The sequence below is a fragment of the Mesorhizobium sp. Root102 genome (assembly GCF_001425625.1).
Taxonomy (GTDB): Bacteria; Pseudomonadota; Alphaproteobacteria; order Rhizobiales; family Rhizobiaceae; genus Mesorhizobium.
This window is the reverse complement of sequence record NZ_LMCP01000001.1, coordinates 1-55648: the sequence shown is the minus strand read 5'-3', so window position 1 is coordinate 55648 and position 55648 is coordinate 1. Positions and strand designations below refer to the sequence as shown.

55 protein-coding genes and 2 pseudogenes (1 of these 57 cut by a window edge) are annotated in these 55648 nt (G+C 63.2%); 39 read left to right on the top strand and 18 right to left on the bottom strand.

All coding sequences use genetic code 11. The annotated features are described in order from the left end of the window. The 19 genes and pseudogenes from ASD12_RS00275 to ASD12_RS00185 all read left to right on the top strand — a co-directional run. A protein-coding gene (locus tag ASD12_RS00275; RefSeq protein ID WP_056580484.1) for a bifunctional (p)ppGpp synthetase/guanosine-3',5'-bis(diphosphate) 3'-pyrophosphohydrolase crosses the window boundary here: on the top strand, positions 1-1028 show its final stretch. 1201 nt of this gene lie to the left of the window's left edge; 1028 of the gene's 2229 nt are visible here — the last part of the coding sequence; its start codon lies off the left edge, out of view; the stop codon is at positions 1026-1028. A 65-nt stretch (positions 1029-1093) separates the two neighbouring features. After that, complete coding sequence (pyrE, locus tag ASD12_RS00270; RefSeq protein WP_056580481.1) at positions 1094-1672, top strand: orotate phosphoribosyltransferase; 579 nt, start codon at positions 1094-1096, stop codon at positions 1670-1672. A gap of 13 nt (positions 1673-1685) precedes the next feature. After that, positions 1686-2066, top strand: a complete 381-nt coding sequence (locus tag ASD12_RS00265; protein ID WP_200950981.1) for a VOC family protein — start codon at positions 1686-1688, stop codon at positions 2064-2066. Between the two features lie 256 nt (positions 2067-2322). Continuing rightward, a complete protein-coding gene (locus ASD12_RS00260; RefSeq protein WP_056580475.1) occupies positions 2323-2922 on the top strand; it encodes a DUF2062 domain-containing protein in 600 nt (199 codons plus the stop codon). Further along, entirely contained in the window at positions 2919-3332 is a 414-nt protein-coding gene (acpS, locus tag ASD12_RS00255) for a holo-ACP synthase (RefSeq protein ID WP_056580473.1), read from the top strand. The genes ASD12_RS00260 and acpS overlap by 4 nt, the downstream gene beginning before the upstream one ends. Positions 3333-3409: 77 nt before the next feature. Continuing rightward, positions 3410-4159 carry a signal peptidase I gene (gene lepB / locus ASD12_RS00250; RefSeq protein ID WP_056581888.1) on the top strand — a complete coding sequence of 250 codons (750 nt, stop codon included), beginning with the start codon at positions 3410-3412 and terminating at the stop codon, positions 4157-4159. Then, a complete protein-coding gene (gene rnc, locus ASD12_RS00245) occupies positions 4159-4914 on the top strand; it encodes a ribonuclease III (RefSeq protein WP_056580471.1) in 756 nt (251 codons plus the stop codon). The genes lepB and rnc overlap by 1 nt, the downstream gene beginning before the upstream one ends. Next, positions 4911-5837, top strand: coding sequence for a GTPase Era (gene era, locus ASD12_RS00240; protein WP_056580467.1), 927 nt, complete (start codon positions 4911-4913; stop codon positions 5835-5837). Before rnc ends, era begins: the two co-directional genes overlap by 4 nt. 88 nt (positions 5838-5925) lie before the next feature. Then, positions 5926-6574: pseudogene (locus ASD12_RS00235) on the top strand (phosphotransferase). A gap of 624 nt (positions 6575-7198) precedes the next feature. Continuing rightward, a complete protein-coding gene (locus tag ASD12_RS00230; RefSeq protein WP_056580463.1) occupies positions 7199-8344 on the top strand; it encodes a porin in 1146 nt (381 codons plus the stop codon). 136 nt (positions 8345-8480) lie between these two features. Continuing rightward, on the top strand, positions 8481-9257 hold the full coding sequence (recO, locus tag ASD12_RS00225; protein ID WP_056580460.1) for a DNA repair protein RecO: 777 nt from the start codon (positions 8481-8483) through the stop codon (positions 9255-9257). Beyond that, positions 9254-9544 carry a hypothetical protein gene (locus ASD12_RS35100; RefSeq protein WP_244482698.1) on the top strand — a complete coding sequence of 97 codons (291 nt, stop codon included), beginning with the start codon at positions 9254-9256 and terminating at the stop codon, positions 9542-9544. The genes recO and ASD12_RS35100 overlap by 4 nt, the downstream gene beginning before the upstream one ends. A gap of 291 nt (positions 9545-9835) precedes the next feature. Further along, on the top strand, positions 9836-12592 hold the full coding sequence (locus ASD12_RS00215; protein ID WP_056580456.1) for a DUF2339 domain-containing protein: 2757 nt from the start codon (positions 9836-9838) through the stop codon (positions 12590-12592). 62 nt (positions 12593-12654) lie between these two features. Then, complete coding sequence (locus ASD12_RS00210) at positions 12655-12897, top strand: type II toxin-antitoxin system VapB family antitoxin (RefSeq protein WP_056581887.1); 243 nt, start codon at positions 12655-12657, stop codon at positions 12895-12897. Between the two features lie 223 nt (positions 12898-13120). After that, a complete protein-coding gene (locus tag ASD12_RS00205; RefSeq protein WP_056580454.1) occupies positions 13121-13639 on the top strand; it encodes an RNA polymerase sigma factor in 519 nt (172 codons plus the stop codon). After that, positions 13636-14427: an anti-sigma factor gene (locus ASD12_RS00200; RefSeq protein WP_056580450.1), complete on the top strand. Its 792-nt coding sequence runs from the start codon at positions 13636-13638 to the stop codon at positions 14425-14427. Before ASD12_RS00205 ends, ASD12_RS00200 begins: the two co-directional genes overlap by 4 nt. A gap of 205 nt (positions 14428-14632) precedes the next feature. Beyond that, positions 14633-15730, top strand: coding sequence for a peptidase C39 family protein (locus tag ASD12_RS00195; protein ID WP_056580442.1), 1098 nt, complete (start codon positions 14633-14635; stop codon positions 15728-15730). Positions 15731-15735: 5 nt separating this feature from the next. Continuing rightward, a complete protein-coding gene (locus tag ASD12_RS00190; RefSeq protein ID WP_056580439.1) occupies positions 15736-17199 on the top strand; it encodes a RimK family protein in 1464 nt (487 codons plus the stop codon). 16 nt (positions 17200-17215) lie between these two features. Further along, entirely contained in the window at positions 17216-17488 is a 273-nt protein-coding gene (locus ASD12_RS00185; RefSeq protein WP_056580438.1) for a DUF3303 family protein, read from the top strand. Positions 17489-17506: 18 nt separating this feature from the next. Here the strand turns inward: ASD12_RS00185 and ASD12_RS00180 are convergent, their stop codons facing one another. After that, positions 17507-18418: a LysR substrate-binding domain-containing protein gene (locus ASD12_RS00180; RefSeq protein WP_056581886.1), complete on the bottom strand. Its 912-nt coding sequence runs from the start codon at positions 18416-18418 to the stop codon at positions 17507-17509. Between the two features lie 112 nt (positions 18419-18530). On the opposite strand from ASD12_RS00180, the gene ASD12_RS00175 reads away from it, so the two are divergent. Further along, positions 18531-19421: a fatty acid desaturase family protein gene (locus ASD12_RS00175; RefSeq protein ID WP_056581885.1), complete on the top strand. Its 891-nt coding sequence runs from the start codon at positions 18531-18533 to the stop codon at positions 19419-19421. An 11-nt stretch (positions 19422-19432) separates the two neighbouring features. Here the strand turns inward: ASD12_RS00175 and ASD12_RS00170 are convergent, their stop codons facing one another. The 3 genes from ASD12_RS00170 to ASD12_RS00160 all read right to left on the bottom strand — a co-directional run bounded on the left by ASD12_RS00170 (position 19433) and on the right by ASD12_RS00160 (position 23133). Then, entirely contained in the window at positions 19433-21574 is a 2142-nt protein-coding gene (locus ASD12_RS00170) for an EAL domain-containing protein (protein WP_056581884.1), read from the bottom strand. 63 nt (positions 21575-21637) lie between these two features. Beyond that, on the bottom strand, positions 21638-22273 hold the full coding sequence (locus ASD12_RS00165) for an HD family hydrolase (RefSeq protein WP_056580435.1): 636 nt from the start codon (positions 22271-22273) through the stop codon (positions 21638-21640). Beyond that, the gene (locus ASD12_RS00160; RefSeq protein WP_056580432.1) at positions 22273-23133 is read right to left on the bottom strand and encodes a folate-binding protein YgfZ; all 861 of its coding nucleotides are present in this window, start codon (positions 23131-23133) and stop codon (positions 22273-22275) included. Before ASD12_RS00160 ends, ASD12_RS00165 begins: the two co-directional genes overlap by 1 nt. Before the next feature lie 75 nt (positions 23134-23208). On the opposite strand from ASD12_RS00160, the gene ASD12_RS00155 reads away from it, so the two are divergent. Then, a complete protein-coding gene (locus tag ASD12_RS00155) occupies positions 23209-24540 on the top strand; it encodes a dihydroorotase (protein WP_056580429.1) in 1332 nt (443 codons plus the stop codon). Positions 24541-24554: 14 nt separating this feature from the next. On the opposite strand, the gene ASD12_RS00150 is transcribed toward ASD12_RS00155, so the two are convergent. The 4 genes from ASD12_RS00150 to ASD12_RS00135 all read right to left on the bottom strand — a co-directional run bounded on the left by ASD12_RS00150 (position 24555) and on the right by ASD12_RS00135 (position 27089). After that, entirely contained in the window at positions 24555-25340 is a 786-nt protein-coding gene (locus tag ASD12_RS00150) for a hypothetical protein (protein WP_056580426.1), read from the bottom strand. Between the two features lie 71 nt (positions 25341-25411). Next, on the bottom strand, positions 25412-25669 hold the full coding sequence (locus ASD12_RS00145; RefSeq protein ID WP_008874920.1) for a hypothetical protein: 258 nt from the start codon (positions 25667-25669) through the stop codon (positions 25412-25414). Positions 25670-26133: 464 nt separating this feature from the next. After that, entirely contained in the window at positions 26134-26511 is a 378-nt protein-coding gene (locus ASD12_RS00140) for a TIGR02301 family protein (RefSeq protein ID WP_056580423.1), read from the bottom strand. Between the two features lie 95 nt (positions 26512-26606). Continuing rightward, positions 26607-27089: an NUDIX hydrolase gene (locus ASD12_RS00135; protein WP_056580420.1), complete on the bottom strand. Its 483-nt coding sequence runs from the start codon at positions 27087-27089 to the stop codon at positions 26607-26609. A gap of 128 nt (positions 27090-27217) precedes the next feature. On the opposite strand from ASD12_RS00135, the gene ASD12_RS00130 reads away from it, so the two are divergent. Continuing rightward, positions 27218-27979: an SOS response-associated peptidase gene (locus ASD12_RS00130; protein WP_056581883.1), complete on the top strand. Its 762-nt coding sequence runs from the start codon at positions 27218-27220 to the stop codon at positions 27977-27979. Positions 27980-28050: 71 nt separating this feature from the next. On the opposite strand, the gene ASD12_RS34725 is transcribed toward ASD12_RS00130, so the two are convergent. Further along, positions 28051-28206 (bottom strand): hypothetical protein, encoded by a 156-nt coding sequence (locus tag ASD12_RS34725; protein ID WP_015318552.1) that lies wholly within the window; start codon positions 28204-28206, stop codon positions 28051-28053. A 391-nt stretch (positions 28207-28597) separates the two neighbouring features. Between ASD12_RS34725 and cysS the strand changes: the two genes are divergently transcribed. From cysS to ASD12_RS00090, 8 genes are all read left to right on the top strand, one after another. Beyond that, entirely contained in the window at positions 28598-30034 is a 1437-nt protein-coding gene (cysS, locus tag ASD12_RS00125; RefSeq protein ID WP_056580417.1) for a cysteine--tRNA ligase, read from the top strand. Continuing rightward, complete coding sequence (locus ASD12_RS00120; RefSeq protein WP_056580415.1) at positions 30031-30417, top strand: VOC family protein; 387 nt, start codon at positions 30031-30033, stop codon at positions 30415-30417. Before cysS ends, ASD12_RS00120 begins: the two co-directional genes overlap by 4 nt. Before the next feature lie 6 nt (positions 30418-30423). Then, a complete protein-coding gene (locus ASD12_RS00115) occupies positions 30424-30915 on the top strand; it encodes a GFA family protein (RefSeq protein ID WP_056580412.1) in 492 nt (163 codons plus the stop codon). Further along, positions 30912-31388: a GFA family protein gene (locus tag ASD12_RS00110; protein ID WP_082525169.1), complete on the top strand. Its 477-nt coding sequence runs from the start codon at positions 30912-30914 to the stop codon at positions 31386-31388. The genes ASD12_RS00115 and ASD12_RS00110 overlap by 4 nt, the downstream gene beginning before the upstream one ends. Continuing rightward, positions 31385-32341, top strand: coding sequence for a prolyl aminopeptidase (gene pip / locus ASD12_RS00105; RefSeq protein ID WP_056580407.1), 957 nt, complete (start codon positions 31385-31387; stop codon positions 32339-32341). The genes ASD12_RS00110 and pip overlap by 4 nt, the downstream gene beginning before the upstream one ends. Further along, entirely contained in the window at positions 32338-33960 is a 1623-nt protein-coding gene (cimA, locus tag ASD12_RS00100) for a citramalate synthase (RefSeq protein WP_200950979.1), read from the top strand. Before pip ends, cimA begins: the two co-directional genes overlap by 4 nt. A gap of 83 nt (positions 33961-34043) precedes the next feature. Beyond that, positions 34044-34961: an EamA family transporter RarD gene (gene rarD, locus ASD12_RS00095; protein WP_056580399.1), complete on the top strand. Its 918-nt coding sequence runs from the start codon at positions 34044-34046 to the stop codon at positions 34959-34961. An 8-nt stretch (positions 34962-34969) separates the two neighbouring features. Beyond that, positions 34970-35653, top strand: a complete 684-nt coding sequence (locus tag ASD12_RS00090; RefSeq protein WP_056580396.1) for a glutathione S-transferase family protein — start codon at positions 34970-34972, stop codon at positions 35651-35653. 4 nt (positions 35654-35657) lie between these two features. Here the strand turns inward: ASD12_RS00090 and ASD12_RS00085 are convergent, their stop codons facing one another. Continuing rightward, on the bottom strand, positions 35658-36656 hold the full coding sequence (locus ASD12_RS00085; protein ID WP_056581882.1) for a transporter: 999 nt from the start codon (positions 36654-36656) through the stop codon (positions 35658-35660). 268 nt (positions 36657-36924) lie between these two features. Here ASD12_RS00085 and ASD12_RS32600 point away from each other — a divergent pair. Continuing rightward, positions 36925-37398 (top strand): annotated as a pseudogene (locus tag ASD12_RS32600) (LysR family substrate-binding domain-containing protein); the annotation flags it as partial. A 188-nt stretch (positions 37399-37586) separates the two neighbouring features. Here ASD12_RS32600 and ASD12_RS00080 read toward each other — a convergent pair. After that, entirely contained in the window at positions 37587-38198 is a 612-nt protein-coding gene (locus ASD12_RS00080) for a TIGR00730 family Rossman fold protein (RefSeq protein WP_056580393.1), read from the bottom strand. 126 nt (positions 38199-38324) lie between these two features. Between ASD12_RS00080 and ASD12_RS00075 the strand changes: the two genes are divergently transcribed. The 4 genes from ASD12_RS00075 to ASD12_RS00060 all read left to right on the top strand — a co-directional run bounded on the left by ASD12_RS00075 (position 38325) and on the right by ASD12_RS00060 (position 42839). After that, positions 38325-39905, top strand: coding sequence for a LysM peptidoglycan-binding domain-containing protein (locus ASD12_RS00075; RefSeq protein WP_056580390.1), 1581 nt, complete (start codon positions 38325-38327; stop codon positions 39903-39905). A 134-nt stretch (positions 39906-40039) separates the two neighbouring features. Continuing rightward, entirely contained in the window at positions 40040-40372 is a 333-nt protein-coding gene (locus ASD12_RS00070; protein ID WP_056580387.1) for a metalloregulator ArsR/SmtB family transcription factor, read from the top strand. 76 nt (positions 40373-40448) lie between these two features. After that, on the top strand, positions 40449-42329 hold the full coding sequence (locus tag ASD12_RS00065; RefSeq protein WP_056580384.1) for an ABC transporter ATP-binding protein/permease: 1881 nt from the start codon (positions 40449-40451) through the stop codon (positions 42327-42329). A 162-nt stretch (positions 42330-42491) separates the two neighbouring features. Beyond that, positions 42492-42839, top strand: coding sequence for a hypothetical protein (locus ASD12_RS00060; protein WP_056580381.1), 348 nt, complete (start codon positions 42492-42494; stop codon positions 42837-42839). Between the two features lie 9 nt (positions 42840-42848). Here the strand turns inward: ASD12_RS00060 and ASD12_RS00055 are convergent, their stop codons facing one another. Further along, positions 42849-43712: an SMP-30/gluconolactonase/LRE family protein gene (locus ASD12_RS00055; protein ID WP_056581881.1), complete on the bottom strand. Its 864-nt coding sequence runs from the start codon at positions 43710-43712 to the stop codon at positions 42849-42851. A gap of 518 nt (positions 43713-44230) precedes the next feature. Between ASD12_RS00055 and ASD12_RS00050 the strand changes: the two genes are divergently transcribed. Together ASD12_RS00050 and ASD12_RS00045 are read left to right on the top strand one after the other, a co-directional pair. Next, a complete protein-coding gene (locus tag ASD12_RS00050) occupies positions 44231-44929 on the top strand; it encodes a phosphatidylserine decarboxylase (protein ID WP_056580378.1) in 699 nt (232 codons plus the stop codon). A 74-nt stretch (positions 44930-45003) separates the two neighbouring features. Continuing rightward, positions 45004-45750, top strand: a complete 747-nt coding sequence (locus ASD12_RS00045) for a phosphatidylcholine/phosphatidylserine synthase (protein ID WP_244482723.1) — start codon at positions 45004-45006, stop codon at positions 45748-45750. Positions 45751-45777: 27 nt separating this feature from the next. On the opposite strand, the gene ASD12_RS00040 is transcribed toward ASD12_RS00045, so the two are convergent. Further along, positions 45778-48000 carry an AMP-binding protein gene (locus ASD12_RS00040; protein ID WP_056580370.1) on the bottom strand — a complete coding sequence of 741 codons (2223 nt, stop codon included), beginning with the start codon at positions 47998-48000 and terminating at the stop codon, positions 45778-45780. Positions 48001-48146: 146 nt separating this feature from the next. Continuing rightward, positions 48147-48554: a 4-oxalocrotonate tautomerase family protein gene (locus ASD12_RS00035; protein ID WP_056580367.1), complete on the bottom strand. Its 408-nt coding sequence runs from the start codon at positions 48552-48554 to the stop codon at positions 48147-48149. Between the two features lie 113 nt (positions 48555-48667). Between ASD12_RS00035 and ASD12_RS00030 the strand changes: the two genes are divergently transcribed. Then, complete coding sequence (locus ASD12_RS00030; protein ID WP_056580363.1) at positions 48668-49525, top strand: LysR substrate-binding domain-containing protein; 858 nt, start codon at positions 48668-48670, stop codon at positions 49523-49525. A gap of 134 nt (positions 49526-49659) precedes the next feature. On the opposite strand, the gene ASD12_RS00025 is transcribed toward ASD12_RS00030, so the two are convergent. The 3 genes from ASD12_RS00025 to ASD12_RS00015 form a co-directional block, all read right to left on the bottom strand. After that, on the bottom strand, positions 49660-50568 hold the full coding sequence (locus ASD12_RS00025) for a DMT family transporter (protein WP_056580360.1): 909 nt from the start codon (positions 50566-50568) through the stop codon (positions 49660-49662). Positions 50569-50627: 59 nt separating this feature from the next. Continuing rightward, entirely contained in the window at positions 50628-51515 is an 888-nt protein-coding gene (locus tag ASD12_RS00020; protein WP_056580357.1) for a DMT family transporter, read from the bottom strand. Positions 51516-51694: 179 nt separating this feature from the next. Further along, entirely contained in the window at positions 51695-53212 is a 1518-nt protein-coding gene (locus tag ASD12_RS00015) for an alpha/beta hydrolase (protein WP_056580354.1), read from the bottom strand. Positions 53213-53573: 361 nt separating this feature from the next. Between ASD12_RS00015 and ASD12_RS00010 the strand changes: the two genes are divergently transcribed. Continuing rightward, on the top strand, positions 53574-54080 hold the full coding sequence (locus ASD12_RS00010; RefSeq protein ID WP_056580352.1) for an OsmC family protein: 507 nt from the start codon (positions 53574-53576) through the stop codon (positions 54078-54080). A gap of 430 nt (positions 54081-54510) precedes the next feature. Here ASD12_RS00010 and ASD12_RS00005 read toward each other — a convergent pair whose 3' ends face one another. Next, a complete protein-coding gene (locus tag ASD12_RS00005; protein WP_056580349.1) occupies positions 54511-55593 on the bottom strand; it encodes a transposase in 1083 nt (360 codons plus the stop codon). Between the last annotated feature and the right edge of the window lie 55 nt (positions 55594-55648).

Sequence of the window (55648 nt, the reverse complement as noted above, 5' to 3'; positions counted from 1 at the left end):
GCATGCTGATTGCGTTGCCGCGCGGCGCGACACCGATCGACTTTGCCTATGCGGTGCACACCGATGTCGGCGACACCTGCGTCGGTGCCAAGGTCAACGGCCGCATCATGCCGCTGATGACGGAACTGAAGAACGGCGATGAGGTCGAGATCATCCGCTCTAAGGCGCAGGTGCCGCCGGCGGCGTGGGAATCGGTCGTCGTCACCGGAAAGGCACGCTCGGCGATCCGTCGAGCCACAAAAAACGCCATCCGCAAGCAGTATTCGGGTCTTGGTGTCCGCATCCTGGAACGCGCCTTCGAGCGCGCCGGAAAGACCTTCACCAAGGAGAGCCTGAAGCAGGTGCTGCACCGTTTGGCGCGCAAGGACATCGAGGATGTGTTGGCCTCGGTCGGGCGTGGCGAGCTCGCTTCCGCCGACGTCATGAAGGCGGTGTTCCCCGACTACAAGGACGAGCGCGTCACGACGGCCGCACCCAAGCCGCGCGAGGAGGGCTGGTCGAAGATCCGCAACGCCGCCGGCATGCTATTCCAAATTCCGGGCCGTGCCGCGCGCAAGGACAAGGACCAGCCGCGCGATGGCGCCGTGCCGATCCGCGGCGTGCGCGGCGACCTACCGGTGCGCTTCGCGCCGGAAGGAGCAGTGCCTGGCGACCGCATCGTCGGCATCGTCCAGCCGGGCACCGGCATCACCATCTATCCGATCCAGTCGCCGGCGCTGCAGGCGTTCGACGACCAGCCCGAGCGCTGGATCGACGTGCGCTGGGATATTGACGAGCGCACCAAGGAGCGCTTTCCGGCGCGCGTCTCCGTCACCGCCATCAACGCGCCGGGTTCACTCGCCGATATTGCCCAGGTGGTTGCCTCGAACGACGCCAACATCCATACGTTGTCGATGGTGCGCACCGCGCCCGACTTCACCGAGATGCTGATCGATCTCGAAGTCTGGGATCTGAAGCACCTCAACCGGCTGCTGTCGCAGCTCAAGGACAATTCGAGCGTCAGCGATGCAAGGCGTGTCAATGGCTAGACCATGATCCCGAAAAGTGGGAACCGGTTTTCGGACAAGATCATGGTTAATCAACAGAGGCAGACATGAACACCGATGAAGTGCTGGGCATTTTCCGCGAGGCGGGTGCTGTTCTCGAAGGGCATTTCATTTTGACCTCCGGCCTGCGCAGTCCGGTCTTTCTGCAGAAGGCACGCGTGTTCATGCATGCCGACAAAACCGAGCGGCTGTGCAAGGCGCTGGCCGAGAAGATCCGCGCGGCGGTGCCTGGCAAGATCGACTATGTCGTCGGTCCGGCGATCGGCGGGCTGATCCCGGCCTACGAGACATCGCGCCATCTCGGCGTGCCGGCGATCTGGGTCGAGCGGGAAGGGGGCGAGTTCCGCTTGCGTCGCTTCGAGATCGCCAGGGGCGCGCGTGTCGTCATCGTCGAGGACATCGTCACCACCGGCCTCTCGATCCGCGAGACCATCGAGTGCCTGCGCGAACTTGGCGCCGAAGTGGTTGCCGCGGCCTGCATCATCGACCGTTCCGCCGGCAAGACCGACGTCGGCGTGCCGCTGATCGCGCTCGCCGAATATGAGGTTCCTGCCTATCCGGCCGACCGGCTGCCACCGGAGTTGGCCGCCATCCCGGCGGTCAAGCCCGGCAGCCGCAATATCTGACGATGAGGCGATGATGGTCGTCGGCATCGATCATTTTGTGCTGACGGTCGCTTCGCTGGAAGTAACCTGCGCCTTTTATCAGCGTGTGCTTGGCTTTGAGCGCATCGATACGCCAGGCCGGCCGACGGCGCTGGCTTTTGGCAATCAGAAGATCAACGTACATGAGATCGGTCGCACCTTCGAACCGAAGGCGAAGGCGCCAACGCCTGGCTCGGGTGATTTCTGCCTCATCACGGCCCGGCCGCTCGCCGAGATATGCGCCAGCCTGGCAGCCAATGGCGTTGTTGTGGAACTCGGTCCGGTCGAACGTATCGGAGCCCGAGGTCCGATGATGTCGGTCTATTTCCGCGACCCGGACGGCAATCTGGTCGAGGTCAGCGAATACCTGCCGTAGCCGCCGGCGACGCCGCGCTTTTCGGCGATGCGACTGCCGGTTCCTTAAATTCGCCGCGATTGTCCAATGTTCGAAGCAAGACCTGCCACCCCGAAGGGCGGCAACAGCGCGCGCCGCACATTCGGTGTTTGGTTGTTCTTGCGCCAGCGCGTCGTTATATAAGGTTGCGATTGCCATGGGGTGATCGTCAAGCGCAAGATGTGGCTGTCACGCCCGGCCGAAGTTGCCGGCGCGGAAGCTGTGGAACGGGAACAGAGTGCTTTTTCGACGCCGCAAGCCTGATGGCCTTTTCGAGCGGGTGCGCACCTACCTTTGGCCGCGCCGCTCGTTTTCGCGCTCTCTTCAGTATTTTTCCAAGCGCATCCTGCGGCTGAAGGCCACACCGCATGCGGTAGCCGCCGGCGTTGCGGCCGGCGTCTTCGCCTCCTTTTTTCCCGTCGGTTTCCATTTCATCATTGCCGCCATTCTGTGCTGGATGATTGCCGGCAATCTGGTGGCGGCGGCCTTGGGCGCGGTTTTTTTCGGCAACCCGCTGACCTTCCCGTTGCTGTGGGGCGCATCCTGGGAAACAGGCAAGCTCATCTTGCATGATCGGCTACCGGCGCACGGCGCGCCGGCGCATCTGGGCGAGATGCTACATAACCTCTCCTTTGCGCAATTGTGGAAACCTATTCTTGAGCCGATGCTGATCGGCGCGGTACCGCTCGGGCTGGTGTTCGGCCTCTTGTTCTATGGCGTCACGCGCTGGGGCATGAACGCTTTCCGCGAGCAGCGGCGCAAACGCCTAGCCGAGCGTGCGGTCCGTCATGCGCAGTCGACCCATCCCAGCGCAAGCATCGGTTCCACTGCGCGATGATCATCGGCATCGGTAGCGACCTGATCGATATCAGACGCATCGAAAAGTCGCTGGAGCGGCACGGCCAGCGTTTCATCCAGAGAATCTACACTGACCTCGAGCAGGCCCGCTCCGAAGGGCGCCGGGCGCGTGCGGCCTCTTATGCCAAGCGTTTCGCCGCCAAGGAGGCCTGCGCCAAGGCGCTGGGCACCGGTCTGGCGCAGGGCGTGTTCTGGCGCGACATGGGTGTCGTCAATCTGCCGAGTGGCGCGCCGACCATGGCGCTGACTGGAGGGGCGCAGGCCAGGCTGGACAAAATCCTGCCAAAGGGCCATCGGGCGGCAATCCACCTCACCATCACGGATGATTTCCCACTCGCTCAAGCCTTTGTGATCATCGAGGCGTTGCCCGTCGAAGAAGCGCCACATTGATTGCATCTGACGACCGGCATGACGTTGCCCAGCGCGCGCCGAGACTCTATACCATCCAACGCACAATCGAGGACGACATGAGCGTGGCTGAAAAATCCGAGAAGAAATCCGGCGGGCTTGGCGAGACCGTCAGCGTCATCGTCCAGGCGCTTTTGCTCGCCCTGGTCATCCGTACGCTGCTGTTCCAGCCCTTTTCGATCCCATCGGGATCAATGCGGCCGACGCTTCTGGAAGGCGACTATCTGTTCGTCACCAAATGGTCTTACGGCTATTCGCGCTATTCGCTGCCTTTCGGCCCCGACATTTTTTCGGGCCGCATCTGGGGCTCCGAGCCCAAGCGCGGCGACGTGGTGGTGTTCAAGTTCCCGCCTGATCCGTCTATCGACTATATCAAGCGCGTGGTCGGCCTGCCGGGCGACAAGATCCAGGTCAAGGACGGCCAGCTGTTCATCAATGGCGTCGGCGTGCCGCGCGTGAAAACCGGCCAGATCGACAATCCCGACATCACCGAGGAATCGCGCCCTATCGATGTCTATCGCGAAACCTTGCCCAACGGCGTCAGCTACGACACGCTCGACTTGAATCCGAACTCGATCGGCGACAACACGCGCGAATTCGACGTGCCGCCTGGCCACTATTTCATGATGGGCGACAACAGGGACAATTCCGCCGACAGCCGTTTCACCGTGGGCTACGTTCCCGCGGAAAATCTGGTTGGCCGCGCCAATCTTGTTTTCTTCTCGATCGCCGGCAAGGCGAGCCCGCTCGAAATCTGGAAATGGCCGTCGCTGATGCGCGCTTCGCGCCTGTTCCACTTCGTCAATTGATGGCCCTGAAGCGCCCGACAGGCGAAACACTGGCCGGTGTGGTGAAGGCCAAGACCGGTCATGTCTTCCAGGACATCCGCTTGCTTGAGACCGCCTTGACGCATTCCAGTGCGGTCAAGGCGGCCAGCAACAATCAGCGTCTCGAATTCCTTGGCGACCGCGTGCTTGGGCTTGTCGTCGCCGACATGCTTTTCGAGAAGTTTCCCGACGCGCCGGAAGGCGAAATCGCGCCACGCTTCAATGCGCTGGTCGATGCGCGGACATGCTCCGAGATCGGCATCGAAATGCAGCTCGAGGATCTGGTCCGGGCCGACGCTGCCTTGAAAATGCGGTCGCGTGGCTCGGGTGGAAACTATCTGGCGGATGCGGTCGAAGCTCTGATCGCGGCGGTTTACGTTGATGGTGGCATCGACGCCGCGCGGCGATTTGTCCTGCGTTACTGGGAACCGCGCGCGCGGACGGTCGTGGCAAAGCCGCTCAATCCGAAATCCGATTTGCAGGAATGGATTGCCAAGACCAGCGATGCGCGCCCCGAATATGTGATCGAGAAGCGCGAAGGGCCCGACCACCAGCCTGTCTTCACGGTGTCCTTGCAGGTCCGCGGCTTTGCGCCGATAAACGGCACTGGCGGTTCCCGCAGGGCTGCCGAAGAAGCGGCGGCTTCGGCATTTCTTTTGCGCGAAGGCGTCTGGGCCACCGCATCGGCCCAGAAATCGGAGGGCGCGCGGCGCCCTAATGAAGGGAGTGCGGCATGACCGCCACCGAAGAGCCGGCAACGGAAGCTGCCCTCACGCATTCCGGTTTTGTTGCCCTGATCGGCGCGCCCAATGCGGGCAAGTCGACGCTGGTCAACCAACTGGTCGGCGCCAAGGTGTCGATCGTCACCCACAAGGTGCAAACGACCCGCGCCATCGTGCGCGGCATCGCCACGCATGACAATGCGCAGATCGTTTTCGTCGACACCCCCGGCATCTTCAAGCCGAAGCGGCGGCTCGACACGGCGATGGTGACCACCGCCTGGGGCGGGGCCAAGGATGCCGATATCGTGCTGCTTTTGATCGACGCCGAGCGTGGCATCAGGGGCGACGCCGACGCCATCCTCGAACGGCTGAAGGATGTGCGCCAGCCGATGGTGCTGATCCTCAACAAGGTCGACCGGGTCAAGCACGAAGCGCTGCTGGCTTTGTCGGCGGCAGCAAACGAAAGGGTGCCGTTCAAGCGCACCTTCATGGTTTCGGCGCTGACCGGCTCCGGCTGCAAGGACGTTCTCGATTATCTGGCCGAGGCTCTGCCGGCCGGCCCCTGGTACTATCCGGAAGACCAGATCTCGGACCTGCCGATGCGCCAGCTCGCCGCCGAGATCACCCGCGAGAAGCTTTATCTCAGGCTGCATCAGGAGCTGCCTTATTCCTCGCATATCGAGACCGAGAAATGGGAAGAGAAGCCGGATGGCTCTGTGCGCATCGACCAGACCATCTATGTCGAGCGCGACAGCCAGAAGAAGATCGTTCTTGGCCACAAGGGCGAGACCATCCGCGCCATCGGCCAGGCGTCGCGCATGGAGATCGCAGGCATCCTCGAACAGAAGGTGCACCTGTTCCTGTTCGTCAAGGTGCGCGAGAACTGGGGCGACGACCCCGAGCGCTACCGCGAGATGGGGCTCGAGTTTCCGCGCTAGAGCAATTCCGGGAAAAGTGTGAAACGGTTTTCCCGGGAAAAGCGCACAGCGCTTTCCCCTGGGGATTGCGTCGAAACACCAGGGTTCCATGGTCAGCAAGCCAAACATCGACATAGCGCTTGTCAGCCGATTGGTCGCCACGCAGTTTCCCCGCTGGAAGGACCTTGCGATCAGGCCGGTTGCATCGGGCGGCTGGGACAACCGGACCTTCCATGTTCCTGGTCGCCTTGCAGCGTATCGATACTACCGGCGGACCGGCGCCGGGACAGCACAACTTCTTTCGCGGCGGACCACTCGGCGTCTACGACGGCGAAGCCTGGCAAGCGATTGCAGCCCTCGACGGCAAGATCGATACGGACGCGGCCGGTGCGGTGTGGAAGGCGGCACTTGCCGCGCCATGGCACGGTGCGCCGGTCTGGTTCCACGGTGACGTCAGTTGGGGAAATTTGTTGGTCAGGCAAGGTCGGTTGAGCGCGGTGATCGACTTCGGAGCCTCCGGCGTCGGCGATCCCTCCTGCGATCTGGCGATCGCGTGGACATTGTTTGAAGGCAAAAGCCGGGAGGCGTTTCGTGCCGGCCTTCCGGCCGATGAAGCGATGTGGGCGCGCGGTCGTGGCTGGACGCTGTGGAAGGCGCTGATCACGGTCGCCGGACAGATCGGCGACAACCCGGGTGAGGTTGAAAACTCCCGTCATGTGATCGATGAAGTGCTTGCCGATCACGCACAGCGGGCGTGAGCGCCGGGGTTGTCGCCGCTGTCCAAGCGCTAGCAACATAGGCTGGACGATCCGCCGCAACTTGCGCGCGGCCACCTCACATCGAATCGTCTTTGACGGCTGGCTGCTGTCACAATCAGCAACGCGATAGCGCTTTGGGGAGTTTCGATGGTCTCGGCAGCGTGCCGGCCGGCCTAGCCGGTGCCGTCAATGCTTCTTCGCGGCGACAGAGTGCGATTGGCGAATGGACATCATCTGGCGATGGAGGGCGGAGGCAGAAATCAGGGCATTTTTTTTCGAAAACAGGTAGATTCTCCGCATCTTTGGTTGCTTTGATAGAAAGATATTGCCGCTAAAATATTATTAGCCGCGAAAGTATTGGAATATATATTTACAATATGACGTTGTACCGATTGTACCATTCCGCATATATATAAGTGTTATTTGTGCAACACAGCATTAATCTGTTCAAAGCGTCGGACTAATTTCGGAAATAGTCATTGAAGGTGGAGGATCGATGGGTATGTTCGCCCTCGAAAAGGGGGAGCAGTGCTAGCCTTTTTCGTTGTGGGGGTGAGGCGGGAAAACATTGCCGCCAGCCACAAATCCGAAGCCATTTAAAACTATGACTGGAGAGGTCAGAAAATGAACATCAAGAGCCTGCTTCTCGGCTCCGCTGCGGCACTGATCGCAGTTTCCGGTGCGCGCGCCGCCGACGCCGTCGTCGTCGCCGAGCCGGAACCCGCTGAATACGTCAAGATCTGCGACGTCTACGGCGCTGGCTACTTCTACATCCCGGGCACCGAGACCTGCCTGCGCATCGGCGGCTATGTCCGTTATGACATCGGCGTCGGCGACGCCGGCTCGTTGGATGGTGTCAACCATGTCCCGGACCACATGGACGATGGTACACATTCGACTTACTACAAGAACACCCGCTTCACGCTGAAGACCTGGACCGGTCAGGAGACCGAGCTCGGCACCCTGAAGACCTACACCGAGACCCGCTTCAACTTTGGCAACAGCTCCGGCGACTATGAAGACCAGACTCCGGCCAATAGCGATTGGCAGGGCCGCAACAAGTGTCTCTCGCTGCGTTATGCCTGGATTCAGCTCGGCGGCTTGCGCGTCGGCAAAGACGATACGGCTTTCGATACGTTCATCGGCTATGCCGGTAACGTCATCCAGGATACGCTGGTTCCGTATGGCGGGCAGGAGAGCAACGTCGTTCAGTACTACTTCGACGCAGGCAATGGATTCTCGGGGCTGGTCTCGCTCGAAGAAGGCACGGGCGCCAACACGATCGACAGCTATGTCCCGCATGTCGTCGGCGGCTTGAAGTACAAGGGCGACTGGGGTTCGATCACTGGCGTCGTCGCCTATGACAGCAATTACGAAGAAGTCGCCGGCAAGGTTCGCCTTGACGTGAAGGCAACCAACGAATTGTCGCTGTTCTTGATGGCCGGCTACGGCACGGATGACAACCTCACCGACTTCGGCACCGGTCGCGGCTTCTACAAGCAGTGGGGCGGCAACTGGGCAGTCTGGGGCGGCGGCACCTACAAGTTCAACGACAAGACTTCGTTTAACGCCCAGGTTTCTTATGACGACTGGAAGAACCTCGGTATCGCCGCTAACGTTGCCTATACCGTTGTGCCCGGCTTTACGGTCACGGCTGAAGTCGATTACCTCAATGCTGGAAAGTTCGGCGACGCCGATTTCAGCAACTGGACCAAGGCCAACAAGAAGAGCAGCGTCGGCGGCATTCTCCGCTTCCAGCGCTCGTTCTAACGGATCGACCGACCATACCAGCCGCCCGCAGCACATCGCTGCGGGCGGCTTTTTGTATACTGATGTGAGGTGTCGGCTTGCCGGGCACCAAACCCATACCTTGATTTCGCCACCCAACCGGTGAAAAGCTCTGGAAATGGAATGGCGCGACGAGGGAATCATTCTCGGCACCCGCAAGCATGGCGAAACCAGCGCCATTCTCGAGGTGATGACCCGTGCGCATGGCCGTCATCTCGGCCTTGTTCGTGGCGGCCGCTCGCGCAAGCAGCAGCCTGTCCTCCAGCCGGGCAATCGTGTCGACTTGTTGTGGCGGGCGCGCCTTGACGAACATCTAGGCACGTTCCAGGCCGAGGCGATCGAGATGAATGCGGCCCGGCTGATGGACAGCGCGGTGGCCGTCTACGGGCTGCAGACCATGGCCGCGCATCTACGCCTGTTGCCCGAGCGCGACGCCCATGAAGGTCTTTACGAAACTCTTGCCGTGATGATCGTCCACCTCGACGATGCCGATGCTGCCGGCGAACTGGTGGCGCGCTTCGAACTGCTGGTGCTGGACGAACTCGGCTTTGGCCTCGATCTCAGTCAATGCGCCGCCACCGGCACGCGGCAGGACCTGGCCTATGTTTCGCCGAAGTCGGGGCGGGCGGTGTCGCGCGAAGCAGGTTTGCCATGGCGCCACAAGATGCTGGCTCTGCCGGCCTTTCTGCTGCGCGGCTCGGGCCTGCGCGCGGATGCGGCGGCGGTCGACGACGCCTTCCGGCTGACCGGCTTCTTCTTCACCCGCCACGTCTATGAGCCGCGCGGCGTCGAGCCGCCCGACGCCCGTGCCGGCTTCCTCGCCGCATTGCGCAAGCACCACGCGCGCGGCAAGGCCATCGCAGGCGAGGACGCAGCCAGAGAAATCATCACGTGAGCGAAGTCGAGCTCTATCCGGGCCGGGTCTCGCCGCTCGGCCTCGGCACAATTCCGCACGCCGACATCCTGAAATACACCGGCCTGGAGCTGCTGCAGCGCATCGTCGACGGCAAGTATCCGGCGCCGCCGATCTCCTTCCAGCTCAACTTCGCGGTGACCGGAGTGTCTGAAGGCCGCGCCGTGTTCCGTGGCGTGCCCAACGAGCGCCACCCCAACCCGCTGGGCGGCGACGCTGCTCGATTCAGCCTTGGCCTGCGCCGCGCAGGCTCTGCTCGAAAAGGGTGAGGGCGTATACGACGGCGGAGTTCAAGGTAAATTTGACGCGGCCGATCACGCCGAGGACCGGCGAGGTGGTCTGCGAGGGCAAGGTTGTTCACAAAGGCTGCACGCTGGCCGTCTCGGCACCGGCGGCAAGCTGCTGGCTTTCGGCTCCGAAACATGCTCGATCTTTCCGGCCGCCAATCTGGCGGCGCGTCGAGTTTTCTGACCGTAAGTTTTCTGGTTGTTTGGCCGCCGCATTTGAGTGTCAGTGAGACTGAACGTCAGTGAAAACCGGCCTGGTTTGGGGGAACCGCCATGTTTGAGAGCCTGATCGGCCTTGTCGCCATCATCGCCTTGTTCGTCATCATTTCGCGCCAGCAGAGCCGCATCGGCCTTGTCGAACGCGAGCTTGGCGCGCTGCGCAGCCTGGTCCTTTCCGGCGCCGTGCCACCCATGGCCAAGCCGTCCGAACAGATCGCCCCCGCCGATGTGATTCCGGCCGTTGCAGCAGCGGCCGACATTCCCTCGCCAGCGACAAGCGAGCCGGTCGCCGCACCGGAGCCAGCTATGGAAGCGGAAGCCCCAATCGGCGAGGTCGTATCCGGGCCATGGGCGCAAAGCGAGGCGGCACCGAAGGCAGCGGAACCTGCAGAGCCGGCTGCCGCGGCGAGAGCCGCCCGCCAATCCGACGTCGAAACGGCACTCGGCACCCGCTGGGCGGTCTGGGTGGGCGGCATCGCGCTGGCGCTGGGCGGCCTGTTCCTGATCCGCTACACCATCGAGGCCGGCATTTTCGGTCCCGGCGTGCGGCTGACCATGGCCGGCGTGCTTGGCCTGGCGCTGGTCGCCGGCGGCGAGCTCATCCGCCGCACCGGCTTCAAAGTGCCCGTGCAAGGCATTGCCGGCGCCTATATTCCAGCGATCCTGACTGCGGCCGGTGCCTTCATCCTGTTCGGCACCGTCTATGCCGCGCATGGCATTTACGACTTCATCGGCCCGGCACTCGCCTTTACGCTACTCGGCGCCATCGGCGTGGCGACGATCGCAGCCGCCCTAGTCCATGGTCAGGCGCTGGCCGGCATCGGCCTCATCGGCGCCATGGTGACGCCGGTGCTGGTCGCCTCGCGGGCGCCCAATCCCTGGGCGCTGTTCGGCTACCTCGCGATCGTGCTCGCCGCCACCGGCGTCATCGCCCGCATGCGCGATTGGAAGTCGCTGATGGCGGCGGCCTTTTTCGGCACCGGTGTCTGGACGATCCTTTACATGACCGATGCGCCGGGAGCGAACCTCTCAGCCATCCTGTTCATCGACGCCGTCACGCTGGCCGTGCTCGCCCTTGTCTGGCTCGCTCGCCGTGGCGACGAGACCGGGCCAGCCAGGGCTTTCGACTGGCCGTCCATCGTGCCTGGCCTGTTCGTCGCATTTTCGGCGCTGGGCCTGTCGGTCGACCCGACCTTTGCCGCCGCCGGCGATGCCTTGCCGGGCGCCGTGGTGATCGCCGCAATGGTGGCCGTCGCGTTCTATCGACCGCTGGCGCTGCCGCTCCTCTATGCGGCCGGACTGGTCACGGTGCTGATCCATCTCGGCATCATCCCGCCGACCTCGATCGCTTCCGATTTTTCGGGCGGTGCCCTGGGTGTCGATGGCCTGCCCGTGGCCACGTCCAATGTGTTGACATTGCGCATCGGCATCGCACTTGGCCTGGTCTTCATCTGCGCCGGCTTCTGGGCCGCCCGCAGGTTCGCTGCCGGGACGCAGATCCGCGCGGCCTCGTGGGCAGCGTGGGGCGTCATCGTCCCGCTGGTCATCCTGCTGGCACTCTGGTTCACCTTTGGCAATCTCGACCGCGATTTCGTCTACGCCGCCGTTGCGGCACTGCTGGTCGTGGTCTTTGCCTCCGGCGGCGAGTGGATCGCACGCGGAGAAGAGCCGCCGCTCGCGGGCGGTATCGCGGTGTCGTTTGCCCTGGGCGGCGCGGCCATCGCCGGCCTGCTGCTGATGCATATGGCCTTCGATTCCGGCTGGACCACCATCCTGCTCGGTGCGGCGGCCATCGTGCCGGCGCTGGCCACGCGCTGGCGCTCCTATCCGGTGCTCGGCTGGATTTCGGTCGGCGCGGTGATGGCGGTGCTTGGCCGCGTCGCCTTCGACCCGACCATCGTCGGCGCCGAGTTCCTCTCCACGACACCGGTCTTCAACTGGCTGCTGCCGGGCTACGGCGTGCCGGCGCTTGCCTTCGGCTTTGCCGCCTGGCAGTTCGCCCGCACCACCCCCGCACTACCAATAGCTGGCAATGGCCGGCCGCGCCTCGTCATGGAAGCGGCTGCGGCGCTGTTTGTGCTGCTCACGCTCGCCATGCTGGTGCGCCACGCCATGCATGGCGGCGTCATCGACACGGGTGCCATGACGCTCGCTGAACAGGCGATCTACACGCTGATCGCCATCGGCGCCGGCGCCATCCTGGTCGCTATCGACATGCGCTCGCCAAGCTCGGTGCTGCGCTATGGTTCGATGGTCGCCGGTGTGGCCTCGGTCGCCTTCATCGTTGTCAGGCACTTCGTGGTACTGAACCCGCTTTTGTCAGACGAATCGACCGGCCAGGTCCCGGTTTTCAACCTGTTGTTCCTCGCCTATCTCCTGCCGGCGGTCGCCGTCGGCGGGCTAGCGCTCTATACGAGGGACAAGCGGCCGAAATGGTATGCGCAGATGCTGGCCGTGGTGGCTGCCGTGCTCGCCTTCGCCTATGCCACGCTGTCGGTGAGGCGCCTGTTCAAGGGCGAGTTCATTGGCCTGTGGAGCGGTCTTGGCCAGTTGGAAACCTACACCTACTCGGCGCTCTGGTTGGTCATCGGGGTGGCGCTGCTCACAGCCGGCGTTTGGCTGAAATCGCAGGTGCTGCGCATTGCCTCGGCCGCGCTGATCTCGATCGCCGTGCTGAAGGTCTTCATCTTCGACATGTCGGAGCTGGAAGGCGTGCTGCGGGCGTTGTCGTTCATCGGTCTCGGCGCCGTGCTGATCGGCATCGGCCTGTTCTACCAGCGGCTTTTGACGCGGGCGGCGAAAGAGACTTGAGGGTTTGGAGTGTCAGAATACTCAAAATGGAATATTTGAATATTCCACAGGAGATATTCGAAATGCCGCTTTGTATCCGTGATGACAAGGTGGACGCGCGCGCGACGCGACTGCAGCGCGAGACCAATGCCTCGAGCAAAACGGAAGCGGTGCGGATCGCGCTTCTGCACGAGCTTGAGCGCAACCGCGCCCGCAAACCACTGCGCGAGAGGATTGCCGGTTTCCAGGCCCAGGCAGCTGCGCTGGGGCCGTCCGATGCCAACTTCAACATGAAGGCGTTCATGGACGAGGCGTGGGAAGACTGATGTTCGTTGATGCACCGGTGATCGTTGCGGTTTTAGGCAAAGAGCCGGTATGACGCAAACCGGAGTCTCGACGATCGATAGCCGGGAATAAATCGGCACCCGCCATCGTTATCTCATTGCTTGGGTGACCGGAGCGGCAGACCGCTTCGCGCTGGCCGCTTGCGCCGCGCCCGGAAGGCGCGTTCAATCGGGATCAACAAAGGCGACCTCGAAACCAGCGGTCATGGACGAAAAGAAGGCAGCAATCCTTGGCGAAATACCGCGCCTGCGCCGCTACGCACGCTCGCTTTTGCGCGACCGCGACGCTGCCGACGATCTCGTCCAGGATTGCCTCGAGCGGGCGCTTGTGCGGCTCGACAATTGGCAGACAGGAGAAAGCCCCAGGAGGTGGCTGTTTACGATCATGCATCATTTGTTCATCGACCAGATGCGCAAGGTGAACCGTCGTGGCGAGGCGGCGATGTTGCCGCTGGAAGCCGGCGAGGCCGTCGCCCAGCCGGCCGAGCAGATGGAGAGCATCGCCTCGCGCGAGATCATCGATGCGTTGCAGGCGATCAGCCCCGACCGTCGCGCGGCCCTTGTCATGGTTGCCATCGAAGGCTTTTCATATTCCGAAGCGGCCAACATTCTGGGCGTGCCTGCCGGCACGCTGATGTCGCGCATTGCGCGCGGGCGCGAGGAATTGCGCGGACTGCTGGACGACACGGCACGTCGCCGCGCGATAAGGATCGTCGAGAAATGATCCGCCGCGACTTTTCCGAACGTGACATCCACATGGCGCTCGATGACGAGTTGCCCAGCGACGAGCGTGCCGCTTACGACGCCTGGCTCGACGCAAATCCCGAGATGAAAGCCAAGAGCGCCCGCTTCACCGCCGACCGGACGGCCTTGCGGGCGGCCTTCGCCGGCGTGCTGGATGAAGCCGTCCCGGCGCGACTGCGCAAGGTCGTGCTCGGCGAGGCGCCGGCCAAGGCAGCTGTGCCACGCTCACGCTGGTGGTTTGCCGCTGCCGCTGCGGTGCTTCTGGTCGCCGGCGGGCTTGGTGGCTACCTTGCCGGCATCGACGGCATCGGGCAGGAGGACCCTGCGGAAGATCGGCTGGCCGAGCAGGCAATCGCGGCCCATGTCATCTATGCCGCCGAAAAGCGGCATGCGGTCGAAGTGCCGGCCAGCGACAAGGATCATCTGCAGACCTGGCTGTCCAACCGGGTAGGGCTGAAGCTGGTGGCACCCGACCTGACCGCGAACGGTTTCCAACTGGTCGGCGGCCGGTTGCTTCCGGCCGGCGAGAGTAAGGCCGCGATGCTGCTGTACGAAGACGACAAGGGCGAGCGCATATCCCTCTTCGTCACGGCGGAATCGGCGGAGAATGCCAAGGGCACCTATGCATTGGCGCAGGACGGTCCCCGGGCCGTGTACTGGCTGGACAAAGGCTATGGCTGCGCCGTCGTCGGCTCGCTGCCGCGCGAGCAATTGGCCGTCGTGGCAAAGAGCGCCTATGGCCAGCTTCTGGCCGGTCTGGCCAGTTGAAAGATGCCGCTTTTGGTGGTGACCTCAGTCTGTAAATAGCGATCCTGTTCAAAGCGTTTTGCATCGCCGGACTGCGGCCGAATCTGTCACAATTCGGCCCTATTCAAGGTGCGATAGCGCTTTGTGGCCATCAGTATTTCGGCTGATGTCTTGAACGTTTTCGAGTAAGGTATTCCCACCACCAATCGAGGTTGTCGCAACCCGCATGCCTGCCGAGATCCGCACGGCCCGCGCGTCTGACGTCGATGATCTCGCCGCCATCGAGAAAGCTGTTTTCTCGAGCGACCGTATCTCCCGCCGCTCCTTTCGTCTGTTCATCGAGCGTGAAACCGCCGAGACGCTGGTCGCCGAAGTCGATGGCCGCTTGGCCGGCTATGCGATCGTGCTGTTTCGCAAGGGCAGCGGCGTGGCGCGCCTCTACTCGATTGCCACCGGTCCGTTTTTCGGTGGGCTGGGTGTTGGCCGCATGCTGCTCGGATCCGCCGAGGACGCCGCCTTCGAGCACGACCGCATGATGCTGCGTCTCGAGGTGCGCGAGGACAACAGCCGCGCGATCCGCATCTACGAACAGGCCGGCTATCGCAAGATCGGCCGTGAGCCCGGCTACTATGAGGATGGCGAGGCAGCGCTTCGCTACGAAAAGACCTTGCGCGGCGACATTCCGATCGCCACCAAGGTGCCATTCTACCAGCAGACCTGCGAATTCACCTGCGGCCCGTGTTGCCTGATGATGGCCATGGCCAATTTCGACCGCGGCTTCGTGCCGGATCCGGTCATGGAAATCCGCCTGTGGCGCGAAGCGACGACCGTCTTCATGATGTCGGGTCCCGGTGGTTGCGAACCGTTCGGCCTCGCTGTCTCGGGGTACGAGAGCGGGCTTGCGGCGGAGATCTACGTCTCGTTCTACGGCGCGCTCTTCCTGCAATCGGTGCGCAGCGAGGACAAGCGCCGGGTGATGGAACTCGCCCAGGTCGACTTTCGCCGGCGCGCGGAACTTTACGGCATCCCGGTGAATTACCGTCCGTTCACCATCGATGATATCAGGGCTGCGATCGCGGAGGGAAAACTGGTGCTGGTGTTGATCAGCGGCTTCCTGATGTTCGGCAAGAAGGTGCCGCACTGGGTGCTGGCGATCGGCGATGACGGCGACCATATCCTGATCCATGACCCCTGGGTCGAGGACGAAAGGCAGGAGACCATCCTTGATGCCGCCAACATTCCCGTGCCTTACGGCATCTTCATGAACATGGCGCAGTTCGGCCGCGACGGACTGCGTGCCGCCATCACTCTGGGAAAGCGCTGATAACAATGACCTGGGTTATTCTTACAGGCAGACAGAGCGATCTCGACCAGGTGGCGACACCACACAAGATCATCACCAACCGCGATTATCTCGCGCATCCGTCGCTGTTTCGCGGCCAGCGGCCGAAGGTCATCAACCTGTCGAACAATTACGGCTACCAGAGCCGCGGTTACTATGCCTCGCTGCTGGCAAGCTCGCGCGGCCACAAGGTGATCCCGACCGTCGAGACGATAATCGACCTGTCGGAGCGCAAGCTCTATGAGCACGCGCTGCCGGAACTGGAACTGGCGCTCAATAAATGCCGCAAGGATCTTGGCGGGGTCTTTCCGCAAAAGGTCTGCATCTTCTTCGGCATCGGCCCGTCGAAAATCTGGGACCGTTTCGCCAAGCTGTTGTTCGACTGGTTCCGCGCACCGGCGCTCGAAGTCCACATCAACGACAGCGCCGAATGGGCCTCGATCCGCAAGATCGGCTTCCATCCGCTGGCGCGGATGACCGAGGACGAAGAAAAAAGCTTCATCCAGTGCTTGGAAACCTACACCAACCGCGAGTGGCGCGACACCAAGGGCCGCACGCCGGCGCGCTACACCTTCGCCACGCTGGTCGACCCGCATGAGGAATTGCCGCCGTCCGAAATCTCGTCGCTGCGTTACTGGGCCAAGATCGCCGAGAAGATGGGCGTCGAAATCGAGCCGATCACCAAGCGGGACCTTGCCAAGCTCGCCAATTACGACGCGCTGTTCATCCGCGAGACCACCTCGATCTCCAACCACACCTATCGTTTCGCCCGCCGCGCCCAGCAGGAAGGCATGCCGGTCATCGACGATCCGCTGTCGATGATCCGCTGCACCAACAAGGTCTATCTCAACGAACTGATGGCCTACAACAAGGTCCCCGTGCCGCCGACGGTGATGATCGCCGGCACCTCGGACCTCGAACTGGCGGCGCAGACACTGGGCTTTCCGCTGGTGCTGAAGATCCCGGATTCGTCATTCTCGCGCGGCGTCAAGAAATGCGCCAACTTCGAGGAACTGAAGACGCTCGCCACCGAATGGCTGGAGGATTCGGACCTTCTGATCGCGCAGAAATTCATTCCGACCGAATATGACTGGCGCGTCGGCGTGCTCGGCGGCCAGCCGCTGTTTGCCGTGCACTATCTGATGGCCAAGAAGCACTGGCAGATCGTCAACCACAAGGCCAACGGCAAGCCCGACCAGGGCGGCATCAAGACCTTCACGCTGAAGGAAACGCCCGCGCATGTCGTCGAGACGGCGGTGAAGGCGGCGCGCTGCATCGGTGACGGGCTCTATGGCGTCGACCTCAAGGAGACCAAGGACGGTGTCTTCGTCATCGAGGTCAACGACAATCCCAACCTCGACCATGGCTGGGAGGATTCCGGCGAGAAGGACGAGGTCTGGGTGCGGCTGACGCAGTGGTTCCTGGAGCGGCTGGACCGGCCGGGGCGGTAATTTGATCGGGGAAAAGATGCTGTTCATCGTGATCGAGGATTTTACCGGCTGCGATTGTAAGGAGATCTACCGCCGCTTTCGCGACCGGGGTCGCCTGAAGCCGGACGAGCTTCTCGTACATCACAGCTGGATCGCGGCGGACATGAGCCGCTGTTTCCTGCTGGTGGAGGCCGATGACGTCACGCTGCTGCAGCGCTGGGTCATCGAATGGGCGGATCTGGTGGAATTCGAGATCGTTCCCGTGGCAACAAACAAGGAAATGGCAGAGGCATTGAGCGGGCACCTCTGACCATCGCCGCCTGTCAGGTCAACGGAGTACCGGCGAGCTCACTGCGCGCCGGCATTCGTCGATCAGCCACTCGCGGAACGCCGCCACGACATTGCGCCTCGCGCCTCGCTCCGGGATCGTCAGGCAATAGGGCTGGCGCAGCGCCAGCGCCCGGGTGACGGGCCGGACAAGCCGGCCGTCTTCCAGCGCCGCGGCACAGTAGATCCCTTGCGCCAGCGCCACGCCCAATCCCGAAATTGCAAGGTCGAGTGCTGCGCGCGATGAGTTGGCCGAGAGGCCGCGTTGCGCTGCCCGGCCGGGCTCGATGCCGGCCGCCTCGAACCAGTTGTGCCAGGACGGAAAGGACGCACCAGTCGGTCCCCAGCCGGTGTGGATGAGCGGCAGGCTGGCGAGGCCCTCGGGTTTGATCGTGTCGGCCAGCCCGGGCGCACTCACGGGATAGACTGCATCCCGGACGATATCCTCGGTCGGGTGCTCGCGATAATGCGGGCCATAAGTGAGCCTGATGTCGATCAGCTCACGGTCGAACGGCACCGGGTCGTCGTCGCCTCTGAGCGATATGTCGACGGCGCCATGGCTTGCGACAAAACCGGCGAGACGCTGCGAAAGCCAACCCATGGCCATGGATGGCGGTACCGATACCACCAGGCGCGGGCGAAATGCATCGCCGCCAAGTTCGCGCGAGACGCTGCCGATCTCCTGGAAGGCCATGGTCAACCTCGGCAGCATCTCGACGCCGGCCTCGGTGAGGACGACGCGCCGGTTGACGCGGTGGAACAGCTTGCGGCCCATCTGCTCCTCGACGGTGCGGATGAGCTGGCTGATGGCAGCGGCCGATACCGAAAGCTCTTCCGCCGCCGCGGCAAAGCTGCCTGCACGCGCCGCGGCCTCGAAGGCCTGAAGTCCTTTGAGAGATGGAAGTGTGGCCACGATCATTGGATAGATAAGCTCAGCTTATCAAAATTGCAGAAATCGTCGTTTTTGGAAAGTTTTTTCATGGGCTACGGTGGATTTCATCAAATCCAAGCCTGGATCGAAGCCCGTGGATCATCGCGACGTAATTTCATCGTTGACGCAGGAAGAGCGCAACCGCCTGACCGCCAAATCGGACGTCGCGGGCCTCGTTCAGCTTGCCGCTCATTGGGGGGCGATCGTGATCATCGGATCGCTGATCGCCGCCAAGGTGCCGTTCTGGCCGCTGCTGATGCTGCCGCAAGGCATCCTCATCGTGTTCCTGTTCACGCTGCTGCACGAGACGGTTCATCGTACGGCTTTCGAAACGCAACGGCTGAACGATGCCGTGGCACAGGTGTGCAGCCTGGCGATCGCGCTGCCGGCGGACTGGTTTCGCTACTTCCACTTCGTCCATCATCGATACACGCAAGACCCGCAGAACGACCCGGAGCTGGCATTCGCCAAACCGGAGACATGGGGGCAATATCTCGTCCATGTCTCTGGTATCCCGTTGTGGTGGGGGCACCTCAAAACGCTTTATGGCAATGCTATGGACCGCGGCCGGGAAAGCTACGTTCCGCCAAAAGGCCACGACAAGGTGCGCATCGAGGCGCGCGCCATGATTGCCTTTTATGCCGTGCTCATTCTGCTGGCCGTTTATTTCCGGCTCTCCGTGCTACTCTACATCTGGATCCTGCCCGCGCTGTTGGGACAGCCGTTTCTGCGGCTCTATCTCTTGGCCGAGCACGGCCGTTGTCCGTTCGTCGCCAATATGCTGGAGAACACCAGGACCACGCTGACCAACTGGCTGGTCCGCAAGCTGGCATGGAACATGCCATTCCATGCCGAGCATCATGCCTATCCCGGTGTGCCGTTTCATCAACTGCCGCGGTTTCATGCGCTGATCGAGCGGCATTTGAAGGTGGTCGAGCCGGGCTATGTCAGCTTCCACGGCAAATATATCGACACCCTGCGTTGACGATGGCGACCTCAGCCGGTCTGGCTGTGCAACGCACGAGATTTCAACAGACGCTGAATATCGGCCGCATTCGACGGCACGCCGATCAGGTAGCCCTGCGCCTCGGTACAGCCATTGCCGCGCAGGATGTCGAGCTGCGCCTCGGTCTCGACACCCTCGGCGGTGACAGTGATGCCAAGCTCGGCGCCCAGCCCGATGACGGTGCGAACGATCGCCGCTGTGTCGCGATTGCCCAGGTCGTGGATGAACGAACGGTCGATCTTGATCTTGTCGACGGGAAAACGCCTGAGATAACCGAGCGAGGAATAGCCGGTGCCGAAATCATCCAGCGCAATGCGGATGCCGAGTTCGCGCAACTGACGCAGCGTCTTCAGCACAGTCTCACTCTCGTCCATCAGCACGGTTTCGGTGATTTCCAGCTCCAGCCGGCCGGCTGGCACACCGGAGAAGGCTAGCGCCGAGATGACGCTGCGGGCGAAACTGCCACTTTTGAGCTGCACGGCCGAGACATTGACCGCAATGCGCAGGCAGGCAGGCCAGCTTGCCGCCGCCGTGCAGGCTTTCCTCAGCGCCCACTCGCCAAGCGGCACGATCAGCCCGGTTTCCTCGGCGACCGCAATGAAGTCGTCCGGCGCCACCGTGCCGCGCTCTGGCGAATGCCAGCGCATCAAGGCTTCCGCGCCGACGATCTCGCCGGAGGCGATGTTCATGATGGGCTGGAAATCCAGATCGAATTCCTGGCGCGGCAGCGCTGCCTCGAGATCGATCTCGAGCGCGCGCCGTTCCCGCACCATGGCGTCCATTCCAGGCTCGAAGAAGCGGTACAGGTTGCGCCCTTCGCTCTTCGCCCGATAGAGCGCCGTATCGGCGTTTTTCAGCAGCGTATCGGCGTCGCCGCCATCGTCGGGGAAAACGGCGATGCCCAGGCTGATGCCGACATGCATGTCGCGGCTCTTGTCGCGAAACGGTCTTGCGATCGCCTCGATGATACGCTTCGCCAGTTTTTCGGCATCGGCAATGCCCTTGAAATTGAACTGTATGATGACGAATTCGTCGCCGCCGAAGCGAGCGACGACGTCCGTTTCACCGCGCAGGCAACGCTGCAGCCGCTCGGCCACGCCCTTCAACAGCCAGTCGCCGGCCGGATGTCCCCAGGTGTCGTTGACCACCTTGAAGCGATCGAGATCGAGCGAGAAAATTGCCAATGGCGTGGCCGCCGTGTCCTCCAGCGCAAGGTCGAGCCGTTCGCGAAACATCGAGCGGTTGGGCAGTCCGGTCAGCATATCGTGATGCGCAAGATGGGTCATGCGCTCTTCGGTACGGCGGCGCTCGGTAACATCGTCAAAGGTCGCCACCCAACCGCCGCCGCTCATCGGCTGGCGTGTGACCAGAACCGTCCTGCCGTCGGTAAGATGCCGATACGCCGAATGCATTTTTGCCGCCACCAGGCAGGCTTCGGTTTTGGCGACTTCACTGTCGACATCAATCCTCGAATAGATGCCGAGTTCCAGCAATCGTTCGAGCGCGTCGCGGTGCGTCGTTCCAAGCGGGAGGTCCTCCGCGGTGACGTTGTAGAGTTCCAGAAAACGCCCGTTGCGCACGATCATCTTGCCGTCAGCATCGTACATCAGCAAGCCTTGCGACATGTTGGCGAGTGCTGCGTCGAAGCGTCGGTGCTGTTCCTTGAGATCCTGTTGGGCGCGTCTCTGTTCGGTAATGTCCTCGTAGATCGAAACCCAGCCGCCCAGAGCAAGCGGGCGATGCGAGATGTTGATGATGCGGCCGTCCGACAGCGTCTCCTCGTAGGTCGAGGGTTTCGCCTGGTCGATATAGGGCTTGCGAATGGCGTAGAGTTCGTCGGCGGTTTGTGAGGCGATGCCGATGTCGACGCTGTGCCGCAGAATGTCGAGGAACCGGATCCCGGGCCGTATCATCTCGGCGTCGAGACAGAAGATGTTGATGTAGTTGCCGTTGCAGATGATCATCCGCTCGTCGGCGTCGAACATGCACAGGCCATGCGACATGTTCTCGACAGCGGCCGAAAAGCGTTCATTCTGTTCGCGCAGTTCGTCTTCCATATGGCGCGAGCGCCCCATGCCTTCGGCCTCCCGTTCCGGGATGACCGAACCATCCTTGGCATCAGCGACGGGCATGAGGCGCCTGCGGATCGTGATCGAACACCGCACTGTTGCCCGTTCCGGTTAATTTAGCGTTTTTCAGCCGATTGCGGGTGCCGAAATCTGATGCCGCGACGTCTCGATCGCGGAAAACCGCTTCAGGAACGCATTCTGCGCCCAGGTCACCGAGCGTGGCGTGAAATCGAAGCGGTCGGCATTGAAGCCGCGCGGACGGCCGAAGAACTCGGTCGCCTCGGCGGTCGAAAAGCCGGCGAGCAGCGTTGCCTCGAAGTAAGCGGCGATCTGGTCGGCGCGCTTGATCTCCTTGCGCAGCGCAGCGGATGGTTCCGGCGGCAACGAGAAGCGCGAATGGATGGCGCGCTGCAGTCGCAATTCACAGTCCTTGTAGCTGCCTCCCATCACCGATTTGAACGGCGAGATCATGTCGCCGATGACATATTCGGGAGCGTCGTGCAGCAGCGCCGCCAGCCTGGCGTCGGCCGAAGCCTCGGGCACCAGGTCGCAGAACAGCCCCTCGACCAGCAGCGAGTGCTGGGCGACCGAAAAGGCATGTTCGCCGCTGGTCTGGCCGTTCCAGCGGGCAACGCGGGCGAGCCCATGCGCAATGTCTGAAATCTCGATATCGAGCGGCGAGGGGTCGAGCAGGTCGAGCCGACGGCCCGACAGCATGCGCTGCCAGGCGCGTGCCGGCGCGCCGACGCGGTCGGCGGCCATCAGGTCTCCTCCGCGCTGACGGCTTCCTGCGGGAAGCCGAATTTCGCCCAGACCGGGATGGCGAGTGAAACAGCGGCGTGCCCGGCCATGATCGGCTGGCCGGCGTCGAGCGCCGCTTTGACCCGGTCGATGCGAGCAATGGCCAGACCGGTCGTGCCGACGGTCGACCCGAGCGTGCCCACCGCCCGTCCTGCAACGGTCAGCTCGGTGCCCGGTGCGGGCAGGGGCCTGTCGGCCGATGCAATCAGCACGCGCCGCCTGGCCGTGCCGCGATGCTGCATGCGCGAGACGACTTCCTGGCCGACATAGCAGCCCTTCTTGAAGCCGACGCCGCCGGTTTCGTCCAGCAGCACATCATGGGGGAAGGCGTCTCCGAGTTGATAGTCGCTGCCGCTTTCGGCAATGCCGCAGGCAATGCGGAAGGCTTGCCATGCGGCAAGATCGCTGCGCTCATCCGTTTCGCAATAGGAACGCGTGACGGCACCCTTCGGAAAGCGCGTGTCGGCGGCCGTCGTTGAATCGGATTGTGAGGGTGTTGATTCATGTCCCCACGCGACGATGACAAACGCCTGATCTGCCTTGGTAATCTCGACCTTGGCACGCAGTTTGTAGAGCGTCAGCCGGCGTACGAAATCGTCCGATATGGCGGCCCGGCATTCCAGCCGGAATGCATTCTCACCGTCGCGCGAGATCAGGAAATCGAACAGGATCTTGCCTTGCGGCGTCAGCAGTGCACCGGGCTTGGCTTCGCCCGGAGCCAGGATGTCGAGATCGGTGGTCAGGATGTTCTGCAGAAAATGCTCGGCATCCGGGCCTGACACGGAGATGAGGGCGCGGTCTTTGAGCTGGGCAAAGGGCATGGGCGGAAAAGCAACCTGATCTTGCAAAACGGTCGGCCTTTACGTAAGCCGCTGGCACTCCCCCCGCAAGAGAGCATGGCCATGATCTACGACCTCATCCTGACAGGCGGCACAGTGGTCAACCATGACGGTGAAGGGGCTCGCGACATCGGCGTGAAGGACGGGCGCATCGCTGCCATCGGCGATCTCCGCCAGGCCTCGGCCGGTGAGACGGTCGACTGCCGCGGCCTGCATATCCTGCCAGGTGTCATCGATAGCCAGGTGCACTTTCGCGAGCCGGGCCTGGAGCACAAGGAAGACCTGGAAACGGGTTCGCGCGCGGCCGTGCTTGGCGGCGTCACAGCCGTGTTCGAGATGCCCAACACCAATCCTTTGACCACCAGCGAGGCAGCGCTTGCCGACAAGGTTCGGCGCGGCACGGATCGCATGCATTGCGATTTTGCCTTCTGGGTCGGCGGCACCCGCGAAAACGCCGGGGATGTCGGCGAGTTTGAGCGGTTGCCGGGCGCGGCCGGGATCAAGGTTTTCATGGGCTCGTCCACCGGTGATCTGCTGGTCGAGGATGACGAGGGCGTGGCATCGATCCTCCGGAATACGCGCCGCCGCGCCGCCTTTCATTCGGAAGACGAATTCCGGCTGCGCGAGCGTCTTGGCGAACGCATCGTGGGCGATCCTTCATCGCACCCGGTCTGGCGCGACGAGATCGCCGCCTTGCGCTGCACCGAACGGCTGGTGCGCATCGCTCGGCAAGTTCGCGCCCGCATCCATGTCCTGCACATCTCGACCGCCGAGGAGATTTTGTTCCTCGAACAGCACAAGGATGTCGCGACCTGCGAGGCGACGCCGCATCATTTGACGCTGAGCGCCGACGACTATGCGCGGCTTGGCACGCTGATCCAGATGAACCCGCCAGTGCGCGCCGCGCGCCATCGCGACGGTGTCTGGCACGGCATTGCGCAAGGCATCGTCGATGTGCTCGGTTCCGACCACGCGCCGCACACGCTGGCTGAGAAGGCAAAGCCCTATCCGGCCTCGCCGTCGGGGATGACCGGCGTGCAGACGCTGGTGCCGATCATGCTCGACCACGTCAATGCCGGACGGCTGACCTTGCAGCGCTTTGTCGACCTGTCGAGCCACGGCCCGCAACGCATCTTCGGCATGGCGAGAAAGGGCCGCATCGCCGCCGGCTACGACGCCGATTTCACCATCGTCGATATGAAACGGCGCCAGACCATCACCAATGCGCAGGCTGGCTCGAAAGCCGGCTGGACGCCTTATGACGGGAGAGAAGTGACCGGCTGGCCAATCGGCACCGTCATTCGCGGCCGCCGCGTTATGTGGGAAGGCGAGATCGCCACGCCAAGCCAGGGCAAGGCGGTGGAGTTTTCCGAGGCCCTTGTCGTCTAGATTCCCTAAGAGGCTCAGTCGCCGGCGACGAAGAATGTCCATTGCCCGGCAGGCGTGATACCGACGCGATAGAAAATATAGGCGCCGAACTGCTTCATGTCGTCGAAGTCGCCCGCGGTGACGATCTTGAACAGTTCGACCCGCTGCTTGGCGTCCAGCTTGTCCAACGGCAGGGCGAAGAAATACGGCCACACATAGAGCTCTTGTGGCGTACCGGCATCGAGGTGGACGTAGCCGGCATTGAGCACCTCCTCCAGGATGGCCAGGATCTCCTGGCCGTCCGGGTCGCCGGAGAGCCCCTTGAGGAAGGCGATGGCGTCGCCGTCTATGTCGGTCAGCGATATCTGCGTGGCGCTGTCGCCCTTGCCGATCAAGGGACGCAGCTTTTCGATGTCACCGCCCTTGCAGGCTTCGACGATCAGGTCGTGCATGCGTCGTACCGGTTCCGGCAGCTTGCCGAGATCGTAGACAACCTCGGGTACCGGCGTGTCCGGATCGACGCGCGGTCTGGTCACGCCGCCATCCGCCGGACTGTCCGGCTCGGCTTCAGGAGCAGCCGGCTGGCTGGCCGGAGGCGGCGTTCCGACCGGGTTGGGCATTGGCACGGTGCTTCCCGGGGGCGACATGTCGTCGTCCGCCGGCGGCGTGACTGTTGGTGGGAGCTCTTCGCGCTTGATCTCGCTCAGCGCATAGGCGGGACTGCTCGTGAGACACGCAACCAGGGGAATCGCGGCACAGCAAGCGGCGAAGGAGATGCAGAGGACCAAGCCACGCGGCTTGCCTGACATCGAAAAACTCACTGCCCGTCTCTCCCTGCTTCCGGGCATGACGCCCGAGCGGCATTTTTGCCGTCAAAGAACCGGACGTCGGTTCAGTGCCGCAGCCGTTCAGGCTCGAAGGCGCCAGCAATCACCTTTTCACGCATACGGTCGAGCAGGGCAAGGGCCGAGGTCTCGCCATTGGCACGCAACATCTCGCCGAAGGCGGTTTCGAGTGCTGCTTCGGCAATGATCTCGGGCTCTATGCCGGCGGAGAGACCTTCCGCCCAGGCCTCGCTGTGGCTTTCCACGGCGGTCAGGCGTTTTTCTTCCCTGACCAGCGCGTCGATGTCGTTGACACCATGTTCCATAAGCGAATGTCCACCCTTTCAAGCAGCGATCCGTCGATGTGGATCAGGCCTGATCTGTTCATTTCACACGAAGGGACAATTAAGTATTTGTAAATACGACATTTTTTTGATCGTCTTTTACAAAGCCCGATTGCCTTGTGCGAAGCTGCGTTCAGCTCGAGTCAAACTTAGCCGATTGGGGCGGCCTGCGGGGCGAAAACCTTCAGTTTGAGTTAATTCCGCTTTCGCGCGGTAAGGTTTCGTTAATACTGTTGCAGAAGTGCAACATAAGGATTGCACCAAGATATCGCCTGGCACAAGCCGGATATCTCAGTCGTCGCCATCAATGGTCCTGATAGTTGTTGATGAGCCGCCGGAACGCCTGAAGCATGTCGCGTTTGATCGGAATCAGGCGACGCGCTTCAGGCTTTTTATTTTATGCATGTCGTTGTCCCAAAACCGCTGCGCACTTTTGGGCGACATGCCTAGTTGCCGTAACGCGAGGCGATGTCGCGCGACAGCGTCTCGCCTTCCTTCATGTAACGGCTGATGGCTTCGGTCGCCGAGGGCGTGCACCGCGTATAGGTGCCGCCGAAGGAGCGGTAGCCGCGATTGAAGCTGGCGATGAAGCGGGCGCGCCGCTCCGCGTCCGGATTTTCCGAATCGAGCAGCTTCTGCATCTCGACACGCCACTGGTCGCCCTTCTCTCCGCACAAATTGCGCAGGAAATGCAGCGACCCCAGAACCTCCGCCAATCGCATCAGGCCCGGCTCGAACGGCGACTCGGCGCTGAACGTAGGCCGTATCGAAATGGCCGTGCTGACGGCAAGACACACTGCGAGGAGCATGGATGGACGGTTCATAAGCCTTCTCTACCCAACGGCGTAAACCGTTGTGGTCTACCTAATGGCGCTAGCCGTTTGCCGAACGGTGCAAGCCGTTCTGGCTTGGCCAAACATCATAAGTCTTTGTGGCGAAACAATTTGTCACCCGCAAGGCGATTTTCAGGACCGCCACGGGCGTTTCCGCCGAGGGCCAACAACAAGTCCTCCGCAACGGCGAACACCGAGCCGGCAAGCGGCAATGCCTTCATTTCACTGAGCGTATAGAATGCGGCCGTCTCGGCGTCGTCGCTGGCCACTGCCTCGCCGCCGGCATAGGCGGCGCCGAAGACCGTGAGCTGATAATCGACCGGGTGGCTGTCATCTCTGCCGTCGATATGGATTTCGCGAAGCGGTCGATAATCGGCGGCCCGCAGGCCGGTCTCTTCCTGCAGTTCACGGGCGGCTGCCTGCTCCAGCGTTTCGCCGGGCTCGACCTTGCCGCCCGGAAAGGCATAGAGCCCTTGTGAGGGTTGCCGGGCTCGCTTGACCAAAAGCACGGTGTCTGCGCGCACGACGGCGACCGAGACTGCCGGGAGTGTCTTGCGCGCTTCGTTCATGGATTCCCGATCAGGCGTGAAGGCAGGTCTGTTGTGGACCGCCCAGCATGGGGAAGCTTTAGCGGTTGCGCAACGCCGGTTGCATCACCACTTTCAAACCCGAACCATTCGAAGGGCGCCAATCGACTATGTGCGGACGTTTTGCCTTGACCGCGACGCCGGATCAGGCCGCCGCCTTTCTGGATCTGGCGGGGCTTGAGGATTTCCCGGCGCGCTACAACATCGCCCCGACGCAGCCGATCCTGATGGTGACCGCCGGCCCCCAGCGGGCGCGGGGCTCGAATCTGCCGGACCGGCGGCCAATGCTGGTTCGCTGGGGGCTGATCCCGACCTGGGTCAAGGACACACGCGAGTTTCCACTGCTGTTCAACGCGCGCTCCGAGGGCGCCGCCGAAAAGGCCTCGTTCAAGGCGGCCATGCGCCATCGCCGTGCGCTGGTGCCGGCCTCCGGCTTCTACGAGTGGCGGCAAACCGGCGGCAAGAAGGGGCAACCCTACTGGATACGCCCAAGGCATGGCGGGTTGGTCGCCTTCGCCGGCCTGATCGAGACCTATGCCGAGCCGGGCGGTTCGGAAATGGACACCGGCGCCATCCTGACCATCAACGCCAATGCGGACATCGCCCACATCCACGACCGCATGCCGGTAGTGATCGATCCAAGGGATTTCGCCCGCTGGCTGGATTGCCGCACGCTCGAGCCGCGCGATGTCGCCGACCTGTTGCGGCCGGCGCAGCTTGGTTTCTTCGAGGCAATTCCCGTCTCCGACCTCGTCAACAAGGTCGCCAACATTGGACCGGAAACTCAGGAGCGGGGCGAGATCGGGCCGGAGCCCGAGAAGGCCAAGCGCCAGAAGCCCGGCACGGACCACAGTCAGATGACGTTGTTCTAGCTCAGCTGTTCTTCAGAAGCGCCTGTCAGCGCCCTCATGCCAGGCGCCTTTGGCGCCGGCCGCACACCGCTTCAGGCGGCGCGGGGCGATACGATCTTCTGTGCCGGCTTCTTCTTCTTCGCGGTGTGGAGAAGGGCGGCGACGATAGCGGCCGGACCGATTGCGCGATAGTGGTTGGCCAGCGCCGGTTGCTTGGCGCGGTTGGCTTCTTGCTTGCTTCGGGGCATGTCTCTCTTCCCAGGTAACATTTTCGTGTCTGCGTTTGATGGCCGATTCTGACCAAATCGTGACGCCTGCTGATCTAGCCGACGAATGTTTCATGACTGTGCCGACATGTTTAATAAAATGTTTCACTGGGCCATTACCTGTGATCCAGCGACGTTTTTGCCGAAACTTGCGACTTGACGGCAACACAAGCCAAGGCGATAAAGCCGCCCATGAAAACGTCTTTCGCCATTTGTGGCATTTGCATTATTGGCTAGCCTCGCGCTGGTCCGGACGTTTTCGCCTCATCTTTCCCCAGATTGGACAAACGCCCCGGCCAGCAGGCTGGAGCCTGATTTGCGTCTCGCGCAGGCTGGCTCCATCCAAATTGAGTTCTGAACCGGGAAGGCACGAATGTCCGACGCATCGCAGGGCCTGCGCCTCTACAACACGCTGACGCGGACGAAAGAGGATTTCGTTCCGATCGATCCAGACAACGTGCGCATGTATGTCTGCGGTCCGACGGTCTACGACTTTGCCCATATCGGCAATGCCAGGCCGGTGATCGTCTTCGACGTGCTGTTCCGTTTGTTGCGCCAAGTCTATGGCGAGGCGCACGTCACGTATGTGCGCAACATCACAGATGTCGATGACAAGATTAACGCCCGCGCGCTGCGTGATTTCGGCGCCGAGATTTCTTCGGGAAAACTGTCGCTCAACGAGGCGATCCGGCGGGTCACCGAAAAGACCGCCGATCAGTTCCACAGGGACGTGGCGGTTCTCGGCTGCCTGGAGCCGACGGTCGAACCGCGCGCCACCGAATTCGTCGAGCCTCGCGCCGACGGCAAGGTCGACATGATCACTTTGATTCAAAGCCTGATCGAACGCGGCCATGCCTATGTTGCGGCGGGCGAAGTCCTGTTCGACACAGCATCGATGCCTGACTACGGCCAGCTGTCGAAGCGCAATCTCGGCGAGCAACAGGCGGGTGCTCGCGTTGCCGTCGACGCGCACAAGAAAAATCCCGGCGATTTCGTCCTCTGGAAGCTGTCGTCGCCGGAGGAGCCGGGCTGGAATTCGCCATGGGGCAGGGGCCGGCCGGGCTGGCACATCGAATGCTCGGCGATGTCGGCCGCATATCTTGGCGAGGTGTTCGACATCCATGGCGGCGGCCTCGACCTGATCTTCCCGCACCATGAGAACGAGATCGCCCAGTCGCGCTGCGCCCACGGCACCGACGTGATGGCCAACATCTGGATGCACAATGGCTTCCTGCAGGTCGAAGGGCAAAAAATGTCGAAGAGCCTCGGCAATTTCTATTCGATCAACGAGCTCCTGGGGACGGAGACCTTTGGCGGCCGCAAATGGCCGGGCGAGGTGCTGCGGCTGGCGATGCTGATGACGCATTATCGCGAACCGATCGACTTTTCCGTGCGCAAGCTGGAAGAGGCCGAGAACACGCTGCGCAAATGGAAGCGAGCGGCGGACCTCGCGCCGGCGGCGGCAGGGCAGGTGCCCGTTGAGATCATCGATGCCTTGTCGGACGATCTCGCCACCTATGCCGCCTTCCAGGTCCTGACCCAGTTGGCTGGCGAGGCAGCGGACGGCAACGACGCGGCGGCTGCGCTGAAGGCGTCGCTGCTGTTCCTTGGCTTCGATGTCGCGTCGGCGAAGGTTGATGAAGACCACGTCGCCAAGGCAATCGCCAAGCGTCTCGCATTCATCGCCGCGAAGAACTGGGCCGAGGCCGACCGCATCCGTGACGACCTTTTGGCACAAGGTGTACAGTTGAAAGATGGCAAAGACCCGGTCACCGGCGAACGCATCACCACTTGGGAGGTAAAAAGATGATCGACCATCTCGGCATCACCGTTGCCGATTTCGACGCTTCGAAGGCTTTCTACGACAAGGCGATGGCGCCGCTGGGTGCCGCGCTGCTTTATATGGTGCCGCTGGAATACACCGGCGGCGCCAAGGTTGGTGGTTATGGCCGTGACCGGCCGGTGTTCTGGCTGAGTTCGGCCAAGGACAAGCCCAGGGATCACCAGCACGTCGCCTTCACCGCGCGCAGCCGCGCCGAGGTCGAAGCCTTTTATGCCGCGGCGCTTGCCGCCGGCGGCAAGGACAATGGCGGTCCTGGCCTTCGCCCGCACTATAACCCTGACTACTACGCCGCCTTCGTCTTCGATCCCGACGGCAACAATGTCGAGGCCGTCTGCCATGCCCCGGAGTGAGCGGCGATGAGCCTCGACAACCGGCCGATCTATACCGGCGGCTGCCAGTGCGGGGCGGTGCGCTTTCGCGTTGAAGGCGCTCTCGGCGACGCTTCGGTCTGTCATTGCCGCATGTGCCAGAAGGCATTCGGCTCGTTTTACGCGCCGCTGGTTTCGGTGCGCGGCGCCAGGCTCGACTGGACACGTGGCGAGCCGAAATATTTCCGCTCGTCCAACCATGTCGATCGCGGCTTCTGCCCGGATTGCGGCACGCCGCTGACCTTCACTGCGCCGGACGGCGTTGGCCTTGCCATCGGTGCGTTCGACAATCCGGCGGAGATCGTGCCGCTGATCCAGTGGGGGATCGAGGCAAAGCTGCCCTATGTCGACTCGATCCCGCAACTACCGGGCGAGGACACCATGGCTGACTTGTCGTCGGCCTCCTATCTGGCCGATCTCGTTTCCTACCAGCACCCGGACCACGACACCGAACAATGGCCGCCAAAGGAAGAATCATGACCGAGACAGTACGAACCGGCGGCTGCCAGTGCGGTGCCGTGCGCTTTCGCATTCATGGGGCGCTCGGCCGCCCCTCGATATGCCATTGCCGCATGTGCCAGAAACAGTTCGGCTCGTTCTTCGGCGCGCTGGTCACTGTGCCCAGGGATGGCGTCGAATGGACCCATGAAGAGCCGAGCTATTTCCAGTCGTCGGTCAACATCGATCGTGGTTTCTGCGCCCGCTGCGGCACGCCGCTGACCTACCGGCAGCCCGGAGGGCTTGAGATCGCTATCGGTGCCTTCGACGACCGCTCCGATCTCGCCCCGCGGATCCAGGTCAACTACGCCGCGCGGCTGCCCTGGGTGGAGACGATCTTCGATCAGCCCGTCCATCAGGATCCCGACTACTATAACAGGCAGGAATCCATCATCTCCTTCCAGCACCCTGACCACGAAACAGCGGACTGGCCGACCAAGGGTTTGCAGCTATGAGCAGTCAATTGCGCACGCTTTATCCGGAGATCGAGGCCTTCGATTCCGGCATGCTCGATGTCGGCGACGGCCATCAGGTCTACTGGGAACGTTCCGGCACCAAAGGCGCCAAACCGGCGGTGTTCCTGCATGGCGGGCCGGGCGGCACCATTTCGCCAAAACACCGGCGGCTGTTCGACCCGAAGCTCTACGATGTCATCCTGTTCGACCAGCGCGGCTGCGGAAAATCGACGCCCAATGCCTCGCTCGAAGCCAACACCACCTGGCACCTGGTCGCCGACATCGAACGGCTGCGTGAGATGGCTGGCTTCGACCAATGGCTGGTGTTCGGCGGCTCCTGGGGGTCGACGCTTGCGCTCGCCTATGCCGAAACGCACCCCGAACGCGTCAGCGAACTGGTGGTACGCGGCATCTACACGCTGACGCGTGCGGAACTCGAATGGTACTATCAGTTCGGCGTCTCGGAGATGTTTCCGGACAAATGGGAGCGCTTCCTGGCGCCGATCCCGGAGGCCGAACGCGGCGACATGATGGCCGCCTACCGCAAGCGGCTGGTCGGGACGGATCGCAAGGCGCAGATCGAGGCGGCCCGCGCCTGGAGCCTGTGGGAAGGCGAAACGATCACGCTGTTGCCGGAGCCGGAGACCAGCGGACCGTTTGGGCAGGACGACTATGCCGTCGCCTTCGCCCGCATCGAGAACCACTATTTCGTCCATGCCGGCTGGCTTGAGGAAGGGCAGCTGCTGCGCGACGCGCACAAGCTGAGCGACATTCCCGGCACCATCGTCCATGGCCGCTACGACATGCCGTGCCCGGCGCGCTATGCCTGGGCACTGCACAAAGCCTGGCCAAAGGCGGATTTCCACCTGATCGAGGGCGCCGGTCATGCTTATTCGGAGCCGGGTATCCTTGACCGGCTGATCCGCGCGACGGACAAGTTTGCAGGCAAATGACCATGACCCGCGAGCGCCTCTATCTCTTCGACACCACATTGCGCGATGGCCAGCAGACGCCGGGCATCGACTTTTCCGTCGAAGACAAGATCGCCATCGCCAAACTGCTCGACGCTTTTGGTTTCGACTATGTCGAAGGTGGCTATCCCGGCGCCAACCCGACCGACACTGCCTTCTTCCAGGAGAAGCGCACGGAGCGCGCCCAATTCGTCGCCTTCGGCATGACCAAGCGGGCAGGGGTGTCGGTGTCCAACGATCCCGGCCTTGCGTCACTTGTGCAATCGAAGTCGGATGCCATCTGCTTCGTCGCCAAGAGCTGGGACTACCACGTCCGTGTCGCGCTCGGCTGCACCAATGAGGAGAACCTCGACGCCATCAAGGGTTCCGTCGAGGCAGCGATCGCGGCCGGCAAGGAGGCATTGGTCGACTGCGAGCATTTCTTCGACGGCTTCAAGGCCAATCCCGATTATGCGCTGGCCTGCGCCAGGACCGCTTACGATGCCGGTGCGCGCTGGGTGGTGCTGTGCGACACCAATGGCGGCACGCAGCCCTCGGAAGTCCGCGCCATCGTCGAGAAGGTTATTTCGTCCGGTATTTCAGGCGATCATCTCGGCATCCATGCCCATGACGACACCGGCCAGGCGGTCGCCAATTCGCTGGCCGCGGTCGAGGCCGGCGTGCGCCAGATCCAGGGCACGCTCAACGGCATCGGCGAGCGCTGCGGCAACGCCAACCTGATCTCGATCGTGCCGACCCTGGCGCTGAAGCCGGCCTTCGCCGATCGTTTCGAGACGGGCATTTCGACTGAGGCGCTGACCGGCATTTCGCGCCTGTCGCGCGCCTTCGACGAACTCTTGAACCGCGCCCCGGAAGCGCAGGCGCCCTATGTCGGCGCTTCCGCCTTCGCCACCAAGGCCGGTATCCATGCCTCCGCGCTGGCCAAGGAGCCGGCGACCTATGAGCATGTGCCTCCGGAAACGGTCGGCAACCGCCGCCGCGTCATGGTTTCGGACCAGGGCGGCAAGGCCAATTTCCTCGCCGAGCTGAAGCGGCGCGGCATCGAAGTGCCGAAGGACGATCACCGGCTCGACGCGCTGATATCCGTGGTCAAGGAACGCGAGGCCGAGGGCTACGCCTATGAGGGCGCCGATGCCAGCTTCGAACTCCTGGCTCGCAAGATGCTGCACGGCCTGCCGGAATTCTTCAACGTCACCTCGTTCCGCTGCATGGTCGAGCGCCGCTTCGACGCCAACGGCCAACTGAAGACGGTCTCCGAAGCGATCGTCAAAGTGGTGGTCGACGGCGAGGAGAAGATGTCGGTGGCCGAGGGGCATGGCCCGGTCAACGCACTCGACATCGCGCTGCGCAAGGACCTCGGCAAGTTCCAGGGCGAGATCGCCGACATGGAGCTTGCCGACTTCAAGGTGCGTATCCTCAATGGCGGCACCGAGGCGATCACCCGCGTCCTGATCGAATCGCATGACGGCACCGGCGCGCGCTGGTGGACGGTCGGCGTTTCCGAGAACATCATCGACGCCTCGTTCCAGGCGCTGATGGATTCCATCGTCTACAAGCTGATGAAGAACCGCGAGATGGCCGGGCTGGTCGCCGCCGAATAGGGTTGAACCATCAGCGAAAGTCCATTGATCCATCAGAACTTTGCGATGGTCTTGCCAGGGTGACTGGGCCATAGCGTTGGCCCATGGCCACTGAAGCAATTACCCTGGACGCGGATTCGAAGGCCCGGCGCGGTTTCCTGTTGGCACTGGGCGCCTATCTCCTGTGGGGGCTGTTGCCCTTCTACATGAAGGCGGTCGCTCATCTGCCGCTCGCCGAAGTCATTGCCCATCGCATCGTCTGGTCGGTGCCGATCGCCGCCGCGGTTCTGGTCTGGGCCGGCCGCACGGCGGATTTCAAGGCGGCACTTCGTTCGCCGCGCACCATCGCGATGGCCGCGCTGACGGCGGCGCTGATCTCGGTCAACTGGGGCATCTATGTCTGGGCGATCGCGGTCGACCGCACCGTCGAGACCGCGCTCGGCTACTACATCAATCCGCTGGTCAGCGTCGTCGTCGGCGCGCTGCTGCTTGGCGAGCGGCTCGACCGGCTGCAGATCGCGGCGGTGGCGCTGGCGGCCGTCGCCGTCGCCGTGCTGACCATAGAGGGTGGCAAGCTGCCCTGGGTGTCGCTGGCGCTGGCGTTTTCCTTCGCCGCCTACGGCTTCTTCCGCAAGACGCTGCCGATCGGCCCGAGCCAGGGCTTTCTGCTCGAAGTGCTTTTGTTGTCGGTGCCGGCGCTTGGCTACATCGTCTACCTGATCGCGACCGGACAGGACCACATCGTATCCAGCAGCGGTGCCGATATGGCGCTGCTGGTCGGCTGCGGTCCGGTCACGTCGATACCGCTCTTGCTGTTCGCCTTCGGCGCCAAGCTGTTGCGCCTCTCCACCATCGGCATCATGCAGTATATCGCGCCGACCATGGTGTTCCTGATCGCCGTGCTGATCTTCGACGAGCCTTTCGGCACCACCCAGGCCATCGCCTTTGCGCTGATCTGGGCAGCCTTGGCGGTGTATTCCTGGTCGATGTTGACGACAGCGCGCAGGGCTGCTGCCCGATAGGAGTTTCGATGTACCTGCTGCACATCGCCAACAAGAACTATTCCTCATGGTCGCTGCGGCCCTGGGTGTTGATGCGAGCGCTGGATATCCCATTCGAGGAGCGGCTGACGCCATTCCCGACCGGATCGAGCTGGAGCCTCTACCGGTCGTTCTCGCCGAGCGGCCGGGTGCCGTGCCTGATCGACGATGGCTGGGCGGTCTGGGATTCGCTGGCCATCGCCGAATATCTCGCCGAGCGCCATCATGGCGTGTGGCCTGTCGAGGCCAAGGCGCGCGCCTGGGCACGCTCGGCCGCCGCCGAAATGCATTCGAGCTTCACCGCACTGCGTGGCGCCTGTCCGATGAGTTGCGGCCTGCGCGTAAAACCGTTCCCGATGTCCGATGCCCTGAAACAGGATCTCTTCCGCCTCGGCGACCTCTGGAACGATGGCCTTGCCCGTTTCCGCGGGCCGTTTCTGGCCGGCGCTCATTTCACCGCCGTCGACGCTTTCTTTGCCCCGGTGGCGTTTCGCGCACAGTCCTATGGACTCTCCTTCGAGGGTGCGGCTGTAGCCTATCCAGCGCAGTTGCTCGCCCTGCCGGCGATGCGCGAATGGTATGCGGCTGGTCTTGCCGAGACCTGGCGCGAGCCCGACCACGAAGCGGAAGTCGCCGCCGCCGGCACCATCATCGAGGATTTTCGCGCGGTCTGAGCGCTTACATCCGCCCGAGGCGCCGGACGAACAGATAGGTACCCGCCGCGATGACCATCGACACGGCCGACACCACCCAGAACCCCATCGGCGTGTTGACCAGAGGCAGCCCGCCGACATTCATGCCGAACAGGCCGGAGATGATGGTCATCGGCAACAGCACCGCCGTCATCACCGACAGCACATAGAGCAACTGGTTCGACTGCGTCGTCAGCTTGGCCATCAACTCGTCCTGCAGCAGCCGGGCGCGCGCCTGCAGCTGTTCGCCGTCATAGTGGAGCGTCTGCGCACGGTGCGACAACCGAGCCGCCATGTCGTTGATTGTGTCAGGCAGGTCGTTGCGGTGCGAATGATCGAGATGGCGAAACAGATTGGTCAGCGTCGCCATCTGCCGGTGGATCACCACCAGGTGCCGGCGCGCGTCGACGAGGGATTGCCGCTCATTGTGCCATGCGTCGCAGACGATGCGATCCTCGATGCCGTCGAGACTGTCGCCGAGTGCCGCGAGTTCGGCCACCATGCCGTCGAACGACTGGCCGACGACCGCCTCGATCAGTTCGGCCGGCGAGCGGAACTTGCGCGATCCGTTCTCGATCGCCTTGCGGATGTTGTCGACCGACTGTAGCGGCTGTTTGCGGGCGCCGACCAGCATCGTGCCGTTGAGGGCGAAGCGGAAATGGCCGAGCCCGCCAGCTTCCGCCGAATAGTCGTGGCGCAGATCCGGCAGGTCGCCATAGAGCCAGTCGTCCTCGAGGTCGATATGGCAGCCATGGCTGGCGGACAGGAAGGCTTCGCGCACCTGAGCCGGCAAAGCCTGATCGGCGCCGATCTCATGGCGGGCGCGTATGTCGGAAAGCTGATAGCTGCGCCATGTCCAGTGCGCGGCGGCGGCGTCCCTCGTTCGCACGCCTTCGGTGGTAAAGTGGTAGATGAAAAACAACCCGTGCTCGTCGGGCAGGTAAGGCGACAGGTCGGTGCCTTCCGGGGCGAGAGCAATATCCATGGGCGCGTGCCAGATGCAGGTTTCGAACATGGCGCCGCATGGCGGTCGCCTAAGCTTGATTCATAGCACGCGCGAAGCCGGTTTCGTGTGACGGTTTCTTGACGGCCGATCACAGTCTGTCGATGACCCACGTCAATCCGGTGGTGACGCCTTCGCCACCCCCGGATTGTGCCCGTCAGTGCTTCGGGCCGAAGCCGGGGTAGGGCTTGAGCGGCACGATTGCGGCAATGTCCATCATGCCAGCCTTGACCAGTGGCAAGGTGGCGAGATGGCCGCGAACCTCTGCATCATCGGCTGCCTCGAACATCATGCCGCTGCTGCGCAGGTGGAAGGGCTTCGCCAGCGCACGCTCGATCTCGGCCTAATCTATTCGCCGCCGCCGGCCGACTATCCCGAAATTGCCTCGATGCTGGTCCGGCGCGAGCCGCTGGTGCTGGCGATACCCGATGGCGATGCGCTCATCGCTGTCGCCGATATCCGCCCGCATCATCTCGACGGCGCCACCTGGATCACCGTGGTGCGCCAGCCGGTCGACACCAACCGCGGCCAGTTCCTGGCCGCTTGCATCGAAGCGGGCTTCGTGCCCGACATCGCCTATGAGACGGCCGATCCCTTGACCTCGCTCGGCCTGGTCAGCGCTGGATTAGGCCTGGCAACGGAAGAGAGCCTGCGAAGCGCCGCGCCGCCGGGGAACGTCTTCCGCGACCTTCCCTGCTTCAAGCGCAGCGTGGCTATCCATCTCGCCTGGCGGCGGCAGGATCGGCGGGCGGTGATCGCCGGCTTACGGCAGGCTGCACAGGAGGGGCAGAAGGCAGTAGGCAGTGGGCAGTGGGCAGTGGGCAGTGGGCAGTGGGCAGTGGGCAGTGGGCAGTGGGGGAAGACACTCCAGGCAATTCACATATTGCCTTACTACCCTACTGCCTTACTCCCCTACAGCTTGTCGATCACCGACTGCACGCCCTCGGTCGGCGCATCGACGGAGGATCCAGCCACCATGATGGCGGCGACGATCGCTTCGGGATCGTCGACGACCAGCGGCTTGACCCGCTGCGCGGTGTGGATGAAGCCCTCGGCGGCCATGTGATCGAGCAACGCCAGCATCGGATCCCAGAATCCGCCGACATTGCCGAAGACGATCGGCTTGCGATGATGGCCGAGCTGCGCCCAGGTCATGACCTCGACGATCTCCTCGACCGTGCCGATGCCGCCCGGCAGCGCCACAAAGGCGTCGGATTTCTCGAACATCTTGTGTTTGCGCTCGTGCATGTTGTCGGTGATCAAGAGTTCATCGAGCCGGTCCAGCGCGGTTTCGGTCGCCTCCTTGTTGATCAGGAAGCGCGGAATGATGCCTGTCACCTTGCCGCCGGCCTTGAGCGCGCCTTCGGCGACGGCGCCCATGATCCCTTTGGTGCCGCCGCCATAGACCAGCCGCAGTCCGGCTTTGGCAATCGAGCGCCCGAGCAGGTGTCCGGCCTTTATATAGGTTTCATCGCGGCCCGGAGACGAGCCGCAATAGACGCAGACGGATCGAATCGTGTTCATGGCGATGATTGGTGATTGGGTCTGAAAGCGCGGTCAAGCCCCAAGGGTCAACAAGGGCGGGCTTTTTCTTGTCGGCTTTGGCAAAACAGGCTAGACCGGCGTTAGGTGGCTAAGGGGTAGGCAAATATGGCAGTTAATCCATTGAAGGCGTTCCTGTTCGCGGCGGGTGGGACCGTTGCGGCCGCGGGAACCGCCTATGTATCGGGCGCACTCGACCCGTATCTCAATCGCACGCCGCCGGCGAACGTGGCGGCGCTGACGCCGCCCGCGGCGCCGAAGCCGGCCGATCCCGGCACGGAAGCGCGGCTGCCGCCAGCGGAGGTCCCGGCTGCTCCCGCTGCGGTGCCCCAGGCAACGGCACCGGCCGCACCGGCAACGGATGCGGCGGCTCCGGCAGCGCCGGCCGCGGCCGGCCCGATCGCACCGTCCTTCGATGTCGTGCGCGTCGAAAGCAATGGCTCGATCGTCGTTGCCGGCAATGCGGCGCCGAACACGAAGGTGGAGATCCTCAACGGCTCGACGGTGCTTGGCTCGACGGTTGCCGGTCCGGATGGCGCCTTTGTCATCATTCTCGACGATCCGCTGAAGCCTGGCGACTATACGATCGCGCTGCGCGCGACTACGGGCGATGTCGTGACGCCCTCGGTGCAGACCGCCGTCGTTTCGGTTCCCAAGGATGCGGCCGGCCAGGTGCTGGCCATGGTCGAGGAGCCTGGCAAGCCGGCCGAACTGCTCACCGTTCCCGCGCCCGAGACAAAGCCGGCAGCACTGGCTGCGGGCGACCAGGCTGCCGCACCGGCTGCTCCCGCGGCCGAAGCGCCCGCAACCGCTCCGGCACCAGCCGCTCCAGCACCAGCCGTGGTTGAAGCAGCAACTGCTCCGGCAGCGCCGGCGACGCCGCCGGCGGCAGCCGTGGCCGAGCCAAAGATCGTCGTCGAGGCGGTCGAGATCGACGGCAACAAGATCTTTGTCGCTGGCCTAGCCGATGCCGGCCGCAAGGTGCGAGCCTATGCCAACGACATCCTGCTCGGGGACGCGCAGACATCGCCGGACGGCCACTTCCTCGTCGAGGCGACGCGCGACATTCCGGTCGGCAGCTACACCATCCATGTCGACGGTCTCGATACCGACGGCGTGAAAGTGGTGGCCCGCGCCGCCGTGCCGTTCGAGCGCGAGCCGGGCGAAGCGATCGCCGCCGTGGCGCCTGCCGAGATCAAGCCTGCCGAAGCAAAGCCGGCCGCACCTGCCGCTGCGGAAGCGCCCCCGGCACCAGCTGTTGTCGCGGCTGCCCCTGCAGAACCCGCACCGGCTCCCGCCACACCAGCAACAGAGGCGCCGGCCGTTGCCACGGCACCGGCCGAGACGGCACCGGCCACGATGCCGGCTCCCCCCACCGAGGCTCCGGCCGTTGCGGCGGCGACGCCGCCAGGCGATGTGCCCGAGACCGTGGCGCCCAAGCTCGAACATGCCGACGGCGCCGTCATCATCCGCCGCAACGACACGCTGTGGCGGATCTCGCGGCGCGTCTACGGCCATGGCGTGCGCTTCTCGACCATCTACCTCGCCAACCAGGACCAGATCAGCGATCCCGACCGCATCTGGCCGGGGCAGGTGTTCAAGGTCCCGGAAAAGTCGAAGGAAGGCGAAGCCGCCGACCTCAAGGCAATGGGCGAGCAGGCGACGACGGCGCCGGCCAAGGCGCCGTAGGGTTTCAGCGACTAGCCGATCTCCCCCACGAGGAGGAGATTGGCAGTTCCAGCGCTCTGCCCGTTCTTGTGCGAGCTATCTACCCATCGGCATAGCTTGCCCCATGCCTTCCCATCGTTTATCGCCGATAGACGATGACCGAATCCCTAGCTGAAATAGGTATGCCCGGCCGCGCCCTGGACAGCCGCACCGTTGCCGCCCGGCTGGCAGCGCTTTCGCACCCGGCGCGGATTGAAATCCTGAAGCACCTGTCGGCCAGCAGCTCCTGTTGCTGCCGCGAAGTCGTCGATCGTTTCGATCTGGCGCAGTCCACCGTGTCGCAACACCTGAAGATACTGGTCGAAGCAGGGCTGGTGCGCTTCGAGCCTGATCGCCAGCGCTCGCGCTATGCGGTCGACCACGCCGCGCTCGCCGACGTCTCGGCGTCGCTGACCGCGCTCGTCAATTCCTGCTGCTCCGGCCGCTAGACCATGATCCCGAAAAGTGGACCCCGGTTTTCGGACGAGATCATGGTCAAAAAGACATAAGAAGAAGGCACAAGAAATGGCCGAAAAAACCGTCTCCGACTCCTCGACCTTCAAGACGTTGCTCAACCTGTGGCCCTACATGTGGCCGGCGGACCGCGCCGATCTGAGAGCCCGGGTCACCTGGGCAACGCTGTTGCTGGTCATCGCCAAGCTGACGCTGGTCGCCGGTCCCTATTTCTTCAAATGGGCGACCGACGCGCTCGCCGGTGATGCCAAATCGGTGCCGCCGCTGCCGACTTTTCTGCTGGCGCCCGTCATGCTGGTCGTCGCCTACAATGTCGTGCGCCTGGTGCAGCTAGGCTTCAACCAGCTACGCGACGCGCTGTTTGCCCGCGTCGGCCAATATGCTGTGCGCCAGCTCGCCTTCCGCACCTTCGTCCACATGCACCAACTGTCGCTGCGCTTCCACCTGGAGCGGCGCACCGGCGGCCTGTCACGCATCATCGAGCGCGGCACCAAGGGCATCGAGACGATCGTGCGCTTCATCATGCTCAACACGGCGCCGACCATCCTCGAATTCTCGCTGACCACCGGCATCTTTGCCTACACCTATGGTTGGAAATATGTGGTCGTCGTCGCGGTCACCGTCTGGGTCTATGTCTGGTTCACGGTCCGCGCCAGCGACTGGCGCATCTCGATCCGCCGCGACATGAACGACAGCGACACCGACGCCAACACCAAGGCGATCGACTCGCTGCTCAATTACGAGACGGTCAAATATTTCAACAACGAAGGCATGGAGGCCGAACGCTTCGACCGCTCGATGGCGCGCTACGAGGTTGCCGCGACGCGCATCTGGACCTCGCTCGGCTGGCTGAACTTCGGCCAGGGCATCATCTTCGGCCTCGGCACGGTCATCGTCATGTGCATGTCGGCGCTCGAGGTGCAGGCCGGCACGCAGACGGTCGGCGACTTCGTCTTCATCAACGCCATGCTGATGCAGCTGTCGGTGCCGCTCAATTTCATCGGCTTCATCTACCGCGAAATCCGCCAAGGGCTGACCGATATCGAGCAGATGTTCGATCTTTTGGATGTGCCGCAGGAGATCGTCGACAAACCGGACGCCAGGCCGCTCGCGGTCAGCGCCGGCAAGGTCGAGTTCCGCGACGTGCATTTCTCCTATGACCCGAACCGCAAGATCCTGAAGGGCATCAGCTTCGAGGTGCCGGCCGGCAAGACCGTCGCCATTGTCGGGCCCTCGGGCGCCGGCAAGTCGACCATCTCGCGGCTACTGTTCCGCTTTTACGACGTGCAGGGCGGCCAGGTGCTGATCGACGGCCAGGACATCAGGGACGTGACGCAGGAGAGCCTGCGCGGCGCGATCGGCATGGTGCCGCAAGACACTGTGCTGTTTAACGACACCATCGCCTACAACATCCGCTATGGCCGCATCGGCGCCAGCGAGGAGGATATGCGCAAGGCGGCCGAACTCGCCCAGATCGGGCCGTTCATCGAGCGATTGCCCGATGGCTACAAGTCGATGGTCGGCGAGCGCGGGCTGAAGCTTTCGGGCGGCGAGAAGCAGCGCGTGGCGATCGCCCGCACCATCCTGAAAGCGCCGCCGATCCTGATGCTCGACGAAGCGACCTCGGCGCTCGACAGCCACACCGAGCAGGAAATCCAGGCCGCGCTCGATCTGGTCAGTCGCGGCCGCACCACCATCGTCATCGCCCACCGCCTGTCGACGGTGATTACCGCCGATGAGATCATCGTGCTGCAGGATGGCCAGATCGCCGAGCGCGGCACCCATGCCGAACTGATGCGCAAGCATGGCCTCTATGCCTCGATGTGGGACCGCCAGCGCGAGGCGACCGAAGCCGAGGAGCGGCTGCGCATCGCCCGCGAGGGCGACGAGCTTGGCGTCATCGTTCGCCGGCGGACGTCGGAGGTGTCATAGGCGATGGAGTGCCAATCTCCCCCACGAGGGGACATCGGCAGCGTCGCCATCCGAGCCATTCCACAGATCAGCTGAAATTTCCGCTTGACCTCAACTTAAGTTGAGATTGTAGGCCGTTCTTGGAGCCCGGAAACAACCTGATCCAAGAACGGAACAATCGAAATGAGCAAGACAAATCAGAGCGTTGATGGTGGCAGCGTGTTCAGGGTGGACAAGTTCGTCGTCCCGGCCGCCGCTCGCGAAGAGATACTCACCAAGGTCCGGACAACGCATGAATTGCTGCGCCTGCAACAAGGCTTCGTGCAGGATTTCCTGCTCGAGCAATTCTCAGGGCCGGGCGAATTCAACCTTGTGACGATCGTCGAATGGGAAAGCCAGGCGGCCGTCGACGATGTCGTGCCGATCGTCAAGGCGGCGCACGAGCGCATCGCCTTCGACCCGCAGGAGACGATTGCCCGGCTCGGCGTGCGCGCCGATATCGCCAACTATCAGCGGGTGCCGGGGCTGTAGTAAGGCTCCTTACGGCCAACCGACGCCAGGTGCCGGCGCTTCCACGCTGAGCACCTGGCCTGTGCGGGCGCCGCTGACCATGTGTTCGAACCCGCGCCATTCGGCGGCGAGGATGAACAGCGTTTTCCTGTCGGTGCCGCCCAGCATGCAGGCAAAGCAGCCGCGATCGACGGTGACCGTCTGCAACACCTCATCGCCTTCGCGCACCCGCACGCAGTGCTTGTTGGGCACATCCGCGTACCAGACCGCCCCTTCGGCATCGAGGCAAATGCCGTCGGGATAGCCGTCGAGATCGGCCCAGACCCGTCGGTTGGCCAGGCTGCCGTCGGCGGCGATGTCGAAGGCGGTCAACCGGTTGGCGTGGGATTCTGCGACGATCAGCGTCTTGTTGTCCGGGGTCACCGCCATGCCATTGGCAAAGGCGATGTTCTCGGCCACCTGTCGAACCGCGCCATCGGGGCCGATCAGCGCGATGGTGCCGGGGCCGAAATGCTCGCCCGACGCCGGCGCCGGTCCGCCGCCATTGACATAGACGTTGCCGCGCCCATCGACGACGGTCTCGTTCCAAGGGCTTTTCGACAGGGGTCGCAGATCGGCGTGGGTGACAAGCGCGCCATCGGCTTCCTGCCGCAGCAGCAAGCCTTCACGACCTGACACAACGAGCAGACGACCATCGGGCAGCCAGTCGATGGAGTAGGGCAGGACAGCCGGCACGGTAAGCGTAACCTCGCGGTTGCCGTCGGCATCGACGGCGACGATCTCGCCGGTGCCCCAGTTGCAGAGCCAGAGGCGCCCGTCATGCCAGCGCGGCGATTCCCCGAAGGCGAGGCCGGCGGTGACGACACGAGCTTTGTTGCCTGATGATGTCTGCATGATCGGGAGCCTCCACATTGCGCGCGCCATCGGCCCTTGCGGGTGTGATGAAGCGCTTTCTCCCCAAGGACGGACGAGGAGGAGGTCTCCCGACAGCGGCCTAATGCTTTTTGCTCAGGAAAAAATGCCATCGGCACGCCTATTGGCGCCGCATGAAGGCGGCTCCGTACGACCCTCCTTGCCGGTGCCGCACTGCTCTTGGCGCAGTCGAAGGACGGCTTGGCTTGACCGAATGCGCTGCCGTTCAATACAGGCAAGGTAACCAGACCTGCACTCATGGCAGCCGATCGCCTGGCAATGCGCTGCGCGTTGCTTGGGTTCCGCATCATGGGCGGCCGACCTTTTCTCCGCGATTTGACCCGGCGGCGGTCCGAATTCTGGCGAGAATGATGCCGATGGGCAAGCGCATCGTCCCTTCTCCCCGTTGCGTCCGAAGCTACCTTGCCGATTGTTGCGTTGCGGCGAGGGGGGCTTTCGGCTATTGAGGCCGCAATTGAAACGGAGCCTGCCCCAGCCCGATGAGCCTTGTCGATACGGTCAAGAACGCGTTCGTACCGATCCATCGCGAAGGCTATCCCTTTATCGCGGCCTTTGGCGCGGCAACCCTTTTCCTTGGCTATTTCTCGTCGATCCTGTTCTGGATAGGCCTTATCCTGACGGCCTGGTGCGTCTATTTCTTCCGTGATCCCGAACGCGTCACGCCGGTCGACGATCGCCTCGTGGTCAGTCCCGCCGACGGCATCATTTCGGCGGTCGGGCCGGCCGTGCCGCCGCGCGAACTTGGCCTCGGCAACGTCGAAATGACCCGCATCTCGGTGTTCATGAACGTCTTCTCCTGCCACGTGAATCGCGCTCCGGTGCGCGGCCGCATCGCCAGGATCGAGCATCGGCCTGGAAAATTCCTCAATGCCGAACTCGACAAGGCAAGCACCGAGAACGAACGCAACGGCTTGGTCATCGAAAGCCCCAATGGCACGATAGCCGCCGTCCAGATCGCCGGCCTGGTGGCGCGGCGCATCGTCTGCTGGGCCGAGGCCGGCGGCTCGATCGCCATCGGCGAGCGTTTTGGCCTGATCCGCTTCGGCTCACGTGTCGATGTGTTCCTGCCCTTGACCGCCACGCCGCGTGTTGCCGTTGGTCAGACGGCGGTCGGCGGCGAAACCGTGCTGGCCGAATTCGGCGGTGTGGCCGGCACCCCCCTCGTGCGGATTTCCTGACGGTGGGCACGCAATACAAAAAGTTCGAGGCCCATGCCAGCGGCGGTCCGCGCATCCGCGAGATCCCGATGCGCATGGTGCTGCCCAACCTCGTCACCGTGCTTGCCATCTGCGCAGGCCTGTCCGGCATCCGCTTCGGTTTCGAAGGCCGCTTCGAGCCGGCGGTGGTGATGGTGCTGCTTGCCGCCTTCCTTGACGGCATTGACGGCCGCCTGGCGCGGATGCTGAAGGCGACTTCCAAATTCGGCGCCCAGATGGATTCGCTGGCCGACATCGTCAATTTCGGAGTGGCCCCGGCTCTGGTACTCTATGCCTTCCTGCTCGACCGCGCCGGCTCGCCGGGCTGGATCGCAGCACTCCTGTTCGCCATCGCCTGTGGGCTGCGCCTCGCCCGTTTCAACGTTCTCGACGACGAGAAGGGCGATCGCCCCCTGTGGCAGTCCGAATATTTCGTCGGCGTGCCGGCGCCGGCGGGCGCCGTGCTGGTGATGCTGCCACTCTATCTCTATTTCCTGCGCACCGGGCTGGAGCCCAGTCGTCCAGCGGCCTTCGTCGCCACTGGCTTCACCATCCTGGTCGCCTTTCTGCTGGTCAGCCGGCTGCCGGTCTATTCCGGCAAGAGCCTGAGAATTCCGGGCGACAGGGTGTTGCCGATCATCCTCGGTGTCGTGCTCTACGTGCTCCTGCTGATGACCTATCCCTGGTACACGCTGACCGCTTCGGTCGCCGGCTACCTGATCTTCCTGCCGTTCAGCGTGCGCGCCTATTCCAAGCGCGCCAAGCGCGAGGGCGAGAAGGTGCCGCCCTCCGATATAGGTTAGAAAATTCGCCGAAATGCTTGATTTGACTCAGGCCGCCACGCCGAGCCCCAGCCTGTCGATCGCCAGTTTCCTCGTCGACACATAGTCGGTCTTGCCGGACCCCAGCACCGGGATTTCCTCGACTTTGACGATGTCGTTCGGCACCATCAGTTCGGCTGCACCCGCCTGTTTGCCGAACTTGCGCAACTCATCCGGGTTGGCATCGTCGGCGGTGGTGACCAGTACGATGCGCTCGCCACGCCGCTTGTCCGGCACGGCCACAGCTGCATGGCGTTCTTCCGGCCACAGCGACTGCACCAGCATCTCGACCGCACCCAGCGACACCATCTCGCCGGCGATCTTAGCGAAGCGCTTGGCGCGGCCCCGGATGGTGATGAAGCCTTCGCGGTCGACGGCAACGATGTCGCCGGTGTCGTGCCAGCCGGTCAGCGGCTGCAACTCACCGGGGCGGTCCGATGTCATGTAGCCCATCATCAGGTTCGGTCCGTCGAGCCACAATTGGCCGGCATCGCTGATGCCTTCGACCGGCTCGAGCTTCATGCGCATGGCCGGCAGCAGCCGCCCCACCGTCCCGTCGCGGCCATGGATGGCCGTGTTGACGGCAACCACCGGTGCTGCCTCGGTCAGCCCGAAACCTTCGATGATCTCGGCCTGGAAGCGTTCGCGATAGACGCGGCGGGTTTCCGGCTTCACCGCCTCGGCGCCGGCGACGACGAAGCGCAGGCTGGAGAAATCGCCGTCCTTGGCGGTGCGCGCATAGTTGGCGAGGAACGTATCGGTGCCGAACATGATGGTCGGTTTCACCTTGCGCGCCACCTCGGGGATGATCTTGTAGTGCAGCGGCGAAGGGTAGAGGAACAGCTTTACCCCGGTGACCAGCGGTAGGATCGTGCCGCCCGTCAGGCCGAAGGAGTGGAACACCGGCAGCACGTTGAGCAGGATGTCGGCGGGTGAGATGGTGATGCGCGCCTCGGCCTGCATGGCATTGGCAAGCAGGTTCTTGTGCGACAACACGACCGCCTTCGGCGTGCCTTCCGAGCCGGAAGTAAACAGGATCACCGCCGGCTTGGTCGCATCCTGCCGCTGCAGCGGCCAGCGCCACAGCAAGGCGGCGGCGAGCTTGTCCAGCGCGGTGACGCTCTCCCGCACGTCCTCCAGCCACAGCAGCTTTGCACCGCCCTTTTCGACCGCCGCGACGATATCGGCGAGGTCAGCCTTCTCGACGAAGGCACGCGATGAGATGACTGTGCGGATCACCGCGGTGCGCACGGCCGCAGTGACGCTCGCCGGGCCGGCCGTGTAGTTGATCATCGCCGCCACCCGGCCGGTCGACAGAAGGCCGGTGAGCGACAGCACGACCCCATTGGCGTTGGGCAGCATCAGCCCGACCGCTTCGCCTGGCGCCGTGATCGCCTCGAAGCGGCGGCCCAGGACGCGGGCGCCAATGAACATCTTGCGGTAGCTCAACGCACCCGAGATGACGTCCTCGATGATCGTGTGCGAAGCGCCGACGCGGTCGGCGGCATCGCGCATGGCCAGGAACAGGCTGCGATCGAGGTCGGTGCCGAAAAGCCGCGCCTCGGCGACACGGTCGAACAGCGCATTGGTGTTCGAGGCCTGGTCGGGATTGCGAGCCATCAGTTCGGCGATCGTCATCGGCTCCAGCACGCTGATCGACAGCTGCGGAAACCAGTGCCGTGGTGCCTTGTCCGCCGGCATCAACGACACCGGCAGGCAGCGCGCGCCGCCGACGAAGATCGGCACGATCATGGCGTCGGCCTGCATGGCGATGCGGGTGACCGCCCGAAACAGCCGAAACGTCTTGACGTCGGGCTCGACGGCATCCGGCAGATAAACGGCGAGCCGGCCTTTGCCTTTGAGTACGCGCACCAGCCGGCGGCTGACGAAGAGGTGTTCGGCGTTGAAGGCGATGGTGCGGCCAAGCTCTCGCCACGGTTCGAGCCAAGGCGAGCGCGCCGAGACCTCATCGAGAATATGCAGCGTATCGTCCGGCAGAAGCGACAGCATCAGCGCCGGTTCGAAACGCGATTGATGCGAGATGACGTAGATGACCGGGGCCTGCGCCTTGCGGGCGATGCTGATGCGGGAGTCGGCGATCCGGTAGGCGAGCTTGAACGGCACATAGAGCAGCGCCTGGGTGAAGCGCAGGCCGAGGCGGAATTTTTCCACCACGCCGATCAGCAACCAGGCCAGAACAAGACCCGCAAGCAGCGCCAGTGTCAGGACCATGCCGCGTCTCTCCCAACGATTTTGTCATCTCGGCTCTTTCGCGGCCGCTTCGGCCAGAACCTAGACGATGTGGGAGCAAGGTCAATGCGGATGAATACGCCTCTTGCCTTCCCCCCCTTGTGTGGGGGAAGGGGAGTCGGCGCTGCTCACGACGCCTTCAACCGTCCGCTGATGAAACGGAACTCCTGCGTCTTGCCGCCATAGCCGTAAGCGGCGGCCGGCACTTCATGCACGAAGGCGTAGCTTTCCTCGTGTACGCCGCCCAGCAGGCGGCCGAAGGCTGCGAAGATCGCTTTCAGATAGGCCTCCAGCTCAAGCTTGGTGTTGGTGCCGTCGACCACCTTGATATCAAGCCAGAACGTGTTGGAGCCATGCTCGGCCAGCGACTTGCCGCCGGCGAACCAGTGCTGCGGATCGATATAGGACACGGCGACGGCTGTGATCGTCGGATCCTTGCGCAACTGCGTCGCGGTGATTTCGGTGACCTCCTTTGCGATGCTGGCGGAAAGAGCCGCGTCGGGCTTGCCGGTGACGCTGACGGTGATGATGGGCATTTCTCTTCTCCTTGGTTCGAGCGGCGTCTGATCGCCGTTGGAAGGAGCATGTCATCATCCTTAGGTCAAAAAAATCGAATTGTTTTTGATTGAAGATTCGATATTATCGAATTATGGAAACGCTCGATCCTGATCTGCTCAGAACCTTCCTTGCTTTCGTCGACAGCGGCTCGCTGGCCCAGGCGGCTTCAAGCGTCGGCCGTTCGCCCTCGGCGGTGACCGCCCAGATGCAGCGGCTGGAGGAAATCGTCGGCGAGCCGCTGCTGGCGCCGCAAGGGCGGGGGCGCGGCCTGACGCCGGCGGGTGAGGACCTCGTCGGTCATGCCAGGCGCATCCTTGCAGCACATCGCGAGGCCTGGCTGGCACTGAAGGGCGCGCGCGCTGCCGGACGCGTCGCCATCGGCACGACGCAGGATTTCGCCGACAGCGGCCTGCCGGACCTGCTGCGTGCCTTCGCCGCCAGTCATCCGCGTGTCAGGATCGAACTGCGGGTCGGCCGTTCCGCCGAACTGGCGCAGGCGCTGCAGTCTGGCGGCCTCGATCTGGCGATCGTCATGCGCCAGGCCGCGGCGTCGGACGAAGTCGGTGTGCTGCGCGAGCCGATGATATGGCTATGCTCACAGAAGGGGCTGGCCACGCGGCAAGAGGAATTGCCGCTGGCGCTGCTCGATCCGTATTGCGGTTTTCGCGAAGCAGCACTTGCCGCACTCGATGCTGCCGGCCGCCGCTACCGCATCGCTGCCGGCAGTGCCAGCCTGGCCGGCCTGCGCACGGCCGTGAACGCCGGTGTCGCGCTGACGCTGCGAACGGCCCGCTTTGCCCATTCCGGCATTGTCGAGGCGCCGCGCGAGCTTGGCCTGCCGCAGGTTCCGATGGCTGAGTTCGCAATCCGGCTGCGTGCCGGTGCCGGTGGTTCGGCAGCCGATCTGGCAACCCTGCTCAGCGGCAACCTTGCCTTGTCGGTCGGCTGAATGCCCAAAGAAAAAGCCGACCTTGCGGTCGGCTTGGAGGTAGGACGGGCCGAGGGGTTTGGGGGGACTTGGGGATGGCCCGTCGCACCAACAATGCCTTGACCCCTATGATGGTTCCGTGACTGTGTCACTTTTTAAGAAATATTTGACGCCATGCGCAGCGAGCGGGCCATCAGCCAATCCCGCCCCGCATGGGCAAACACCGCACACAGCACGATGGCGCCGCCGATCATGCTGGCGGCCGGCGCAATCTCGCCCAGGAACAGGAAGGCAAACAGGATCGCGAACGGCACTTCCGCCGAGCCGAGCAGCCCGGATTCCGCCGGCGGGATGAGCCGCGCGCCCTCCGTCCAAAGGATCGAGGAGAGTGCGAAGGACGCGCCGAAAGTGGCGAGCAGAACGGCATCCCTTGGCGAAACCGCCAGCGGATCGGTGACGACCCAACCGAGCACGAACAACAGGAAGGCCGACACCGCACCGGCCCACACCACGGGCGTGTCGCGGAAGGCGCGCACCATGATCATGTAGAGGCCGCTGCCGATGGTCATCAGCAGTGCCAGTCCGTCGCCGAACAGATTGCCGGTGCCGAAGCCGGACCAGACCATGATCGCCACGCCGCACAGCGACACGGCGGCGGCAATCATCGTCTGCAGTCGGAACGGTTCGCGCGTCAGAACCCAGGCCAGCAGCGCGGTGACAAAGGGCGCGGTGGCGTAGATGACGGCGACATTGGCAACGAAGGTGAACTTGAACGCGGAGATGAAGGCGATGCTGGCCAGCGCCCCTTCCACCGCCAGCAGCCAGCCGCGCCAGCCAAGCCGCAGCGTTTCGCGCTTGCCGGAACGGTGACGCCGCCAAAGCACATACAGGCTGATCAGGATCGCGCCGACAAAGCCGCGCCAGCAGATGATGGTCAGCGGGTCGGCATGGATCGACTTTGTCAGAACGCCGGTCAGGCCGAAGACGGCGGCCGAGGACGACACCAGGATGATGCCGAGCGTACGCTCCGCGGCGGTGTCGGTGGCAGCTGCAATGTCAGTCATGCGGTAAACCTACGCCGTTTGGTCCTGACATCGTAGTGTCAGCAATGACGGTGGCCACATCATAGCCGTTTGCGGAAATGCTCGGTGCCGACGATCAGCAGGCCGGCGACGACGATCAGGGCAGCACCCAGGAACACCTCGCGGCGCGGCACGTCGCCCCAGATCGCAAAACCGAGCGCGAACGCCCACAACAGCGAGGTGTATTCCAGCGGCGCCAGGACCGAGGCCGGCGTGCGCTTCATGCCTTCGAAGAGAAGATATTGCGCGAGGCCGCCGAGCGCGCCGACGCTGGCAAGCAGCAGCAACTGGGTCCAGTCGGGTGTCTTCCACCACAACAGCGCCGGCACCGCCGAAAACAGCAGGAAATAGAAATTGTTGAGCAGGAGTTGGATCATCGAACGCTCGGCAAGGGCGGTCCTGCGCAAGAGCACGATGGCGATGCCCCACAAAAAGGCGGCCGCCAGCACCAGCAGCACCGGCACGGACAGGCCGAGATGGGTCGGATCGCAAGCGACGAACACGCCGACAAAGCCGATCAGCACCGCCAGCCAGCGCAGCATCGGCACCTTTTCGCCGAGCATCACCACCGAAAGCACGGTGACGATGATCGGCGCCGCATAATAGACGGTAGTCAGTTCGGCCAGCTGCAGGCTGCGTGCGGCGTTGTAGTAACAGAGCCAGGCGGCAAGCGTGAAGGCGCTGCGCACCAGCATCGGCCGCACGATCGGCGAGCGCACTGTGTCGGCAAACAGCTGTCGCCCGCCTATCGCCGCGCAGGCGCCCAGAATGGTGATGCTGCGGAAGAACATGATCTGCCAGACGCTCATTCCAACGACCAGCAGCTTGATCGAAGCATCTTGCGTCGAAAACAGGAGATAGGCCGCACCGGTCAGCAGGATGCCGGCAAGAACCCGCTCGCGTGCTTCGAGAATGGCGATATCGGCCATAAGGCGCATGGGACCAAAATTGCCGGAGCGGCAGAAATGCTGTGAGGAGCGACACGAGGGACCTGGGAATTCAGCTCCCTCGGCACCAAGCTATATGGGCGAAAGTCGGTACAGCGCTACGCCAGCCCCGTGCTTGTGTTGGGGCAGGGGTTCCATGGCGAGCCGCATTGTCGCAAAGCTTACTGCGTCGCCTGGTAAAGCTCCAAAGCGGCCTCTTTCAGGGCGCGCCGACCATCGGATCTGAAATACATCATGTGCCCGCCCTCGACGACATCGAGACGGATAGGCTTGGCATTGGCGAGCGACGGGATCTGGTTCACCAGATAGCGCGAGGCGAGGTAAGGTGTGACAAGGTCGGTGTAGCCGTTGACGATCACGACGCCGAGCGAAGGGTTCAGCGAGCGCGCGCGCTGCAGATCGTCCATCACCCCGGCATAGCCTTGCCGTGAGGCGCTGGTCCCGTAATCCCAATTGTGGCTGATTTCGCCATTGAGCAGCCGATAGCTGACGTCGGTGCGGAAATTCAGTTCGTCGCTGATATAGCCGACGAAAGCCGACGTCAGCGCAGGCACGCTGCGGTCGAGCACTGGATCCGGGCCGGCGATGCGGGCGCTCTCGGGCGCGATGTCGGCCGTGCCGATCGTGGCGTCATATGGGCTGAGCACTTTGCCGCTGGCATGCGCGAATTCCCTTGCGAACAGGCCGGTCGGGATGCGGGCGGAGTTCCGCTGCACGAGGTCGAGCGGCAGGCCGGTGATGTCAGCCACGCGTTGGCTTGCCAGGCGCTTGCCTTGCTCCAGTCCGCTGGTGAGCGCGGTAAGGTAATCGCCCAGCGCATAATGCTCGACTTCGCCCAGCTTCTCCCGCAACGCATCGCCGCTGACGCCTTCGGCGCGTAGGCGCACCGCCGCCATCGAAGGCAGTTCGAGCGCCCAATGCAGCGGCTCGAATTCGTCGGGCTGTACCAGCGTGAACTCCAGCGCCGGCGAGATAAGCACGATGCCGTTCGGACTGATGCCGATATCTTCTTGCAATGTCCTGGCGAGCAGCGCCGCACGGAACCCGCCATAACTTTCGCCGGCGAGGAACAGCGGCGATCCGGTGCGGCCGTTCTGCGCGAGATAGAGCCGGATGAAGGCGCCTATCGAACTGGCATCCTGATTGACGCCCCAGAAGTCGTGCGTGTCCTGGCCAGGTGCCTCGCGGCTATATCCGGTTCCGACCGGATCGACGAAGACGAGATCGGTCATGTCGAGCCAGCTGTCCGGATTGTCAATGAGTCTTTGCGGTGAGGGCAGGAATTCGCCGTCGGACCCCGTCGCGATTATCCGCGGACCGAGCGCGCCGATATGCAGATAGGCGGAAGCTGCTCCAGGGCCGCCGTTGAACACGAAGGTGATCGGCCGATGCGGGTCTTTGGCCCCGCTTGCCGGTGGCTGCAGCGTGTAAGCGACATAGAAAATCTCCGCCGTGACGTCGCCCTTGCCGGACAGCAGCGACAGGGTGGCGGCCTTTGCCTTGTAATCCAGCTGGCGCCCGGCAAGGGTGATCGAATGGTTGGTGGTCTGCGGCGGCGGCAGCAGGGACAGCACGCCGCCCGAGGGTGCCGGCCGCTCCGCTGTTTCAGCCAGGACGGGCTGCGCCAGGGCAGCAAGCAGCGGCAGGATAAGGAAGATCAGTTTCAGCTTGACCGGCATGATGGCTCCGCGAGAACGACTCCCGCATAGGTATGGCCGAGATGATCGAAGTCAAAGGAAATGGCAGTATGGTTGAACAACTGACACTGCCGCGTTTCCTTCACGTCTCCCTTCGTCCTGCCGGACAACTCCTGGCAGACGGAGACTGGCAGGGTCTTCGGCCACGCCGTTGGCGACGTTGACGATGGGCGAAAGCCGGCGTGACATCCGCTCTTCCCTTTGCGGACAGATGTCCGGCTGGACAGAGGGGGGCGCCGTTGGCCCGTATTGCTGAATGGCATTGCCATCTCGTGGCGATCGGCGCAACTCTTGACGGATGGGTTTATGCAGGCGGCGGAAACAGTCGACGAAGGGACAGCGGATGGATGCGACCGAATTGAAGGCCATGCAGGCGCCGCTGAAGCAGGCCTATCGTGACGATGCTTCGCAGGCCCTGATCACGCTTCGCGCCAAGGGCTCGATCGACGACCAGTCGGTTGCCTGCAAGGTGGAGACGGGCAGGGCGCTCGCCATCGCCGGACTGCATCCGGCAACAGGCGGCTCAGGCCTCGAGCTCTGCTCGGGCGACATGCTGCTGGAGGCCTTGGTGGCCTGCGCCGGGGTGACGCTGAAGGCGGTGGCGACGGCGCTCGAGTTCAAGCTCGGCGCCGCCACGGTGGAGGCCGAAGGCGATCTTGATTTTCGCGGCACGCTCGGTGTCGCCAAGGATGCGCCGGTCGGCTTTCGCGCCATCCGGCTCAATTTCAACCTCGACACAAACGAGCCGCAGGAGCGGATAGACTCGCTGCTTAAGCTGACCGAGCGCTATTGCGTTGTGTTCCAGACCATCAGCCAGAAGCCGGAGCTGACGGTGAGTGCACGGCGTTGAGGATCTCCCCCTTGAGGAGGAGATGTCGCCGAAAGCGACAGAGGGGGTCGGCACGACGGGACGCGACCTCCTAAGTTGAAAAGAGGATACCGGCGCTCCACGCGCGGCGACCCCCTCTGGCCTGCCGGCCATCTCCCCCWCGAGGGCATATGCGCTAAGATAGCTTCGGCATGGACTGAAATTTGCGCTTTCGAGGTGGCTCACGCCATCGATGTCGCAAGGCATGGAGATTTTGGCGCAGGNGGGCATATGCGCTAAGATAGCTTCGGCATGGACTGAAATTTGCGCTTTCGAGGTGGCTCACGCCATCGATGTCGCAAGGCATGGAGATTTTGGCGCAGGGTTGCCAAGGGCGGTTGAGCAAAGATCGCTGCGATCAGCGAGGCGACGATCTGGCGGGTGGCGCGCCACAGCAGCGGGCGCCCGTCGCTCAAGGGGGAGAGACACCCAACTCCTGCGAAAGGGGTTCGGTCACAAGCGCGATGAGGAAGTGAGCAAGAATCCAAGGCTTTGCGATCCTTGGGTCTTTGGCGGGAGGCGCGCGCAGTCCGATCAGGCTCTTCAGACGCTTGAAGGCGAGCTCGATGCGCCAGCGCATGCGATAGAGCTTGAGAACTGTGCCGGAGGGAAACTCCTCCTGGTCAAGCGAGGTCACAAGGATGACAAAGCCGGCGGCAATCAGCGTCTCCGGTTGAACCTGCTTGCCCTTGGCCTTGGCTTCCTTGTTGATTTTGCGCCGCGCTTCTTGTGTCGCGGCCTCGGATTTGCGCAAGGCGATCAGGCGCATCTTCAGGGGCTCGCCCTTCTTGAGGCCCAGCCAGACAGGCGTTTCGATGACCTCCTCCCGGCAGCTCTTCAGGTGGCCGATGAGATCGAACGCCTTGCCGTTGGCGTCGAGCCATCGCACATTCTTCCACGGCGCGCGCACGACAACGTCGCCGTCTTGCGCCATGACCTTTGCGATCCGCTCGGCCTGCAGATAGGCGCGGTCGCCAATGCGGATCTCGCCCGGCACCACCGGCACGCGGTCGATCAGCTCGGCCTCGCTCTGGTCGGTGATCTCGAGGAAATCGAACTGCTCGCGCTCAAGATCGAAGGCGCAGTGCATACGCCAAAGGCCATTGTTCTTCTTCTCATGCACACCCGCCTTGGCAACCGATGTCGCATCGAGGATGCGGATCAGCCGGCCCTTAGGCAAGCCTTCCTCCTCGCGCTTCAAAAGGTGCCCGATCAACTGCTGCAGCCACGGCCCTGCATTGCGCAGTCGGCCGAGCAACGCCACGTCCGAGATGTCGGCGATCCCGCTTGCCGCCGCCCAGGCCACGACGCCCCGCATGCCCACCTTGCCAAGGCAGTAAGCCAGTGTCAGGCGCAACAGATCAGTAGCCGACCTGACGCCCCGCGGCCGCAGAAACGCCTTCGTCTCGCGGGCACTCCCCGCAATCAACTCTTCACCGCCGAGGAGCTCAATCGTCTCGGCCCAGCCGTCATCTACAAGCGATTCGTGAGTCATCGCAGTGTAGAATCACAACCGATTCCCCACTGCAACACCTATCTTAGCGCATATG

Coding starts and splice junctions, on each gene's coding strand:
- pyrE (WP_056580481.1), top strand. CDS start 1,094: ATGAACACCGATGAAGTGCTGGGCATTTTCCGCGAGGCGGGTGCTGTT.
- ASD12_RS00265 (WP_200950981.1), top strand. CDS start 1,686: ATGGTCGTCGGCATCGATCATTTTGTGCTGACGGTCGCTTCGCTGGAA.
- acpS (WP_056580473.1), top strand. CDS start 2,919: ATGATCATCGGCATCGGTAGCGACCTGATCGATATCAGACGCATCGAA.
- lepB (WP_056581888.1), top strand. CDS start 3,410: ATGAGCGTGGCTGAAAAATCCGAGAAGAAATCCGGCGGGCTTGGCGAG.
- rnc (WP_056580471.1), top strand. CDS start 4,159: ATGGCCCTGAAGCGCCCGACAGGCGAAACACTGGCCGGTGTGGTGAAG.
- era (WP_056580467.1), top strand. CDS start 4,911: ATGACCGCCACCGAAGAGCCGGCAACGGAAGCTGCCCTCACGCATTCC.
- ASD12_RS00230 (WP_056580463.1), top strand. CDS start 7,199: ATGAACATCAAGAGCCTGCTTCTCGGCTCCGCTGCGGCACTGATCGCA.
- recO (WP_056580460.1), top strand. CDS start 8,481: ATGGAATGGCGCGACGAGGGAATCATTCTCGGCACCCGCAAGCATGGC.
- ASD12_RS00215 (WP_056580456.1), top strand. CDS start 9,836: ATGTTTGAGAGCCTGATCGGCCTTGTCGCCATCATCGCCTTGTTCGTC.
- ASD12_RS00210 (WP_056581887.1), top strand. CDS start 12,655: ATGCCGCTTTGTATCCGTGATGACAAGGTGGACGCGCGCGCGACGCGA.
- ASD12_RS00205 (WP_056580454.1), top strand. CDS start 13,121: ATGGACGAAAAGAAGGCAGCAATCCTTGGCGAAATACCGCGCCTGCGC.
- ASD12_RS00200 (WP_056580450.1), top strand. CDS start 13,636: ATGATCCGCCGCGACTTTTCCGAACGTGACATCCACATGGCGCTCGAT.
- ASD12_RS00195 (WP_056580442.1), top strand. CDS start 14,633: ATGCCTGCCGAGATCCGCACGGCCCGCGCGTCTGACGTCGATGATCTC.
- ASD12_RS00190 (WP_056580439.1), top strand. CDS start 15,736: ATGACCTGGGTTATTCTTACAGGCAGACAGAGCGATCTCGACCAGGTG.
- ASD12_RS00185 (WP_056580438.1), top strand. CDS start 17,216: ATGCTGTTCATCGTGATCGAGGATTTTACCGGCTGCGATTGTAAGGAG.
- ASD12_RS00170 (WP_056581884.1), bottom strand. CDS start 21,574: ATGCCCGTCGCTGATGCCAAGGATGGTTCGGTCATCCCGGAACGGGAG.
- ASD12_RS00165 (WP_056580435.1), bottom strand. CDS start 22,273: ATGGCCGCCGACCGCGTCGGCGCGCCGGCACGCGCCTGGCAGCGCATG.
- ASD12_RS00160 (WP_056580432.1), bottom strand. CDS start 23,133: ATGCCCTTTGCCCAGCTCAAAGACCGCGCCCTCATCTCCGTGTCAGGC.
- ASD12_RS00155 (WP_056580429.1), top strand. CDS start 23,209: ATGGCCATGATCTACGACCTCATCCTGACAGGCGGCACAGTGGTCAAC.
- ASD12_RS00145 (WP_008874920.1), bottom strand. CDS start 25,669: ATGGAACATGGTGTCAACGACATCGACGCGCTGGTCAGGGAAGAAAAA.
- ASD12_RS00140 (WP_056580423.1), bottom strand. CDS start 26,511: ATGAACCGTCCATCCATGCTCCTCGCAGTGTGTCTTGCCGTCAGCACG.
- ASD12_RS00135 (WP_056580420.1), bottom strand. CDS start 27,089: ATGAACGAAGCGCGCAAGACACTCCCGGCAGTCTCGGTCGCCGTCGTG.
- ASD12_RS00130 (WP_056581883.1), top strand. CDS start 27,218: ATGTGCGGACGTTTTGCCTTGACCGCGACGCCGGATCAGGCCGCCGCC.
- ASD12_RS34725 (WP_015318552.1), bottom strand. CDS start 28,206: ATGCCCCGAAGCAAGCAAGAAGCCAACCGCGCCAAGCAACCGGCGCTG.
- cysS (WP_056580417.1), top strand. CDS start 28,598: ATGTCCGACGCATCGCAGGGCCTGCGCCTCTACAACACGCTGACGCGG.
- ASD12_RS00120 (WP_056580415.1), top strand. CDS start 30,031: ATGATCGACCATCTCGGCATCACCGTTGCCGATTTCGACGCTTCGAAG.
- ASD12_RS00115 (WP_056580412.1), top strand. CDS start 30,424: ATGAGCCTCGACAACCGGCCGATCTATACCGGCGGCTGCCAGTGCGGG.
- ASD12_RS00110 (WP_082525169.1), top strand. CDS start 30,912: ATGACCGAGACAGTACGAACCGGCGGCTGCCAGTGCGGTGCCGTGCGC.
- pip (WP_056580407.1), top strand. CDS start 31,385: ATGAGCAGTCAATTGCGCACGCTTTATCCGGAGATCGAGGCCTTCGAT.
- cimA (WP_200950979.1), top strand. CDS start 32,338: ATGACCATGACCCGCGAGCGCCTCTATCTCTTCGACACCACATTGCGC.
- rarD (WP_056580399.1), top strand. CDS start 34,044: ATGGCCACTGAAGCAATTACCCTGGACGCGGATTCGAAGGCCCGGCGC.
- ASD12_RS00090 (WP_056580396.1), top strand. CDS start 34,970: ATGTACCTGCTGCACATCGCCAACAAGAACTATTCCTCATGGTCGCTG.
- ASD12_RS00085 (WP_056581882.1), bottom strand. CDS start 36,656: ATGGATATTGCTCTCGCCCCGGAAGGCACCGACCTGTCGCCTTACCTG.
- ASD12_RS00080 (WP_056580393.1), bottom strand. CDS start 38,198: ATGAACACGATTCGATCCGTCTGCGTCTATTGCGGCTCGTCTCCGGGC.
- ASD12_RS00075 (WP_056580390.1), top strand. CDS start 38,325: ATGGCAGTTAATCCATTGAAGGCGTTCCTGTTCGCGGCGGGTGGGACC.
- ASD12_RS00070 (WP_056580387.1), top strand. CDS start 40,040: ATGACCGAATCCCTAGCTGAAATAGGTATGCCCGGCCGCGCCCTGGAC.
- ASD12_RS00065 (WP_056580384.1), top strand. CDS start 40,449: ATGGCCGAAAAAACCGTCTCCGACTCCTCGACCTTCAAGACGTTGCTC.
- ASD12_RS00060 (WP_056580381.1), top strand. CDS start 42,492: ATGAGCAAGACAAATCAGAGCGTTGATGGTGGCAGCGTGTTCAGGGTG.
- ASD12_RS00055 (WP_056581881.1), bottom strand. CDS start 43,712: ATGCAGACATCATCAGGCAACAAAGCTCGTGTCGTCACCGCCGGCCTC.
- ASD12_RS00050 (WP_056580378.1), top strand. CDS start 44,231: ATGAGCCTTGTCGATACGGTCAAGAACGCGTTCGTACCGATCCATCGC.
- ASD12_RS00045 (WP_244482723.1), top strand. CDS start 45,004: ATGGTGCTGCCCAACCTCGTCACCGTGCTTGCCATCTGCGCAGGCCTG.
- ASD12_RS00040 (WP_056580370.1), bottom strand. CDS start 48,000: ATGGTCCTGACACTGGCGCTGCTTGCGGGTCTTGTTCTGGCCTGGTTG.
- ASD12_RS00035 (WP_056580367.1), bottom strand. CDS start 48,554: ATGCCCATCATCACCGTCAGCGTCACCGGCAAGCCCGACGCGGCTCTT.
- ASD12_RS00030 (WP_056580363.1), top strand. CDS start 48,668: ATGGAAACGCTCGATCCTGATCTGCTCAGAACCTTCCTTGCTTTCGTC.
- ASD12_RS00025 (WP_056580360.1), bottom strand. CDS start 50,568: ATGACTGACATTGCAGCTGCCACCGACACCGCCGCGGAGCGTACGCTC.
- ASD12_RS00020 (WP_056580357.1), bottom strand. CDS start 51,515: ATGGCCGATATCGCCATTCTCGAAGCACGCGAGCGGGTTCTTGCCGGC.
- ASD12_RS00015 (WP_056580354.1), bottom strand. CDS start 53,212: ATGCCGGTCAAGCTGAAACTGATCTTCCTTATCCTGCCGCTGCTTGCT.
- ASD12_RS00010 (WP_056580352.1), top strand. CDS start 53,574: ATGGATGCGACCGAATTGAAGGCCATGCAGGCGCCGCTGAAGCAGGCC.
- ASD12_RS00005 (WP_056580349.1), bottom strand. CDS start 55,593: ATGACTCACGAATCGCTTGTAGATGACGGCTGGGCCGAGACGATTGAG.